This window comes from Actinoplanes rectilineatus (assembly GCF_000962825.1).
Lineage (GTDB): Bacteria > Actinomycetota > Actinomycetes > Mycobacteriales > Micromonosporaceae > Actinoplanes > Actinoplanes rectilineatus.
In genome coordinates, this window is the sequence record NZ_JZKF01000064.1 from 1 (window position 1) to 52,740 (window position 52,740).

43 protein-coding genes and 1 pseudogene are annotated in these 52,740 nt (G+C 71.1%); 17 read left to right on the forward strand and 27 right to left on the reverse strand.

Annotated features, from left to right (window positions below):
• The 6 genes from WH85_RS33665 to WH85_RS33690 all read right to left on the reverse strand — a co-directional run.
• The coding region (locus WH85_RS33665) for a hypothetical protein (RefSeq protein WP_211275528.1) at positions 1 to 277 on the reverse strand (277 nt) is incomplete at its 3' end.
• Between the two features lie 118 nt (positions 278 to 395).
• On the reverse strand, positions 396 to 896 hold the full coding sequence (locus WH85_RS33670) for a hypothetical protein (RefSeq protein WP_045746131.1): 501 nt from the start codon (positions 894 to 896) through the stop codon (positions 396 to 398).
• 10 nt (positions 897 to 906) lie between these two features.
• Positions 907 to 2,094, reverse strand: coding sequence for an ABC transporter permease (locus tag WH85_RS33675; RefSeq protein ID WP_045746132.1), 1,188 nt, complete (start codon positions 2,092 to 2,094; stop codon positions 907 to 909).
• Positions 2,091 to 2,771, reverse strand: coding sequence for an ABC transporter ATP-binding protein (locus WH85_RS33680; protein ID WP_045746133.1), 681 nt, complete (start codon positions 2,769 to 2,771; stop codon positions 2,091 to 2,093). Before WH85_RS33680 ends, WH85_RS33675 begins: the two co-directional genes overlap by 4 nt.
• A gap of 3 nt (positions 2,772 to 2,774) precedes the next feature.
• Positions 2,775 to 3,944, reverse strand: coding sequence for an efflux RND transporter periplasmic adaptor subunit (locus tag WH85_RS33685; protein WP_045746134.1), 1,170 nt, complete (start codon positions 3,942 to 3,944; stop codon positions 2,775 to 2,777).
• 49 nt (positions 3,945 to 3,993) lie between these two features.
• Positions 3,994 to 5,103: an efflux RND transporter periplasmic adaptor subunit gene (locus WH85_RS33690; protein ID WP_045746135.1), complete on the reverse strand. Its 1,110-nt coding sequence runs from the start codon at positions 5,101 to 5,103 to the stop codon at positions 3,994 to 3,996.
• 58 nt (positions 5,104 to 5,161) lie between these two features.
• Between WH85_RS33690 and WH85_RS33695 the strand changes: the two genes are divergently transcribed.
• Complete coding sequence (locus tag WH85_RS33695) at positions 5,162 to 6,169, forward strand: sensor histidine kinase (RefSeq protein ID WP_169792519.1); 1,008 nt, start codon at positions 5,162 to 5,164, stop codon at positions 6,167 to 6,169.
• On the opposite strand, the gene WH85_RS33700 is transcribed toward WH85_RS33695, so the two are convergent.
• The gene (locus tag WH85_RS33700) at positions 6,166 to 6,549 is read right to left on the reverse strand and encodes a response regulator transcription factor (protein ID WP_045746136.1); all 384 of its coding nucleotides are present in this window, start codon (positions 6,547 to 6,549) and stop codon (positions 6,166 to 6,168) included. The genes WH85_RS33695 and WH85_RS33700 overlap by 4 nt on opposite strands.
• A gap of 35 nt (positions 6,550 to 6,584) precedes the next feature.
• Between WH85_RS33700 and WH85_RS33705 the strand changes: the two genes are divergently transcribed.
• The gene (locus tag WH85_RS33705; protein WP_052720994.1) at positions 6,585 to 8,453 is read left to right on the forward strand and encodes an ATP-binding protein; all 1,869 of its coding nucleotides are present in this window, start codon (positions 6,585 to 6,587) and stop codon (positions 8,451 to 8,453) included.
• Between the two features lie 138 nt (positions 8,454 to 8,591).
• Here the strand turns inward: WH85_RS33705 and WH85_RS49225 are convergent, their stop codons facing one another.
• Positions 8,592 to 8,906: a TetR/AcrR family transcriptional regulator gene (locus WH85_RS49225; RefSeq protein WP_083449450.1), complete on the reverse strand. Its 315-nt coding sequence runs from the start codon at positions 8,904 to 8,906 to the stop codon at positions 8,592 to 8,594.
• A gap of 365 nt (positions 8,907 to 9,271) precedes the next feature.
• On the opposite strand from WH85_RS49225, the gene WH85_RS33710 reads away from it, so the two are divergent.
• Together WH85_RS33710 and WH85_RS33715 are read left to right on the forward strand one after the other, a co-directional pair.
• Positions 9,272 to 10,258: an NsdA family TPR-like regulatory protein gene (locus WH85_RS33710; RefSeq protein WP_045746137.1), complete on the forward strand. Its 987-nt coding sequence runs from the start codon at positions 9,272 to 9,274 to the stop codon at positions 10,256 to 10,258.
• 1 nt (position 10,259) lies between these two features.
• Positions 10,260 to 11,156, forward strand: a complete 897-nt coding sequence (locus WH85_RS33715) for a 1-aminocyclopropane-1-carboxylate deaminase/D-cysteine desulfhydrase (RefSeq protein ID WP_045746138.1) — start codon at positions 10,260 to 10,262, stop codon at positions 11,154 to 11,156.
• On the opposite strand, the gene WH85_RS47645 is transcribed toward WH85_RS33715, so the two are convergent.
• The gene (locus tag WH85_RS47645) at positions 11,153 to 13,021 is read right to left on the reverse strand and encodes a pentapeptide repeat-containing protein (protein WP_052720995.1); all 1,869 of its coding nucleotides are present in this window, start codon (positions 13,019 to 13,021) and stop codon (positions 11,153 to 11,155) included. The two genes, WH85_RS33715 and WH85_RS47645, sit on opposite strands and share 4 nt — an antisense overlap.
• Positions 13,022 to 13,234: 213 nt before the next feature.
• Entirely contained in the window at positions 13,235 to 13,792 is a 558-nt protein-coding gene (locus tag WH85_RS33725; RefSeq protein WP_045746139.1) for a GNAT family N-acetyltransferase, read from the reverse strand.
• A 99-nt stretch (positions 13,793 to 13,891) separates the two neighbouring features.
• Here WH85_RS33725 and WH85_RS33730 point away from each other — a divergent pair, with 99 nt between their 5' ends.
• Positions 13,892 to 14,650: a dioxygenase family protein gene (locus WH85_RS33730; RefSeq protein ID WP_052720996.1), complete on the forward strand. Its 759-nt coding sequence runs from the start codon at positions 13,892 to 13,894 to the stop codon at positions 14,648 to 14,650.
• Positions 14,651 to 14,656: 6 nt separating this feature from the next.
• Here the strand turns inward: WH85_RS33730 and WH85_RS33735 are convergent, their stop codons facing one another.
• The 7 genes from WH85_RS33735 to WH85_RS33765 form a co-directional block, all read right to left on the reverse strand.
• Positions 14,657 to 15,964: a hypothetical protein gene (locus WH85_RS33735; RefSeq protein ID WP_045746141.1), complete on the reverse strand. Its 1,308-nt coding sequence runs from the start codon at positions 15,962 to 15,964 to the stop codon at positions 14,657 to 14,659.
• A 12-nt stretch (positions 15,965 to 15,976) separates the two neighbouring features.
• Positions 15,977 to 16,648, reverse strand: coding sequence for a LutC/YkgG family protein (locus WH85_RS33740; RefSeq protein WP_045746170.1), 672 nt, complete (start codon positions 16,646 to 16,648; stop codon positions 15,977 to 15,979).
• On the reverse strand, positions 16,645 to 18,069 hold the full coding sequence (locus tag WH85_RS33745) for a LutB/LldF family L-lactate oxidation iron-sulfur protein (RefSeq protein WP_045746142.1): 1,425 nt from the start codon (positions 18,067 to 18,069) through the stop codon (positions 16,645 to 16,647). The genes WH85_RS33740 and WH85_RS33745 overlap by 4 nt, the downstream gene beginning before the upstream one ends.
• Positions 18,066 to 18,800 (reverse strand): (Fe-S)-binding protein, encoded by a 735-nt coding sequence (locus WH85_RS33750; protein WP_045746143.1) that lies wholly within the window; start codon positions 18,798 to 18,800, stop codon positions 18,066 to 18,068. Before WH85_RS33750 ends, WH85_RS33745 begins: the two co-directional genes overlap by 4 nt.
• 3 nt (positions 18,801 to 18,803) lie before the next feature.
• Complete coding sequence (locus WH85_RS33755; RefSeq protein WP_045746144.1) at positions 18,804 to 20,183, reverse strand: rhamnulokinase; 1,380 nt, start codon at positions 20,181 to 20,183, stop codon at positions 18,804 to 18,806.
• Positions 20,180 to 22,210 (reverse strand): bifunctional rhamnulose-1-phosphate aldolase/short-chain dehydrogenase, encoded by a 2,031-nt coding sequence (locus tag WH85_RS33760; protein ID WP_045746145.1) that lies wholly within the window; start codon positions 22,208 to 22,210, stop codon positions 20,180 to 20,182. The genes WH85_RS33755 and WH85_RS33760 overlap by 4 nt, the downstream gene beginning before the upstream one ends.
• A gap of 106 nt (positions 22,211 to 22,316) precedes the next feature.
• Positions 22,317 to 23,351 (reverse strand): LacI family DNA-binding transcriptional regulator, encoded by a 1,035-nt coding sequence (locus tag WH85_RS33765; RefSeq protein ID WP_045746146.1) that lies wholly within the window; start codon positions 23,349 to 23,351, stop codon positions 22,317 to 22,319.
• A gap of 174 nt (positions 23,352 to 23,525) precedes the next feature.
• Between WH85_RS33765 and WH85_RS33770 the strand changes: the two genes are divergently transcribed.
• The 4 genes from WH85_RS33770 to WH85_RS33785 are packed head-to-tail and all read left to right on the forward strand — an operon-like array spanning position 23,526 to position 31,217.
• Positions 23,526 to 25,880, forward strand: a complete 2,355-nt coding sequence (locus WH85_RS33770; protein WP_045746147.1) for a beta-glucosidase family protein — start codon at positions 23,526 to 23,528, stop codon at positions 25,878 to 25,880.
• Positions 25,849 to 27,108, forward strand: a complete 1,260-nt coding sequence (locus tag WH85_RS33775; protein ID WP_045746171.1) for an MFS transporter — start codon at positions 25,849 to 25,851, stop codon at positions 27,106 to 27,108. Before WH85_RS33770 ends, WH85_RS33775 begins: the two co-directional genes overlap by 32 nt.
• Positions 27,109 to 27,131: 23 nt before the next feature.
• The gene (locus WH85_RS33780) at positions 27,132 to 29,213 is read left to right on the forward strand and encodes a beta-galactosidase (RefSeq protein ID WP_045746148.1); all 2,082 of its coding nucleotides are present in this window, start codon (positions 27,132 to 27,134) and stop codon (positions 29,211 to 29,213) included.
• Positions 29,214 to 29,267: 54 nt separating this feature from the next.
• Positions 29,268 to 31,217, forward strand: coding sequence for a metallophosphoesterase (locus tag WH85_RS33785; RefSeq protein ID WP_045746149.1), 1,950 nt, complete (start codon positions 29,268 to 29,270; stop codon positions 31,215 to 31,217).
• 35 nt (positions 31,218 to 31,252) lie between these two features.
• On the opposite strand, the pseudogene WH85_RS53330 reads toward WH85_RS33785, so the two are convergent.
• Positions 31,253 to 32,698 (reverse strand): annotated as a pseudogene (locus WH85_RS53330) (alpha/beta fold hydrolase); the annotation flags it as partial.
• A gap of 104 nt (positions 32,699 to 32,802) precedes the next feature.
• On the opposite strand from WH85_RS53330, the gene WH85_RS33795 reads away from it, so the two are divergent.
• Both WH85_RS33795 and WH85_RS33800 read left to right on the forward strand, forming a co-directional pair.
• Entirely contained in the window at positions 32,803 to 34,026 is a 1,224-nt protein-coding gene (locus tag WH85_RS33795) for a sensor histidine kinase (RefSeq protein WP_045746150.1), read from the forward strand.
• The gene (locus WH85_RS33800) at positions 34,023 to 34,691 is read left to right on the forward strand and encodes a response regulator (RefSeq protein WP_045746151.1); all 669 of its coding nucleotides are present in this window, start codon (positions 34,023 to 34,025) and stop codon (positions 34,689 to 34,691) included. The genes WH85_RS33795 and WH85_RS33800 overlap by 4 nt, the downstream gene beginning before the upstream one ends.
• Positions 34,692 to 34,716: 25 nt before the next feature.
• Here WH85_RS33800 and WH85_RS33805 read toward each other — a convergent pair whose 3' ends face one another.
• From WH85_RS33805 to WH85_RS33820, 4 genes are all read right to left on the reverse strand, one after another.
• Positions 34,717 to 35,220 carry an RICIN domain-containing protein gene (locus WH85_RS33805; RefSeq protein WP_169792520.1) on the reverse strand — a complete coding sequence of 168 codons (504 nt, stop codon included), beginning with the start codon at positions 35,218 to 35,220 and terminating at the stop codon, positions 34,717 to 34,719.
• Between the two features lie 213 nt (positions 35,221 to 35,433).
• Positions 35,434 to 37,170 (reverse strand): ABC transporter ATP-binding protein, encoded by a 1,737-nt coding sequence (locus WH85_RS33810; protein ID WP_045746153.1) that lies wholly within the window; start codon positions 37,168 to 37,170, stop codon positions 35,434 to 35,436.
• A complete protein-coding gene (locus WH85_RS33815; protein ID WP_052720998.1) occupies positions 37,167 to 38,816 on the reverse strand; it encodes an ABC transporter transmembrane domain-containing protein in 1,650 nt (549 codons plus the stop codon). The genes WH85_RS33810 and WH85_RS33815 overlap by 4 nt, the downstream gene beginning before the upstream one ends.
• Before the next feature lie 63 nt (positions 38,817 to 38,879).
• The gene (locus tag WH85_RS33820) at positions 38,880 to 40,304 is read right to left on the reverse strand and encodes an MFS transporter (RefSeq protein WP_045746155.1); all 1,425 of its coding nucleotides are present in this window, start codon (positions 40,302 to 40,304) and stop codon (positions 38,880 to 38,882) included.
• An 86-nt stretch (positions 40,305 to 40,390) separates the two neighbouring features.
• On the opposite strand from WH85_RS33820, the gene WH85_RS33825 reads away from it, so the two are divergent.
• Positions 40,391 to 41,353, forward strand: coding sequence for an Lrp/AsnC family transcriptional regulator (locus WH85_RS33825; protein ID WP_045746156.1), 963 nt, complete (start codon positions 40,391 to 40,393; stop codon positions 41,351 to 41,353).
• 157 nt (positions 41,354 to 41,510) lie between these two features.
• Here the strand turns inward: WH85_RS33825 and WH85_RS33830 are convergent, their stop codons facing one another.
• Together WH85_RS33830 and WH85_RS33835 are read right to left on the reverse strand one after the other, a co-directional pair.
• On the reverse strand, positions 41,511 to 43,307 hold the full coding sequence (locus WH85_RS33830) for a sensor histidine kinase (protein ID WP_045746157.1): 1,797 nt from the start codon (positions 43,305 to 43,307) through the stop codon (positions 41,511 to 41,513).
• Positions 43,304 to 43,972 carry a response regulator transcription factor gene (locus WH85_RS33835; RefSeq protein WP_045746158.1) on the reverse strand — a complete coding sequence of 223 codons (669 nt, stop codon included), beginning with the start codon at positions 43,970 to 43,972 and terminating at the stop codon, positions 43,304 to 43,306. Before WH85_RS33835 ends, WH85_RS33830 begins: the two co-directional genes overlap by 4 nt.
• 167 nt (positions 43,973 to 44,139) lie before the next feature.
• Between WH85_RS33835 and WH85_RS33840 the strand changes: the two genes are divergently transcribed.
• From WH85_RS33840 to WH85_RS33855, 4 genes are read left to right on the forward strand one after another with little or no spacing between them, the layout of a single operon-like run.
• Complete coding sequence (locus WH85_RS33840; protein WP_045746159.1) at positions 44,140 to 45,180, forward strand: iron-siderophore ABC transporter substrate-binding protein; 1,041 nt, start codon at positions 44,140 to 44,142, stop codon at positions 45,178 to 45,180.
• The gene (locus WH85_RS33845) at positions 45,180 to 46,223 is read left to right on the forward strand and encodes a FecCD family ABC transporter permease (RefSeq protein WP_045746160.1); all 1,044 of its coding nucleotides are present in this window, start codon (positions 45,180 to 45,182) and stop codon (positions 46,221 to 46,223) included. The genes WH85_RS33840 and WH85_RS33845 overlap by 1 nt, the downstream gene beginning before the upstream one ends.
• On the forward strand, positions 46,220 to 47,254 hold the full coding sequence (locus WH85_RS33850; protein WP_045746161.1) for a FecCD family ABC transporter permease: 1,035 nt from the start codon (positions 46,220 to 46,222) through the stop codon (positions 47,252 to 47,254). Before WH85_RS33845 ends, WH85_RS33850 begins: the two co-directional genes overlap by 4 nt.
• Entirely contained in the window at positions 47,251 to 48,102 is an 852-nt protein-coding gene (locus tag WH85_RS33855) for an ABC transporter ATP-binding protein (protein WP_045746162.1), read from the forward strand. The genes WH85_RS33850 and WH85_RS33855 overlap by 4 nt, the downstream gene beginning before the upstream one ends.
• On the opposite strand, the gene WH85_RS33860 is transcribed toward WH85_RS33855, so the two are convergent.
• The 3 genes from WH85_RS33860 to WH85_RS33870 all read right to left on the reverse strand — a co-directional run bounded on the left by WH85_RS33860 (position 48,059) and on the right by WH85_RS33870 (position 51,584).
• Entirely contained in the window at positions 48,059 to 48,634 is a 576-nt protein-coding gene (locus WH85_RS33860) for a hypothetical protein (protein ID WP_045746163.1), read from the reverse strand. The genes WH85_RS33855 and WH85_RS33860 overlap by 44 nt on opposite strands.
• A gap of 83 nt (positions 48,635 to 48,717) precedes the next feature.
• The gene (locus tag WH85_RS33865; RefSeq protein WP_045746164.1) at positions 48,718 to 49,389 is read right to left on the reverse strand and encodes an SDR family NAD(P)-dependent oxidoreductase; all 672 of its coding nucleotides are present in this window, start codon (positions 49,387 to 49,389) and stop codon (positions 48,718 to 48,720) included.
• Positions 49,390 to 50,504: 1,115 nt separating this feature from the next.
• Positions 50,505 to 51,584 (reverse strand): RNA ligase RtcB family protein, encoded by a 1,080-nt coding sequence (locus tag WH85_RS33870; RefSeq protein WP_045746165.1) that lies wholly within the window; start codon positions 51,582 to 51,584, stop codon positions 50,505 to 50,507.
• 200 nt (positions 51,585 to 51,784) lie between these two features.
• Between WH85_RS33870 and WH85_RS33875 the strand changes: the two genes are divergently transcribed.
• Positions 51,785 to 52,651 carry a poly(ethylene terephthalate) hydrolase family protein gene (locus WH85_RS33875; protein ID WP_045746166.1) on the forward strand — a complete coding sequence of 289 codons (867 nt, stop codon included), beginning with the start codon at positions 51,785 to 51,787 and terminating at the stop codon, positions 52,649 to 52,651.
• The last annotated feature ends 89 nt before the right edge of the window (positions 52,652 to 52,740 follow it).

Below are 52,740 nucleotides of genomic sequence, written 5' to 3' on the forward strand. Positions count from 1 at the left end.
GGGTGGCGCCGTCGCTCGAGGCGATCTTCTCGGCGGCGCCGGCGGCCGCGGTGGCCGGCAGGCCCTGTTCGATCGCTGCTATCAGGTCGTCGTGGGACACGCCCCGTTCGGTGGCGATGTCGTTGAGCGTCTTACCGGTGCCGAGCTCGTCCTTCAACTCCGCGCTGCTCAGGCCGAGTGTTTCGGCAACCTTCATCATCGGGTCGTTCTTCGGCTGTGCCGGTTGGTACGTGGCCGTATACCCGCCAGCCGAGACGCTGCTGATGGAGGTCGTCATGTCGGTGCTCTCCCCGCGTCCGTCGGGGCGCCTGTCGCCCCGCACAGTGGGTCAGATCGGCCGGACGGACGGCTACCTGCGTTTTCTCGCCCCATTCGATGAGAAAAAGACAGCGGGGTCAGGAGAAGCCGGTGACGGTGGTGGCGGTGACCGCTCCGGAGGCGTCGGCCGCGCCGTCGACGGTCACCGCCTGGCCGGCGACGAGTTCGGCGAGCGTCCCGATCCGGCTGGTACGGACGGTGGTCGTGTCGTTCGTCCGTACGATGACGGTCTGTCCTTGATCGGTTTGCAGGTAGAGGGTCGTCCCGTCGACCAGCTTGACCGTCCCGGACGTCCCCGATGCGCCGGAGACGGCCACCGAGGGGCCGGGCTGCGGGCCCATCGAGAAGCCCCGGCCGGGCGGCGAGGCCGACGACGTGGTGGTGGCACCGCCCCAGCGGGTGTGTGCCAGGACGCCGCCGAGGAAGCCTCCGACCAGCAGGACCGCGGCGACCAGCGCCAGGGTGGTCCGGTTCCACCAGCGGCGGGGCGCGGCCGCGGCGAGCGCGTCGGTCAGGTCGTCGAGAGCGGGCGGCGGGTCGAGTACCTCGGTCTTGTCGTCGGTACGGGATTCAGGCAACGGAGGTTCCTCACTCGTAGCGCAGCGCGTCGATGGGCCGCAGCCGGGCGGCGCGGGCGGCGGGCAGGCCACCGAAGAAGAGCCCGATCAGGATGGAGACGCCCAGGGCGAGCACGACCGAGCTGGGCACGATCACCGGTCGGACGCCGACGATCTCGAACCGGCTGCCGAGGACGGCGGCGGCGACGCCCAGGCCACCGCCGATGACGCTGAGCAGGGTGGCCTCGATCAGGAACTGGGTCAGGATCACCCGGCGGGGCGCGCCGAGGGCTTTGCGGATGCCGATCTCGCGGGTTCGTTCGGTGACGGTGACCAGCATGATGTTGGTGATGCCGATGCCGCCGACCAGGAGGCTGATGGCGGCGACCGCGCCGAGCAGCGTGGTGAACGTGTCGGCGGTCTCGGTCTGCGTCTCGAGGAGCTGGGACGCGTTCTGGATGCGGTACGCCGCGGTGCCGGAGCTGCCGGCCGGCAGTTTCCGGTCGAGGATGGTGGTGATCTCGGACTGGGCGGTGTCGACCATGCCGGAGCCGCGGGCCTCGACCAGGATCGAGCTGAGCGCGCCGTACCCGGCGATGACCTGCCGGACCGCGCTGATCGGGGCGACGGCGGTGTCGTTGGCGTCCTGGAATCCCGACGAGCTCTTCTCCTCGAGGACGCCGACCACGGTGAACAGTGCCCCGCCGATGGTGACCTGGACGCCGACCGGGTCGATGCCGGGGAACAGTTCCTCGGCGACGGTCTGCCCGATCACGGTGACCCGGCGGGCCTGGGCCTCGTCGTCGGCGGTGAACGCACTGCCGGAGCCAACGCCGAAGTTGGAGGCGGTGAACCAGTCCGGGGTGGTGCCGACGAACGCGCTGACCTCGTGGTCGCTGCCGTCGTAGGTGAGGGTGGCCGAGGTGCTGACCACCGGGGACACCGAGGCCACGTCGGGGGCGAGCACGGGGTCGTCGAGGGCGCCGGCGACGGCCATGGTCAGGCCGCCGCTGCCCCGGCTGGTGCTCATCACGGTCAGCGTGTTCGTGCCGAGCGCCTCGATGCGGTCGCTGATCGCCTTGGCGGAGCCGTTGCCGACGGCGACCAGCAGGATCACCGCGGCCACGCCGATCAGGATGCCGAGCATGGTCAGCGACGACCGCAGCTTGTTGGCGCCGATGCCGCGCAGCGCGAACCGGAGGATCTCCCACGGGCTCATGAGACGATCCGGCCGTCGAAGAGGGTGATCAGCCGGTCGGCGCGGGCGCCCACCTCGTCCTCGTGGGTGATCAGCACGATGGTGCGGCCGGCCGCGTTGAGGTCTTCGAACACGGCGAGCACCTCCTCGGTGGCGTGGCTGTCCAGGTTTCCGGTGGGTTCGTCGGCGAGCAGCAGGGCCGGTTCGGTGACCAGGGCGCGGGCCACCGCGACACGCTGCTGCTGGCCGCCGGAGAGCTGGTTGGGCTGGTGGCCGGCCCGGTCGGCGAGGCCCACCAGGTCGAGGGCGAACATCGCCCGGCGGCGCCGTTCGGCGGAACGGATGCCGGAGTACGCCAACGGCAGCTCCACGTTGGCGACCGCGCTGGTCCGGGGTATCAGGTTGAACGCCTGGAACACGAACCCGATCAGCCGGTTGCGGACCAGGGCGAGCTGGCTGTCCGACAGGGAGCCGACGTCCACCCCGTCGATCAGGTACGCCCCGGTGCTCGGCACGTCCAGGCAGCCGAGGATGTTCATCAGGGTCGACTTGCCGGACCCGGACGAACCCATGATCGCCACGTAGTCCGCGCGGTCCACCCGCAGGGTCACGCCGTCGAGGGCGCGGACCAGGGTGTCGCCCTCCCCGTACACCTTGGTCACGTCCCGCACGTCGAGGACCGGCCGGCTGCCGGGCATCGGTCAACGCCCGCCCGGTCCGGTGCCGCCTCCGGGCGGGGCACCGCCACCGCCGCTGAGCCCGCCGCCACCGAACCCGCCAGCGCCGCCGCCGGAGGTGGTGGTGGTGCCGGTGGTTCCGGTCGGGATGACCACCTTCTCGCCGGCGGTCAGACCGGAGATGATCTGGTACGCGTCGTCGCCCTGCAACCCGACCTGCACCGCCCGGGTCTGCTGCCCGCCGGCCGCGTCGAGCACGGTCACCGAGTGCCGGTTGCCGGTCGTGGTGACCGCCGCCGCGTTGACCGCGACCGCGTCGGTGACGGTGCCGGTGACCACGGCGACGCTGACGGTCTGCCCCGGCCTGGCGCCCTCCGGCGGGTTCGGCAGGCTGATCGTCACCCCGTACGTGACGACGTTGTTGCTGCTCGTCGCGGTCGGGTCGATGGCGGTGACGGTGCCGGTGGCGGTGGCGTTCTGCAGGGCGTTCCAGGTGACGGTGGCGGTCTGGCCCTCGTCGAGCTGGGTGGCGTCGGCCTCGGAGAACGCGGCGGTGATCTGCAGTCTCGTCAGGTCGGCCAGGTCGACGAACCCGCCCGACGAGGTGGACGAGCCGGACGAGCCGGACGAGCCGGAGGTGCCGGACTGGGACGACGACGCCGAGGACGAGCCGCCGACCGTCCCGTTGATCGCGACCACGGTGCCGGACATCGGCGCGGCGAGCCGCGTGCCGGTGACCGCGGCCTGCGCCGCCTCGACCTGCAGTTCGGCCTGGGTGACCGCGTTGGTGGCGCTGCTCGTGTCGGTGCCGGCGTCCTCGGCCCGGTCGAGGGCGTCCTCGGCGGCGTCCAGGTCGGCCCGGGCCAGGGACAGGTCGCGCTGGGCGCTCGCCGGATCGACCCGGGCCAGCAGTTCACCGGTGGCGACGGTCTGCCCGACTTTGACCTTGATGGTGGTGACCGTGCCGGCGGTGGTGAAGGTGGCCGTCGCGGTCGCGGCGCTGGCCACCGCGCCGTCGGCGGTGACCGTCCGGGTCACCTCGCCCTGGGTGACGGTGAGGGTGCGGGTGCCGGCGCTGGCCCGGGTGCCGGAGCCGGTGTCGCGCAGCAGGCTCCAGCCCCAGACGGCGGCGCCGACGAGCAGCAGCACCAGGAGGGCGTTGATGGCCGTACTGGGTCGTCGGAGCGCTTTCACCGCCTCATCATGCCGAGAAAGACCGGTTGATGGTGTGGTGATCCGGAAATCACCAGGAACGTACGACCTGAGCGCCCTCGTCCAGTCCGCCGGTTATCTCGGTGTACTGGTCACCGCGCAGGCCGACGGTCACCGACCGTTCCTCGGAGGTCGTGCCGGAGCGCAGCAGGACCGTGCCGGCGCCGTCGCTGATGTCGTGGACGGCGGTGGACGGCACCCGCAGCACGTCGTCGGCCTGCCCGGTGCGGACCCGGACCTGGGCGCTCTGGCCGATCAGCAGGTCCGCCGGGGCGTCGGTGAAGGCCAGCACCACGCCGTAGCGGACCAGGGTGCCGTCCGAGGTGCCGACCGGGTCGACCTGGACGACCGTGGCGGTCAGGCCGGCGGCGTCGGCGAGGGTCACGGTGGCGGTCTGCCCACTGGTCAGGGCACCCGCGTCGGCCTCCGGGAAGTCGGCCTCGACCTGCATGGTGGCGGTGCCGGCGAGGCTGACGAACGTGGTGCCGGCCTCGGCCTGGTCGCCGACGCCGCCGGCCACGGCGAGGACGGTACCGGCGATCGGCGCGGTGATCACGGTGCCGTCCAGGGCGTCCTCGGCCCGGTCGACGGCGCGTTCGGCGTTGTTGACCGCCTGTTCGGCGGTGAGGACCTGGTCGGCCCCGGTGTCCGGGTAGCCCTGCGTGACACAGGGCGTGGGGGCGGCGGAGATCGCGGGACGGGCGGTCACGCGTACACAGGAATCGGCGTTCTTGGTGGTCTTCGCGGCGGACCGGCGGGCCTGGGTGAGCCGGTCGCGGGCGTCGGCGAGTTTCTCCTCGGCGTCGCTGACGGCGGTGACCGCGTCGGTGTCCTCGATCGCGGCGAGCGTGTCACCCTTGTCGACGGTGTTCCCGGGACGCACGTCGACGGCGTCGACGGTGCCGGAGACGGCGAACGTCAGGTTGCGGGTGGTGGCCGGCTGTACGGTGCCAGTGGTGGCCACGTCGAGCGTGACCTCGCCCCGGTCCACGGCCGCGATCACGACGGTGGCCGGTGCGGCGGTCTCCTCGTCGGCGAGCGCCCAGGTGATACCGCCCGCAACGGCGCCCAGTGCGACGATCACGACACCGATCCCGCGCCAGTGCCGGTAACGACGGTTTCGCCCGGTTAGCTTGCTCATGATCCTAGATTGTGACGGTTTACCGCCTCATCGGACCTCGATTCGCAGGGAGCCCTCCGTGCAGAGCGTTTCGGCACAGCTCCCCCCGGTGGTCGAGGCCCTCGTGCAGCACGTCGAGTGCGGGGTGCTGATCGCCGCCGACGACGTGGTGGTCACCGCCAACCCGGCGTTCCTGCAACTCTTCGGGGCGATGCCGGACGAGCTGGCCGGCCTGCGGATCGACGAGATCGCCGACCGGGAGGCGCTGCGCAACGCCCCGGACTTCTGGACCGGGCGGCACGCCGCGCACGGCCACCGGCACCGGCACGCGCTGCCCGGCGACCGGGTGATCGAGGGACGCTGGCATCTGCTGCCGTCCGGCGGTCCCCGGCTGGTCGCCGCCGTGATCACCGACCTGACCGCGGAGGTGCAGGTCCGGCACCGGATGCGCGAACACAACCGGGCCCTGGCCGAACTGGCCGCGACCAAGACCGAACTGGTCAGCGCGCTGCTGCACGAACTGCGCACCCCGCTGGCCGCGGCGATGGCGATGGTCGGGCTGCTGCCGGAACGCACCGCCGACCCGATGGTCAACGACGCGCTGCCGACCATCTCCCGCAACCTGCGCCGCATCGAACACGCCGCCACCGAGATCGCCACGATCAGCAGCATCGAATGCGGGGCGACGGAGATGGCCGACGCCCCGTTCGACCTGCCGACCATGCTGATCGAGGTGGCCACCGAGGCGGGAGTGCCGGTGGACACCCGGCCCGGCGCCGGCGAGGTGACCGGCGACCGGACCCGGCTCGTCCAGGTGTTCCGGCGGCTGCTGAGCGCGGCGCGGGCCCTCGGCGGTGAGCCCCGCGTCGACGCCACGGCCGACGGCCACCAATGGTGTGTGGGGTTGCGGCTGCCCAGCCATCTGCCCGCCGACCAGCTGTTCACGGCGGGCGGGCCGGGCGGGAACGCGACCGCTCTGATGCTGGCGCGAGCGGTGGTGGGCCGGCACGGCGGTGAGGTCAGGGTCGAGACCTTCGGGGGTACGCCGTACCTGATGGTCCGCCTCCCCCGCGCGACGGCCGTCTAGCTGCGGGCCTGATGTCCCCGGGCGGTGAGGGCCGCGACCCGGGTCAGCAGGTCCTGCGCGGTGAACGGCTTGACCAGGTAGTCGTCGGCGCCCGCGTCGAATCCGGACGCCACGTCCAGCCACTGGCCCCGCCCGGTGAGCAGGATGATCGGGATGTTCGCGGTCTCGGCGTCGTCGCGCAGCGCCCGGCACACCTCGAGACCGGTCATGTCCGGCATCGTCACGTCCAGGACCGCACAGTCGGGCGGCTGCTCGTGGGCGGCCCGCAGACCGTCGCGACCGCAGGTGCGGGTGGCGACGTCCAGACCACCGGAGCGCAGCACCGTCTCGACGATCTGCAGGATCGTCGGATCGTCGTCCACGACAAGCACCGAAGTCACCCCAACCCCCTTGATCACTACATACAGTAAATGTCATGCCGGATCCGTATGATCCGAACGCCGATCGCCGGCTCTCACGGTGGACCGTGAGCCGGATGCTCGCCGCCGGGTACCTGATCACATTCCTCGCCCTGATCACCGTGGCCCTGGTCGCGGACAGCTCACCGGGCGACCACCGACTGCTCCTGGCCGTGGTCCTGATGGCCGCCGGGGTGACCGGGGTCTGCGCCTGGTTCACCGGTTCCCGGATCGCCGACCCGGTCACCACCCTCACCGAAGAGACGCCCGGCACGGCCTCCGGTCACGAGCACGAACCACGGGAGATCGCACAGGTGGCTTTGGCGCTGCACGCGTCGGCGGCCGAACTGCGGGCCGCCCACGACGAGACCGCCGTGGCGAGAGCGGCCGAGGCGGCGTTCCTGGCGACGCTGGACCAGCAGATCCGTACCCCGATGAACGCCATGATCGGAATGACCGGCCTGCTGCTCGGCACGGATCTGGACGAACGCCAGCGGGAACTGGTCGAGACCGTGCACGCCAGCGGCGGTTCCCTGCTCGCGACCGTTGACGACGTGCTGGACCTCGCCCGCGTCGACGCCGGCGACCTCACCCTCGACACGAAGCCGTTCGCCCTGCGCCGGTGCGTGCAGGAGGCGATGAACCGGGTCGCACCGGACGCCGCCGGCAAGGGCCTGCACCTGTCCAGCCACCTGACCGACGACTGCCCGGAGACGGTCGTCGGCGACGAGAACCGGATCCGGCAGATCCTGGCCGGGCTGCTCGGCAACGCGGTCACCTACACCGAACACGGCGCGGTGACCGTGGCGGTGTCGGCGGCACCGGACCTGGCCTGCGCCCAGACCGGGCGGGTGGCGATCCGGTTCGCCGTCCGGGACACCGGCATCGGCATCCCGGCCGACCGGCTGGACCGGCTGTTCGTGCCGTTCAGCAACGGGGCGTCGCTCAGCCTGGCGGTGGCCCGGCGGCTGGCCGCGGCGATGGACGGCGGGATCACGGTGGACAGCCAGCCCGGACACGGGTCGACGTTCTCGGTCACGCTGCGCCTCGGCACCGCGGCGGGGGCCGTACCGGAGCCGGAACCTGCGGTCGCGGTGTCGCCGGCCCGGTCGCTGCTCGTGCTGGTCGCCGAGGACAACCCGGTGGACCAGCAGGTGGCCCGGCTGCTGCTGGAGCAGCGCGGCCACCGGGTGGAGACGGCCGGTGACGGGGAGACCGCGGTGGCGGCCATCCGGCGTACCCGATATGACCTGGTGTTGATGGATGTGCAGATGCCGGTGCTGGACGGGCTGACCGCCACCCGCCTGATCCGGGCCGACCCGCCGCCGCACGGGGCACCGCGGATCGTGGCGCTGACCGCGAACGCCCAGACCGCCGACCGGACCGCCGCGGACCGGGCCGGCATGGCCGGGCTCCTGCCGAAAGCGGACCTGGAGAAGGAACTGGACGCGGTGCTGGCCGAGGCGGCGGCCCACTCCGACGTGCTGCTCGCCGGGGACGGACCGCAGCCCGGCCCGGACGACGCGGAGTCCGACAACATCCGCGCCTGCGTGGACGCCATCACCGGCGACCGCGACGACGACCGGCACCGGGTCGCCGAACTCCTGTCGAACTTCGCCGACCGGCTGCCGGTGCTCCTGCACAAGATGGAGGACGCCGCGATCCACGGCGACACCCGCAACCTGGCCCGCCTCGCCCACGGCCTGAAGGGCTCGTCGGCGACCCTGGGGGCGAACCACTTCGCGGCGATGTGCGCCGACCTCGAGGACCGGGCGCTGCTGGACCCGGACGACTCCGGCGAACTGATCCGCGGCCTGCACCACCACGCGGGCGCCATCACCGGCGTGATGACGTCCCTCTCGCAGGAGCTGACCGACGTCCGGTGACCGTGGTGCCGCATGCACTGCGGGTGGGGCCGGGTCTGCCCGGGGATTCCACTCGCGGAGGTCTCGGGCATGACTACCGTCGGCGGTCGTACACCCGTGGTGGGTGTGGGCACACCCACCACGGGTGTGACACTTTTTCTACAAACCAGTCCTGCCGGTCGACGGCGACCTGATCGGGTTCGGGCACCTGTCGGCGCCGGCATGGCGCACCCCGCGGCCGGGCCGAGGACCGCACTGACGCGGGCGGCCGCGGCCCGGGCCTGCCGCAGGCTGTTCGCGCCGTAACCGAGGCAACTCGTCCCAGTCGTCGACGTGCCGGTACAACGCCATCGGCGAACACCCGCGCAGCCCGGCCACCCGGCGCATGGTGACGGCCTCGACACCACCCTGCTCGGCGAGCTCCCGCCCGGCACTCACGATCGCCGCCCGGCTCAGGGTCCTCTTGGTCGCCACCCCGCGACGCTACGGCATCCGGGGTCCGCGGACTCGCCGGGCAGACCGGTGATGGCTCACGCTCCACCGAAGCGACCCGCATGAAGATGCCAACGACAGGCCTCCGAGAGAGGGACCGAAGTCCCCTCGAAACCGTCTCCTCTTGGTCCGACGAAGCGGCCTGCATTAACATCCGCATAGGTATTCATCGACCTGTTCTCGCGATTCTATTCTGCTGATCGGCGAGCGGGGAGGATGGCAGTGATGCGCCTCATCGACCGGCCGACGGGACATCGGCTACCCCGCCACCATCGCGATCATGAGCAATATCGACAGAGGCGGCTAAACTGGCGAACAGGCCGGCCGACGATCGTCCGGGCGGTCTGATGGTCGCCCGACGTTCCGTTCTGATGATGCTGCTCGCAGGTGGCACGCTCATGATCGATCGCTCCGGATCCCCCGAGATTCCCATCAGGATCGACGCCGATGCCGTCGATCTCCTCCGCCGGCGCACCCGCAGTCTCCGCGATGAGTCCACCGAGGTCGTCGAACCGCTTGTCGACCGGCTGGAGTCACACGCCGGGCTCCTCAGCGGGCTGCTCGGCGGCACACCGCGGACGTTCCGCGTGCCAATCGGTCAGATGGCCTCCGAGACGGCCTGGCTCGCCGCCAACGCGCACGCCGACAACGGCGACGACCGCCAGAGTCTCGAGTGGGGCAAACGGGCCGCCCGGCTGGCACGCGAGGTCAATGACCAAGACCTCCGTGCGCACGCGCTGACCCGGATCAGCCGCACCCATCTCTCGCTGAAGGACCCGGCCGCAGCATTGGAAGCCCTGGAACGCATCGACGCCCGACGGCTCTCGCCGTACGGCCGGGCCCGCCTGGAGGTTCATCGCGCACTCGCCTACTCCCGGCAGGAGACCGCCGCCGGACCGGTTCGTGCGAGCAGCGCCTTCCGCGCGCTGGACATCGCCCGAGAGTCCCTCATGGCCGCCGGTTCGCACAGCCCACGACCCGAATGGGTGTGGTGGAACGACGACGAGGGGTTCGTCAAGAGCTGGGAATCGGAGGCCCTCCGCTCGCTGGAGTTGCCTCGGCTCGCCGTTCCCGCATTTCAACAGGCGATCGTCGCGGCGGGCCAGGAGGACATCCGTGAACTACCGTTCCTCCGCGGCGGGCTCGCCGAGGCACTCGCCCATGGCGGCGACCTGGACGCGGCAGCGGAGGAAGCGGTCCGGGCCGTTCTCCTCGCCCGCGCGGTCGACGCCGATGCAGCTCTGGGCCGCGTCCGCGCTCTCCATCGGACACTGAATCTGCGTGCCCCGCACAGCCGGCATGTGCAGTCATTGCGGGAAGCACTACGCTCGTGACATGCAGGAGCCGATGACACCGACGCCGCTGCACGAGATATCGGATCCGATTCTCGCCGAACGGCAGGTCCAGCTCTTCATGAAAAGGGACGACCTCATTCACCCCACCATTCCCGGAAACAAATGGCGGAAGCTGAAATACAACATCGCCGCCGCCCGGAACGCCGGGGCGCATTCTATTCTCACCTTCGGCGGCGCCTACTCCAACCACATCTATGCCGCCGCCTCCGCCGGAAAGATTTTCGGCTTCCGCATGATCGGCGTCATCCGCGGCGAGGAACACCTGCCGCTGAACGACGTGCTGCGGCACGCCGTCGACTGCGGCATGGAGATCACCTATCTCGACCGGCCCAGCTACCGCGACAAGTACGCACCGGAGGTGCTCGCACCCCTCCGCGAACGGTACGGCGACTTTCACCTGCTGCCGGAAGGCGGTTCGAACTGCCATGCGATCCGGGGCGTCGCAGAACTCGTCGACGAGTTGGACACGGAGTTCGATCACATCGTCTGCCCCATGGGCACCGGCGGGACACTCGCCGGGATCATCACCGGGCTCCAGGGCCGCGCACAGGTTCTGGGCGTCAGCTCCCTCAAGGGCGGCACCTTCCTCTACGACGATGTTCGCGCCCTGCTCTCTACCTGCGGCACGCCCGATCCTGGTAACTGGTCGGTTCTGCTCGACTACCACTTCGGTGGCTTCGCGAAGCACACCGCGGAACTCGACGCCTTCATCGCCGGCTTCCGAAAGCGACACGGCATCCCCCTGGACTTCGTCTACACCGGCAAGATGATGTACGGAATCTTCGACCTGGTGAAACAAGGCCATTTTCCGGCCGGGAGCCGGATCGTGGCCGTACACACCGGTGGCGTCGACACGAGCCGCAAGGTCGGCGACTAGCGTTTGACTCGATTGCGTACGGCCAGCAGGCCGAGCCCCAGCAGCAACGGGCCGAGGAGCCGGACGGTCAACCGCAGGACGGCACCAGTCGTGGTCAGCGCGACGTTCCGGTCCGGGGTGAAGACCAACGCGTCGATGGTGAACAGCAGGCCTTTCACATAGTTCGGTTCCACACCCGGATCAGCGACGAGGCCGTAGCGGGCGAAGAGGACGCCATGCACCAGGAGGACTCCGAGCAGACCCGCAAAGGCACGCCAAGCGTGTAGGCCGTACCCAGAGATCAACCAGTACAGGTACAGGATGACGCGGTCCGCCAAGGGCGTCGTCTCCGCCCTGCGGCGCATCTCCATCTCGCCGTAGTAGAAGTCCGCCGCGCCGGGCTCGTTCTTAGCGTCCTCGAACGACTTCCTCAACGCCCGGTACATGGTGGCGAGGCGATCGGCGGACAGAATCTCGACGGCGTTCCCAGTCTGTTCGGTGACCCAGCCCGGAACAGCCGTCACAGCCGTGCTCCACCGCCGTCGCACCAAGGCTGGTGACCGGCGGGCAGCCGACGCACGCCAGGAACGCTCCTCGGCGAGCACCCGCCGCCTTGTCCACAGCGGCAGAACCGGAATCCGGTGTCCGCGGACTCGGATCGCCGGCGATGCAGGCGAGGAGCTGAACGCCCGCACCCCCTCGATTTTGATCTTGTCGAGATTGTGCGCGGCGGCGAAAAGACAACCGGCGATATCAAGATCGACAATGGTGAGGTTACTGACGTCGACGCGGCGCAACGAATGGATTCCCGGCCCCACCGGGTTCGCGACATCGGCCGTGAGAGCGGCGAGCGTCGAGGGCCCGGCGAACACCGCGCCGTCGAACACCATCGCACCCGCATCGAGACTGATGGATATCCCCTCGGCAAAACGCGCCCCCACCGCGACGAGACGGCCGGTAGAGACCTGGAGCCGCATCCGTCGCTGCACGACCGCGTGACTCAGAGTCAGAACCGGGCCGGTGTCCACCGGTCCGAGATCGGTGGCCTCGGCGAACTCGGCCCGCGAGAACCAGAGCCCACCCCGGAACGTCGATGCGTCGAGATAGCACTGACCACGGAAGCAACAACCGTCGAACCTCGCCGGACCGGCACAGTCCAGTCCGTCGAGCCAAACCGAACCGGTGAACTGGGCCTCATCGGTAGTCAGTTCCGACCGGAACCGCGCGCGGGTGGCCCGCAACTCGCGGGCGAACTCGGCACCGCCGAAGGATGCCTCCGCACCGAATTCCGCCTCCGTGAAAAGGGTAATGCCGCCGAAAGCACACCGACCGAAGTCGGCACCGGATCGGAACGAACAGCCCTCGAAGGAGGCGTCGCCACGAAAGGCCGCCCGAGCGAAACGGCTTCTACCGGCGACAACTGTCGCGTCGAACCGGGCCAGCCGGTCGACGGACGCCCCCATCATCGACAGGTTCCCGCCCACCACGCAACGCTCCAGCCACAATGACTGCCCGAACACCGCTTCGTCGAATGTCGTGCTGCTCGCGAACCGAGAACCGGTGAAACGGCCCTCGTCGACGAACCTGGTCTTGGTAAACATCGCCCGCCGGGTGAACCGGACTCGCTGGAAACGCGCGGGCGTCTCGAACATCGCCCCATCGAAACGGACACCGCCCCGGAATGTCGTCTCATCGAAAGTAACCTCGCCGTCGAAACGGCACCCGGAGAAGTCCACGTCATTCAGAAAGATCGCTCCGTCGGCGGCGAACCGATGGAAGACGGCAGGCTCGTCGCCTGTCAACCGGCTCAGGAGCGACCGCGTCACGCGTGTGCCCCGCAGATCGACCGCACCGTCGCGCCGCGCCTTCGCCACGAACTCCGCCACTGCGGAGGGGCCGGCATGAACTGCACACTTGTCCGAGTCCGTCAGCCGCACACCCCGGCATTGCGGGCTACTGCATCCGGGCCACGGCAGTCGCCTCTCCGTCCGCGCACGCGGCATGCCCCTGCCCCTCGCCGCCCCACGGCACCGTTGACCGGAGGCTAGGTGGCACGAGCATAGACACGCTGTTCACAACGGACAACCCAGAGCCTTTCATCAATGCAATGCGGCGGCCCACTCCGCCCGGGTGATCGCGTACTCGACCTCGCCCTGCTCGGTGCCCGGCAGTGGGTCCTCGAAGTGTTCGTGGAAGGTGCGGATGTGGCGCAGGCCGACCTTCGCCATCACGCCCCGCGAGCCCACGTTGACCGCCATCGTCTGGGCGACCACCCGCTCCTGGCCTGCCTCCTCGAACGCGTACCGCAGCAGTTCCCGCGACGCCTCGCTGGCCAGGCCCTGACGCCAGGCCCGCCGCATCAGCCGGTAACCCAGCTCGGCGGTGCGCGGGCCGTCCGCCGGTGGCAGCATCATCAGCCCGACGAACTCGCCGTCCTCGTCGTCCCGGAACGCCATCCAGAAGCCGAGCCCGTCGACCCGCCCGGCGGCCGCCACCCGCCGCGCGTGCGCCACGGTGACCTCGTCCCGCGTCCGGGCCCGCCCGAACAGGTAGCGCAGCACCTCGGCGTCACCGTCGAGCTCCACCTCCAGCTCGAAGTGCCGGTCGGCGAGCGGAACCATGAGGAGCCGCTCGGTGCGCAGTACAGGCTGAGGCATCCCGTCACCTTCACACACCGTTTTCACCGACCGCGACGCATTTCCCCCGTGGGTGCGACAGGATCTTCTGCGACACCTCATTTGACCAGGAGAAACGCCGTGGACCACGAACCGCACGGGCATGATCTGGGACTGGCGCACGACCTTCCGCTGCTGCGGCGGCGCGGGCTGCTCGGGCTCGCCGGCGGGACGATCGCCGCCCTGGGGCTGGCGGGGCCGGCCGCGGCGTCGATCAAGGCGATCCCGGAGGAGACGTCCGGCCCGTACCCGGCGGACGGCTCCAACAGCAACAGCCTCAACGTTCTCGACGACACCGGGATCGTGCGCAGCGACATCCGGACGAACTTCGGGTCGGTGACGGGGAGCGCTGCCGGCGTACCGCTGACGATCAAGCTGAAGCTGGTGACGGCCAAGACCGGGAAGGCGCGGTCCGGGCTGGCCGTCTATCTGTGGCACTGCGACCGGGACGGCAACTACTCGATGTACTCCGAGGGCATGACCGACGCGAACTACCTGCGCGGGGTCCAGGCCACCGCGAAGACCGGCTGGCTCACCTTCCGCAGCATCTTCCCGGGCTGTTACGCCGGGCGGTGGCCGCACATCCACTTCGAGGTCTACCCGAGCGTGGCGAAGGCGACCACCTACAAGAACAAGCTCCGCACCTCGCAGATCGCGATCCCGGCCGACGCGGCGTCGAAGGTCTACGCCACCGACGCGTACGCCAGCAGCAAGCGCAACCTCGCCCAGATCAGCCTGAAGACCGACAACGTCTTCAAGGACGGCTGGACCACCGAGACCCCGTCGATCACCGGCTCGGTGTCCGCCGGTTTCGTCGCCACCCTGACCGTCGGCGTCTGAGCCGGTTCAGCGCGGCAGGGTCCGTTCGACGGTCAGGGTCCGCGCTCCGGTGGAGACCCGCCGGCGGCGGCCGCCGAGGATCTCGAACGCCGTGGTCAGCCCGTGGGTGGCGGTTGCCGTCACCAGGCCGCTGACGATGGCGTACTCCGGGGGCAGGCCCAGCGCGTTGCCGGCGATGGTGCCCACCCCACCGGCGACGTGGGCGGTGATCGGGTTGATCCGGTGCAGGAACGTCGAGAACCGGGCGGGCCGCTGCCGGCCGCGCGACCAGGTCAGCAGGTCGTCGGCGTACGCGGTGACGGCCGCCCGCAGTTGTTCCTCGGTCCGGGCGCTGGGGTAGGCGCTCCACTCGTCGCGGCGCCGGAAGTATTCGCCGCCTTTCTCCGCCGCGACGGCGAGCAGGTCGGCGCCGCCCGCGGCCAGGAGCGCCCCGGTCTCCGGCAGGCGCAGGTCCATCGAGAAGCCGGCGGCGGGCGCGGCCGTCGGCACGTCGAGGTTCCCGACCACCACCTCGGCGTTCGCCATCAGGGCCGACGGGATGTTGTGCCGGGCGCCGAAGTGATGTGCCTGGAACCGCTCGTAGGTGATGTTGACGGCGTCGACGAAGAGCTGCGCGTTCGCCCGCAGCTCTGGTCCGCCGGCCCGGTGTGCCGCGTCGACCAGGTCGGACGGCAGGGCGAACGAGTGTCCGTCGTCGAGCCAGCCCTCGCTGCGGCCGACGGCGTTCCACATCTCGTGGCGGCGTACCCCGGTGCCGCCGAGGCGGGCGGTCGCGGCCCGGGACAGGCCGGTGGACTCGTGGCGCCACCGCCGGATGTCGTGCCACCGCGCGGCCAGGGCCTCGTCGACGCGGGGTTCGTCGTCGCGCAGCACGCGCTCGATCTCCACGCCGAAGAGTGTCCCCATGTCGTCCGGCCAGACCCGGCGCGCCGGGTTCCCGTTACGCCGGTATGCCTCGTCGAGTCGCATGGCGAGCACGGGCGGGCTGGTGGTGGTGTACTTCTCCTCCTGGATGTCGCGTGCCCGGTCGGTCGACACGATCGACGCGAGTGCGTCGCGGAACGAGTGGTCGCTCGCGTACCGGAAGGCGGGCACGATCCGGCCGGCGCCGACGGCCCGGAGGAAGAGCCCGTCGTCGCCGCCCTGCTCGATGTGCCGGATGAGGTGCCGGTTGTTGAAGAAGAAGACGTCGGTGACGGTCAGCGACGGCTCGAACAGCAGGTTGAAGACCAGACTGTCGTCGAACGCCCGGTCGGTGATCTCATGCTCGATGGTGTCGTCACTGGAGCTGAAGTAGATTCCCGCCGCCCCCATCGCATGATCATATCAATCGCCGTCATCGCCTTCGAGAAGGATGACGTGCAGGTGGCGGGGGCCGTGGACGCCCTCGACGCGGTTGAGTTCGATGTCGCTGGTCGCGGAGGGGCCGCTGATCCAGGTGAGCGGGCGGCCGGGGGTGAGCCGGGCGACCGCCTCCGGGACGGACGCCACCACCTGGGAGGGTCGCAGCACGATGATGTGCACGTCGGGCAGCAGGGTGATGATGCGCCGGCCCTGGTCCGGTGAGGCGTCCAGCACGATCGTGCCGGTTTCGGCCACGGCCACGGCGGCGGCGGTGAGGACCGCGTCGGCGGCGGCTATCCGGTCGGGCGCGAGGCCGTCGTCGGGGAAGGCGCCGGCTGGTCGCCACGCTTCCGGCAGCCCCGGGGGTACGAGCACCGCGGCGTCCCGCGAGACGGCGGCATCGTTCCCGGCCGCGGAGGACGCGGGCGCAGAGGCGGCGGCGGCCCGGGACGTGATGGCGGTGACGGTCGCCGCCACCTCCGACGGGGGAACCCGGTAGACCTCGGCCTTGTAGTCGACCAACCGGTCCACCAGGATCTCCAGGTCCGCGGCCGGGAACTCCCGGCGGTAGTCGCGGGGCACCGGCGCGACGGCCGGTGGCGCGTCCCGCAGCGCCGCCCGCACCCGCCCGAGGATCAGGTCTCGCGAGCTCATCGGGCGGCCCACCAATCGCGGAAGGTCTGGTCGGGGAACTCGGGCAGGTCGCGGCCCGCCGTCCACCCCGAGAACGGCGGTGGCAGTCCCCGGCCGCGGCGGCCCACGATGCGGGCCAGTTTGGCGGCCCGTTGCGCGCGGGCGTACAAGCGGGGGTTCTGCATCACCCGGGAGGCCGTGGCCATCACCGCCCGCTCGGCCCGCGGGTGGGGTGCCTGGTTCCGCAGGTGCACCAGGATCGACGGAATGTCGATCTTCACGGGGCAGGCGTCGAAACACGCGCCGCACAGCGTGGAGGCGTAGGGCAGTGACGCGTTGTCCTCGATCCCGGTCAGCTGCGGGGAGAGGATCGCGCCGATCGGGCCGGGGTACACCGAGCCGTACGCGTGCCCGCCGGTCCGCTCGTACACCGGGCACACGTTGAGGCACGCCGAGCAGCGGATGCAGTGCAGGGCCTGGCGTCCCACCTCGTCGGCCAGGACCGCGCTGCGGCCGTTGTCCAGCAGGACCAGGTGGAAGTTCTGCGGCCCGTCGCCGGGGGTCACGCCGGTCCACATCGTCGTGTACGGGTTCATCCGTTCGCCGGTGGACGCGCGCGGCAGCAGTTGCAGGAAGACTTCCAGGTCACGCCACGTGGGCAGGATCTTCTCGATGCCCATCACGGTGATCAGGGTGTCCGGCAGGGTCAGGCACATCCGCCCGTTGCCCTCCGACTCGACGACGGCGAGGGTGCCGGTCTCGGCGATCGCGAAGTTGGCCCCGCTCACCGCGACCCGGGTGGACAGGAACGTCTCACGCAGATAGCGACGAGCCGCGGCGGCCAGCACCGGCGGGTCGTCGGTCAGTGACGGGTCCACCCCGGGCATGGCGCGCAGGAAGATCTCCCGGATCTCCGAGCGATTGCGGTGGATGGCGGGTACCAGGATGTGGCTGGGCTTGTCCTCGCCCAGTTGCACGATGAGTTCGGCCAGGTCGGTCTCGACCGGGGTGATCCCGGCCGCCTCCAGGGCCTCGTTGAGGGCGATCTCCTGGGTGGCCATCGATTTGACCTTGATGACCCGGTCCGAGCCGGTCTCCCGGACCAGCCGGGTGACGATCTCGTTGGCCTCGTTGGCGTCGGCGGCCCAGTGCACCGTGCCGCCCGCCGTGGTCACCCGGGTCTCCAGCTCCTCCAGCAGTTCGGGGAGCCGGGACATCACGTCGGCCTTGATCGCCGAACCGGCGGAGCGCAGGTCCTGCCAATCGGGCAGCTCGGCGATGACCCGGCCGGACTTGCCGCGGATCGTGGTGGTGGCGTGCCGCAGGTTGCGCCGCATCTGCGAGTTGCCGAGAGCGGTCCGCGCGGCGGCCGGGAACGGCTCGTCGCCCCGCAGATGGCCGACCCCGCGCGGAGCAAAAGCGGGCATTCCCAGAAATGTCATGAGATCTCCGTGGAAGCTAGGATCTCTGCCAGGTGTACGGTCCGCACCCCGGTCCGCAACCGGCTCAGGCCGCCGCCGATGTGCATCAGGCAGGACGCGTCGCCGGCCGTACACACGTCGGCGCCGGTGGAGACCACGTTCGACATCTTGTCGGCGAGCATCGCCGTGGACGTCGCGGCGTTCTTCAGCGAGAACGTGCCGCCGAACCCGCAGCACTGCTCGGCGCCGGGCAGCTCGACCAGGTCGATGCCGCGCACCTGCCGGAGCAGGCGCAACGGCTTGTCACCGACCCGCGCGACCCGCAGCGAGTGGCAGGTCGGGTGGTAGGTGACCCGGTGCGGATAGTACGCACCCACGTCCTCCACCTTCAGCACGTCGATCAGCAGCTCGGACAGCTCGTAGGTACGGGCGCCCACGTCGGCGGCCCGGGACGCCAGCCCGGCCTCCCCGTGGGACCGGGCCACCATCTCGTGCTGGTGCCGGATCGAACCGACGCACGACCCGGACGGCGCGACGATCACGTCGTACGGGTCGAACGTGGACACGTACTGCCGGACCAGCGGGAGCGCGTCCTTCTGGTAGCCGGTGTTGATGTGCATCTGCCCGCAGCAGGTCTGTTCGAACGGGAACACCACCTCGTGCCCGAGCCGCTCCAGCAGCAGAACGGTCGCCTTCACCGCCTGCGGGTAGAGCGTGTCGGCCAGACAGGTCGCGAAGAGCGCGATCCGCACGGTTCACCTTCCCACTCGGGCGGCGGCGGCCGTCCAGGCGGCCGCGTCACCACGCGGTTCGTAGCGCACGATCCGTTGAGTCTCGCGTACCAGGGCGCGCAGCGCATCCAGTCCACCGTCGACCACGCCGGCGGCACGGGCCTGGACGAGCAGGTTGCCCAGGGCGGTGGCCTCCACCGGCCCGGCGAGCACCGGCAACCCGCACGCGTCCGCGGTGAGCTGGCACAGCAGTTCGTTGAGTGCTCCCCCGCCGACCAGGTGGATCACCGAGACGTCCCGGCCGGAGAGTTCCCGTGCCTGCACGATCGCACGCCGGTGGGCCAGCGCGAGGCTGTCCAGGATGCACCGGGTGATCACCGCGGGCGAGGCGCCGGCGGGCAGCCCGGCGGCCTTGCGGAGGCGGCCGGACATGTCGCCGGGGGGCATGAACACCGGGTCGTCGAGATCGACGAGATGGGACAGCGACGAAACCTCGGATGCCGCCGCCAGCAATGACGAGATATCCGATATCTCCCACTCGCGCAGGCACTCCTGCAACGGCCACAGGCCCATCACGTTCCGCAGATACCGGATCGTCGAGTCGACGCCACCCTCGTTGGTGAAGTTGGCCGCGCGCGACGCGGCACTCAGCACCGGCCGGTCCAGTTCCAGACCGACCAGCGACCACGTCCCGCAGGAGATGTAGGCGAAGTCCGGTCCGGACGCCGGCACCCCGACGATCGCCGACGCGGTGTCGTGCGAGCCGACCGCCACCACCGGCGTCCCCTCGTACCGGCCGATGATCTCCCCCGGCTGCCGCAGCGGTGGCAGCAGGTCGGCCCGCAACCCCAGATCGGAGATCAAGGACGAGGACCATTCCCGGGTACGCACATCGAGCAGTCCCGTGGTCGACGCGTTGGTGTACTCCGCCCCGATCTCCCCGGTCAGCCAGTAGGCGAGCAGGTCGGGCACCAGCAGCAGCCGCTGGGCCGCCCGGTACTGCGGGGTGTCCCGGGCCGCGATCAGCTGGTAGACCGTGTTGAACGGCAGCGTCTGCAGGCCGGCGATCTCGTAGAAGTCACCGAACCGCTCGGCGATCCCGTCGGTCCGGGCGTCCCGGTAGTGCACCGGGTTGCCCAGCAGCGCCCCGCTCGCGTCGATCAGTCCGTAGTCGACGGCCCACGAGTCGATACCGATGCCGTCCACCGGCCCGGCGGCCCGCAGCCCGTCGAGCACCCCGCGGAACAGCGACAGGATGTCCCAGTGCAGCGTCCCGCCGACCCGCACCGGCTCGTTCGGGAACCGGTGCACCACGTCCAGGGTGAGACCGTCGCCGAACCGGCCGACCACGACGCGCCCACTGGACGCGCCGAGATCGACAGCGGCGAACGAGGAGGCGGTCACCGCAGGAACGCGGCGGCGACACCCGCGTCGACCGGGACGTGCAGGCCGGTGGTGTGCGACAGCTCGCCGGCGGTCAGCACGAAGACCGCGTTGGCCACGTGCTCCGGCAGCACCTCGCGCTTGAGCAGGGTCCGCTGGGCGTAGAACGCGCCGAGCTCCTCCTCCGGGACGCCGTAGACCGCGGCCCGGTTGGCGCCCCAGCCGCCGGCGAAGATGCCGGAGCCGCGGACCACACCGTCCGGGTTGATGCCGTTGACCCGGACGCCGTGCGCGCCCAGCTCGGCGGCGAGCAACCGGACCTGGTGCGCCTGGTCGGCCTTGGCCGCACCGTACGCCACGTTGTTCGGCCCGGCGAACAGCGAGTTCTTGCTGGAGATGTAGACGATGTCGCCGCCCATCCCCTGGTCGACGAGCACCTTCGCGGTGGCCTTGGCGACCAGGAAGGAGCCCTTGGCCATCACGTCGTGCTGCAGGTCCCAGTCCTGTTCGGTGGTCTCCAGCAGCGGCTTGGAGATGGACAGTCCGGCATTGTTGACGACCAGGTCGACACCGCCGAAGGCGAGGACCGCCTCGGCGACCGCGGCCCGGACGGCGGTCTCGTCGGTGACGTCGGCGGTGACCGCGACGGCCGCGTCCGGGCCGCCGATCTCGCGGGCGACCGCCTCGGCCGTGGCCGGATCCCGGTCGGCGACCACGACGACCGCGCCCTCGGCGGCGAGGCGCAGCGCGATGGCCCGGCCGATGCCGGAACCGCCGCCGGTGACGAACGCGATCCGGGTGGCCAGCGGCTTCGGCTTCGGCATCCGCTGGAGCTTGGCCTCCTCGAGTGCCCAGTACTCGATCCGGAACTTCTCGGCCTCGTCGATCGGGGCGTAGCGGGACACCGACTCGGCGCCGTGCATGACGTTGATGGCGTTGACGTAGAACTCGCCGGCCACCCGCGCGGTCTGCTTGTTGGCGCCGAACGAGAACATGCCCACGCCGGGGACCAGCACGATCGCCGGGTCGGCGCCGCGGATCGCCGGGCTGTCCGCGGTGGCGTGCCGCTCGTAGTAGCCGCGGTAGTCGTCGCGGTACGCCGCGTGCAGCTCCTGGAGGCGGGCCACCACCTCGTCGAGCGGGGCGTCCGGCGCGGTGTCCAGGACCAGCGGCTTGACCTTGGTGCGCAGGAAGTGGTCCGGGCAGGAGGTGCCGAGGGCGGCCAGTTCACCGAGTCGCTCACTGCCGACGAAGGCGAGGACCACGTCACTGTCGGTGAAGTGGCCGACCTGGGGGCGGTCGGTCGAGGCGAGACCGCGGATCACCGGGAACAGAGCGGCGGCCCGCTCACGGCGTACCCCCTCGGGAAGAGCGGGATGGATCTCCGCGCCGAAGGGCGCGCTGCGGCCGTGCCGGGTCAGATAGGCCGCGGCGGTGTTGACGATCTCCAGCGCGTTGGCCTCGGACTCGTCGCTCGTCGCACCCCACGCGGTGATCCCGTGACCGCCGAGGATCACGCCGATGGCCTGCGGGTTCGCCTTCTGCACGGCGGCGATGTCCAGGCCGAGCTGGAAACCGGGCCGGCGCCAGTCGACCCAGAGGACCCGGTCGCCGAAGATCTCCTTGGTCAGGGCCGGGCCGTCGGCGGCGGTCGCGATCGCGATGCCGGCGTCCGGATGCAGGTGGTCGACGTGCGCGACGTCGACCAGGCCGTGCATCGCGGTGTCGATGCTGGGCGCGGCGCCGCCCCGGCCGTGCAGGCAGTAGTCGAACGCGGCGACCATCTCGTCCTCGCGTTCCAGCCCCGGGTAGACGCCGGGGAGCGCGCGCAGCCGGTCGAGGCGCAGCACGGCCAGGCCCGCCTCGGTGAGCGTGCCGAGGTCGCCGCCGGAGCCCTTCACCCAGAGCAGCTCGACCGGTTCGCCGGTGACCGGGTCGGTGCCGGCGCCCTTGGCGGAGGTGTTGCCGCCCGCGTAGTTCGTCGTGCGCGGGTCGGCGCCCAGGCGATGCGAACGGGCGATGAGCTCGGAGACTGCGGGATTCGACATGGCGGTCCTTCGGTCGCGGCGACACGATCAAGATGGGCTTGGCGTGAAACGTTTCAGAATTACGGCAAGATTACGCACGTGCCAAAGGTGGGGTCAAGGGGCGGCGTCAGTCCGCGGGCGGCGCGGCGGTGGTCTCCCGCGCGACCAGCCCGGTGGCGAGCTTGACCTGCCGCGACACCGGCTGATCGCCGGCGACCAATCCCATCAGGGTACGCAACGCGAGTCCCCCGATCTCGCGCATCGGGGTGCGGACCGTGGACAGCTCGGTCGAGGTCGGGACAGCCGCGTAGGTGTCGTCGTAACCGATCACGCTCACGTCCCGTGGCACCCGCAGGCCGAGCGACTCCACCGCCCGGATCACGTTGAACGCGTCCGAGTCGGTGGTCGCGAAGATCGCCGTGGGGCGCGGGCCGGCGCGCTCCAGCATCCGCAGGGCCACCCGGCCCGCGCTGCCCATACCCTCGTGCGACACCAGCGCCGGGTCGAGCGCCACCCCGGCCGCGTCCAGCGCCTCCCGGTATCCGGCGAAGCGTTCCCGCAGGTTGAGGTTGGTGTTGGCACCGCCGACGAAGGCGATCCGGCGGTGCCCGAGATCGAGCAGATGCGCGGTGGCCTGCCGGCCGCCGCCCCAGTGATGCGAGCCGACGCTGACCACCGGGGGCTCCGGGTCGTTCGGCGGGTCGACCGCGACCAGTGCCAGGCCGAGCCGGTCGCAGGCCCGCACCAGGTCGCCGTGGATCCGGGAGGTGACCACCAGGATGCCGGCGTGGCCCTTGGCGGCGACCGATTCGGCCCAGGCCGGGTCGAGGCGGACCGGCTCCCGGCCCTCGGTCAGCAGCGTGGTGGTCATCAGGTCGACGCCGTCGTCCTTGGCCTCGTCGATCGCGCCCTCGAGCACCCGCAGCGAGTAGAGGCTGATCAGCGTGTCGAAGACGAGGGTGACGGTGGCGGTCTCGCGGGGTTCACGGACCTGGGTGGTGGGCGCGTAGTCGAGATCGGACATCGCCCGCTCGACACGCTGGCGGGTGGCGGCCGAGACGCCGGGCCGGTGGTTGAGCACCTTGGACGCGGTCGCCTTGGAGACCCCGGCGCGCTCGGCCACCGCGTCGAGGGTGGCGCGCTCGCCCTTGGACCGGCTCATGGGCGTGGACTCTACCAGTTACGAAACTGTTTCGCGCAGACTTCGAAACACAAAGCAAGACTGGGCCAAGTGCTCTTGACCACCCTGTTTACCTGGACTTAAAGTCGCCGCACCTACGAAACAAAACGAAACTGTTTCCAACGTAGGTCAACAGCGGTGCGGAGGTAAACCACCATGTCCGACCATCTCTGGCGCCGGCCCGAACTGCCCACCGGTGAGCGGGTCGAGGCGCTGCTCGCGGCCATGACCCTGGACGAGAAGCTCGCCCAGCTCGGCAGCTTCTGGCCCCGCTCGGCCGAGGAGCGGGCCGCCGCCGACCCGGACGACGACGTCGCCCCGATGGCCCACGCCTTCCAGCCCAAGGCGGACCACTTCGACGACGCCATCGCCGACGGGCTCGGGCACATCACCCGGGCGTACGGCTCCGGCGCGATCCCGCTGGCCGAGGGGATGGCCCAGGTCCGAGCCATGCAGAAGGCGCTGAGCAGCACCCGTCTGGGCATCCCGGCGATCGTGCACGAGGAGTGCCTGACCGGGTTCACCGCGCTCGGCGCCACCGTCTTCCCCACGCCGCTGGCACTGGCCGCCACGTTCGACCCGGCACTGGTCGAGGAGATGGGCGCGGCGATGGGGTCGGACATGCGCCGCGCCGGCGTGCACCAGGGGCTGTCGCCGGTGCTCGACGTGGTCCGCGACTACCGGTGGGGGCGCGTCGAGGAGACGTTCGGCGAGGACCCCTACCTGGTGGCGACGGCCGGCACCGCGTACGTGAAGGGCCTGGAGAAGGCCGGGATCGTCGCGACGCTGAAGCATTTCGCGGGGTATTCCGCCTCCCGCGCGGGCCGCAACCACGCCCCGGTGTCGATGGGCCGCCGCGAGCTGGAGGACGTGATCCTGCCGCCGTTCGAGATGGCGGTCCGCGAGGGTGGCACCCGCTCGGTGATGAACTCCTACGCCGACGTCGACGGGGTGCCGGCCGGGGCCAGCTCCCACCTGCTCACCGAGGTGCTGCGGGACCGCTGGGGCTTCACCGGGACGGTGGTGTCGGACTACTGGACGATCCCGTTCCTGGACATGATGCACCGGCTGACCCCGGACCGGGCGACGTCCGGCGCGGTCGCGCTGCGGGCCGGCATCGACGTCGAACTGCCGGACACCGACGGGTACGGCCGGCTCGCTCCGCTGATCGCCTCCGGTCAGCTGGAGGAGGCGTTCGTCGACCGCGCGGTGCGGCGGGTGCTGGCGCAGAAGATCGAGTTGGGCCTGCTCGACCCCTCCTGGGAATCGGTCCCGGGTGGCGTCGACACGCTGGACAGCCCGCACAACCGTGCGGTGGCCCGTTCTCTTGCCGACCGGTCGATCGTGCTGTTGGCCAATGACGGCATCCTGCCGCTGGCCGATCAGCCTCGGCGGGTCGCGGTGATCGGGCCGGTCGCCGCCGAGCCGCGCGCCTTCCTCGGCTGCTACTCCTTCCCGAACCACATCCTGGCTCGGGAGGAGGGGACCGACAACGGCATCCCGATCGCCTCGCTGCTCGAGGCGCTCACGGCCGCTTTCCCCACGACCGAACTTGTTCATGTGCGTGGCACCGACTTCTCAGATCCGGATATATCGGAAATATCAGCAGCGGCCGCCGCGGCTCAGGACGCTGAGATCGCCGTCGTGACCGTCGGGGACCTGGCCGGGCTGTTCGGGCGCGGCACCTCCGGCGAGGGCTGCGACGTGGAGACCCTCACCCTGCCCGGCGCCCAGGCCGACCTGGTCGAAGCCGTGCTCGCCACCGGCACCCCGACCGTGCTGGTCGTCGTCTCGGGACGGCCCTACGCCCTGGGCGCCTTCGCGGACCGCTGCGCCGCGATCGTGCAGGCGTTCATGCCCGGAGCCGAGGGTGGCCAGGCCATCGCCGGGGTGCTGTCCGGGCGCCTCGACCCGAGCGGGCGGCTGCCGGTGGGCGTACCCCGGAATCCCGGAACCCAGCCCGCCACCTACCTCGCGCCGATCCTCGGCCGCGCCCGGTCGTTCGTGTCGAACATGGATCCGATCCAGCTGTTCCCGTTCGGCCACGGCCTGACCTACACGAGCTTCGCCTACGACGACCTCACCCTGGACACCGACCGCATCGGCCCGGACGGCACCGTCCGGATCAGCGTCACCGTGCGCAACACCGGCGACCGGGACGGCACCGAGGTGGTCCAGCTCTACCTGACCGACGACGTCGCGCAGGTGGTCCGCCCGGTCCGTGAGCTCGCCGGATACCTGCGCACCGACATCCCGGCCGGTGAGTCCCGCCGGGTCGTGTTCGACCTGCACGCCGACCGCACCTCGTTCACCGGCATCGACGGCCACCGCCGTATCGAGGCCGGCACCTTCACCGTGCACGTGGGCCGGTCCAGCGAGGACCTGCCGCTGCGTGCCGCGTTCACGATCGACGCCGACCGCGTGATCGATTCCCCTCGCGTACTCAGCACCCCGGCTTCTCTTTCCCGTGGAGACGACGATGTCCACAACCACCCCGCACACGCCGAGTGACCTGCCCGCCGCCAAGACCCGCCTGCCGTGGCGGCTCATGGTGGCCCTGTTCCTGGCCGCCATCATGTGGATCGGCCCCTACATCGGCAGCATCGCGGTGCTGGTGCCCGCGAAGGTCGGACTGATCGCCCCGGACGACAAGGTCTCGCTGGTCGCGACGATCGCCCTGTCCGGCGCGCTGCTCTCGCTCATCTCGAACATCGTCTTCGGCGCGCTGTCCGACCTGACCCGCTCGCGGTTCGGCAGGCGCGCCCCGATGATCGTCTTCGGTGCGGTCGGCAGCGCGATCTCCCTGGTCCTGCTCAGCGGCGCGACCAGCGGCACCGGACTGATCGTCTGGTGGTGCGTCTACATCCTGTTCCTGAACGCGATCATCGCGCCGATGGTCGCGGTCATCTCGGACCGGGTGGGCGAGGCCGTCCGCGGCACCATCTCCGCGGTGTACGGCGTCGGCATGGTCCTCGGTGTGTCGCTGAGCCAGATCGCCGGCGCCCAGTTCGTCAGCGACCCGGACACCGGCCTGCTGATCTTCGCGGCCGTCTCGCTGCTCTCCGGCCTGCTCTTCGTGGTGGTCGCCCCGGACAGCGACAACCGGGACGTGCCGCGTGCCCCGTTCTCGGCGAAGATGCTGCTGGACAACTTCAGCTTCCCGCGGCACAACTCCCGCGACTACTACCTCGCGCTCTCCGGCAAGTTCCTGCTCCAGGCCGGCATGTACGCGATCACCAACTACCAGCTGTACATCCTCACCGACTACATCGGGATGACCGAGGCCGAGTCGGCCGCGACCATCACCCTGATGGCGACGATCCAGCTCGTCACGTCGCTGATCTTCGGCTTCGGCTCCGGCCCGCTGTCGGACCGGTTCCAGCGCCGCAAGCCGTTCGTGATCGCATCCGCCCTGCTGGTGGCGGCCGGCCTGTTCGTGCCGTTCATCGCGCCGTTCGCCTGGGGCATGGTGCTGTTCTCGGTGCTGGCCGGCGTCGGCAACGGCACGTACGCCTCGGTCGACCAGGCGCTGAACATCGAGGTGCTGCCGAGCAAGGAGACCGCGGCCAAGGACCTCGGCATCCTCAACATGGCCAACTCGGGCGGGCAGATGCTCGGCCCGGTGATCACCTCGCTGGTGGTCGCGGTGACCGGCGGCTACCGCTTCGTCTTCCTGGTCGCCTTCGTGATCTTGATCGCCTCCGCGTGGTTGATCAAGCCGATCCGCAGCGTCCGCTGATATCTCTGCACAAGGATGGACCCATGAGCTACACCCCTCCTCAGGTGCTGTTCGGCGCCGCTTACTACCACGAGTACCAGCCCACCCCGCGGCTGAAGGAAGACTTCGCCGCGATGAGCGAGGCCGGGTTCTCGGTGATCCGGATCGGCGAGTCGGTCTGGTCGACCTGGGAACCCGAGGACGACGTCTACGACCTGGAGTGGATCACCCCGGTCCTGGACGCGGCTCTTTCTCATGGCATCAGCGTCATTCTGGGTACGCCTACGTACGCCGTCCCGCCGTGGCTGCAGCGCCGCTACCCGGAGATCAACGGTGACGTGGCCACCGGGCAGCCGATGGGCTGGGGCCTGCGCCAGGAAGCCGACATCACGCACGCCGCGTTCCGCTTCCACGCCGAGCGGGTGGTGCGCAAGATCCTGGCCAGGCACGCGGACCACCCGGCGATCATCGGGTTCCAGGTGGACAACGAGCCCGGCGCGATGCTGCTCTTCAACCACGGCGTCTTCGAGCGGTTCCGTGACGCGCTGCGTCACAGATATTCCTCCGTCGAGGCCTTGAATGCCGCCTGGGGCCTCACCTACTGGTCGCACAAGCTCTCCGACTGGAGTGACCTGTGGAGGCCGGACACCAACTCGCTGCCGCAGTACGACCTGGCGTGGCGCTCGTTCCAGGCCGACATGATCACGGACTACATGTCGTGGCAGGCCGGAATCGTCAAGGAGTACTCCGGCGACCGGTTCGTCACCACCTGCACGAGCTACACCCGGCCGACCGTGCGGGACGACGCCCTCGGCAAGGTCTTCGAGGTCACCGCGGGCAACCCGTACTACAAGGCGCAGGACGCGATGACCCTGCCGGACACCGAGGTCAAGTACCAGACCTGGTGGTCGCAGGGCACCTGGTCGATCTACCAGACCGCGGACTGGATCTACGGCACCCGGCACGAGCCGTTCCTGGTCACCGAGACCGGCGCGCAGTCCATCGGATTCCACTCGATGAACCAGAGCGCGTACCCGGGACAGCGCCGGCAGGCCGTGTTCGCACTGATCAGCCGTGGCGCCCAGATGATCGAGTACTGGCACTGGCACACGCTGCACTTCGGTCCGGAGACGTACTGGGGTGGCGTCATCCCGCACAGCCAGGTTCCCGGGCGTACCTACAAGGAACTGGCCGCCGTCGGCGCCGAGCTGAAGGCTCTGGGCGACCGGGTCGTCGGGCTCAAGCCCGACGCGCAGGTCGGCATCCTCTACGACCACGCCAGCAAGTGGAGCCTGGAGAAGTTCGGCTTCCTGCCCCGGCCGAACGACGGCATGCCGATCGAGGACTCCTACTCCCCCGTGATCGAGGGCTTCGCGCGCGGCGCCTTCGACGCGGGCCTGCAGAGCAGGGTCTACCACGCGAGCGACCTGACCTCGCACGATCCGGCGCTCGTGGCCGCGTCGCTGCCGGTGTTCGTGGCGGCCGCCTACTACGCGGCCGACGACGCGGTGACCGCATGGCTGCTGGCCTACGCCGCCGCCGGTGGTCACCTGATCATCGGACCGCGGACCGGGTACGCGGACACCGAGGCGCGGGCGCGGGCCGAGGTGGCGCCGGGGGCCGGGCTGTCCGCGGCGGCCGGCGCGTTCTACGACGAGTACTGCAACCTGGACGCCGACCTGCCGGTCCGTTCGGTCGAGGGCTCTGACCTGGTTCTTCCGGAGGACGCCGCCGCGCAGTACTGGATCGAGAACTACCAGGCGACCGACGCGACCGTGGTGGCGCGCTACGAGCACCCGTTCCACGGTTCCTACGCGGCGGTGACCACGCGTTCTCACCAAAAGGGCAAGATCACCACGGCCGGGTTCATCCCGAACCCGCAGCTCGGCGCGGCGCTGCTGACCTGGGCCGCCCCGGCGCCGGCCTGGCGGGCCGACGCGCCCAGCGTGCGGGTGCACTCGGCGGTCAACCAGCGCGGCGAGCACCTCTGGTTCGTGCAGAACTGGTCGTGGGAGCCGGTCACGCTCAGCGTGCCGTTCGCGGCGACCGACCTGCACAGCGGTTCCTCCGTCGATGAGCTGTCGCTGGGATCATGGGACGTGAAGATCCTGGTCACGTCCGTCTGATCCGGTTTTGTCACAGGCGGGGCCGGAACCGGCCCCGCCTGTTTCACTGAGCGGGTGACGTTGAGTGCCGACGAATTCGCGCAGTGGAACACCCGGGAACTGAACCGGCGCCGGGTCACCCGCCGGTGGACCCTGCAAGCGGCCGCCGCCGGCGTGGTCGCCGCCCAGTTCCGGCTCGCCTCGACCGCGTTCGCGGCCGGCGGCGGCACCGCCGGACCGGGCGGGGTGGTGATCTCCGGACGGCACCTGTCGCTGGTGCCCACCGCCGACGGTCACACCGGTTTCGGCATAGCGGTCACCGCCCAGCTGGTCAGCGCCTCCGGGAACCTGCCGGCCGGGCTGCGCGCCTTCCTCGACATCGGCGACGCCCCGGGACGCTACGGCCGCAGCGCCGAAGCGGGCATCCACCACCTGGTCGGCCAGTACGCCATCCCGTCCGGGCCGGCCGGCAGCCAGTTCTACCTCAAGGTGGCCACCGGATCCCTCACCCCGGGAACCGTGCACCACTACCGGCTCCGGCTCTCCGACGGGACCGTCAGCGGCGACGCGCACTTCATCACCGCGCCGGCCGCGGCCGAAGCCCCGTTCACGTTCACCGCGTTCGCCGACGTCGGCACGAACACCGCCCCGACCGACCCGCGCTGGGCATGGCACCAGAACCCGGCCACGGTCACCGGGGCCGGCGGGACCTGGCCGGGCGGGATCTTCGACAACAACGCGTACCTGGCCGACGACCCGATCGCGGGACCGGGCGGCACCGACCCACGGCCGGCCGAGACGCTGACCCGGCTGACCGGTCAGCAGCGGCCGGTGTTCACCCTGCTCGCCGGGGACATCTGCTACGCCAACCCGTCCGGCAGCGGACTGCCCGCGGACAACGGGCGCGCACTGACCCGCGTCGCGGAACCCGGGAAGAACCTGTTCAACCCGTACGTGTGGGACGTGTTCCTGAACCAGATCGAACCGCAGGCCGCGTTCACCCCGTGGATGTTCACCACCGGCAACCACGACATCGAGCCGATCTACGACACCCACGGATACGGCGGCCTGACCCAGCGACTGGACTTCCCCGGCAACGGGCCGTCCGGCTGCCCGTCGGTGTACCGGTTCACGCACGCCAACATGGGCGTGATCTCGATCGACGCGAACGAGCTGTCCAGCGAGATCCTCACCAACAGCGGGTACGCGCGGGGCGCCCAGGTCACGTGGCTGCGGCAGACCCTGCAGGCGTGGCGGTCGCCGGGGTCACGGGTGGACTTCATCGTGGTGTTCTTCCACCAATGCGCGTTCTCGACCTCGCACAACCACGCCTCGGACGGCGGCGTCCGGAGCGCCCTGGAACCGCTGCTCTCGGCATACCAGGTGGACCTGGCCGTCCAGGGACACAACCACCTGTTCGAACGGACCGACCCGATCCGCTACGGCAGGCGGACCCGGTCCGCGCCGGACGGGTCGACCGTGCAGCCGGCACTCGACGGGGTCACCTACGTGTGCGTCGGATCCGGAGGCCGGCCGCGGTACCCGTTCCGTGCGGCACCGAGCCCGCAGAACCCGCCGCCGCGCGGAGTGGTCCCGGCCGGCCCGCAACTGCTGCCGCTCGGCCAGCGGTACCGCGGGTACCGTCCCGCCGGTGCGGAGAACACCACCACGACCCTGGTCAACAGCTACTACTGGGCCGGAGGACCGGTCCGCGTCAACAAGGGTGGCGCCCGGACCGGCACCCGGGTCGCCGAGGTGGCCGACTGGTCCCAGGTGCGCTACGACGGGTACGCGTTCATCGCCGTCGACGTGGTGCCCGGCCTGCCCGGGAGGTCGACGACGATGACCGTGCGTACCCTTGCCGACGCGTTGCCGGGAACCCGTCAGCCGTACAGCGAGATCGACCGGATCGTGTTGTCCAGGATCTCCGGGGCGGGTGCGGTGAACGTCTCCGCCGCCGGGGCGTCACCGGTGGGCACCGGCTTGCCCGGGCAGCCGCCGTCGATGGCCCCGGTGGCGAAGTAGCCGACCACGTCGGCGATGCACTCCGGAACGCTCAGCACCGAACCGTGCACGTCGTCGTCCACGGTGTAGACCTTCCCGCCGACCGCGGCCCGGGTCTGGCCGGTCCACTCGTACGGTGACGGGCTCTCCCACCGGTGGCCGGAGAGCACCACCGGCGCCGTGGTGCGGTGCAGGGTCACCGGCTGGACCGGCAGCGGCCAGCCGGCGCATCCGGCGGAGAAACCCAGCGCCCGGCCGGTCAGCGGATTGTCCGCGAGAAGCCGCAGGTGCTCGTCCCAGGCGTCGTCGAAGCCGAGCCGGCTGGGGTCCTCGTTGCAGAACGCGGCCCGGTTCATCGTCCGGTTCCCCCGCTCGGGCAGGTCTGCCGGCGGCTCGCCGGAATCGGACGGGTCGCCGATGACCTCCTTGACGGTCGGCGGAGCGGTGGTCCCGGTAGCCTCCCGCAGCTCCTTGAGGACACGCGCGGCGAGCGGCCACACCTGCGAGTCCTGGGCCATCGCCACCGCGACGAACTCGCCGTCGAGCGGGATGGGCAGGTCGGTGAACCGGCGCGGATGCGCGTCGTAGTCGTCGCGCAGCGCCACGACCGTGGCCGTCACCTGCGCGGCGGTGCCGCCCAGGCCGTACTCGTCGTCGCGCTCCGCCATCCAGGCCGTCATCCGCCGGGCGTCCCGTTCGCCGGCCGCGGCCCGCTCGTCCTGGAAGGTGACCATGTCGAAGTCCGGGATGGCGACACTGTCCAGGAACATCCGGCTGACCCGCTCCGGGAACAGGTCTCGGTAGACGACACCGAGCCAGGTGCCCCAGGAGACACCGAGGAAGCCGAGCTTGCGGTCGCCGAGCCCGGCCCGGATCCGGTCCATGTCGCGGGCCACGTTCGCGGTGGTGAGCCCGCCCAGGAACGCCGGATCCGCGTTGCCGCAGTCGGCCAGGGCCTGGGACTCCGCCGCGAAACGCTGCCGGGCCGCCGCCTCGGTGATCGGGCCGGTCGTCTCCGGCTCCTCCCCCGCCGGCGGCGTGCAGTCCCGCTTGGTGCTGTAACCGACGCCCCGCGGGTCGAAGCCGATCAGGTCGTACCGGTCGTTCAGGTCGGCGGCACCGCCCTCGGTCAGCAGCTGCACCGGCAGGAGATAGCCGCTGCCGCCCGGGCCACCCGGATTCAGCGCCAGGCTGCCCAGCCGGTGCTCCCGGTCGGCGGCCTTGATCCGGGTGAGCGCGACGGTGATCGTCCGGCCCTGCGGCCTGCGGTAGTCCAGGGGGACGCTGACCGTGCCGCACTCCTGCCGGGTCAGCATCTGCCTGAACAGTTCCAGCCGGTCGGGCGGGACCATCGCGGCGAGGGCCTCGTCGGAATAGGTGCGGCACGTCTGCCAGGTGATCGCTGACGAGGTCCGCTCGGCGGCCGCCACGGGTGGCGCGGCGACGAGCACCGCCGTCAGCGACGCCATTACCAGAGATACGGGTCGATTCATGTCGGTCATCGTGGTGGCGGCGCCCCGATACCCACGTCCGTCCTGAGAGGTATCCGCATCTCCGTCCGGAGAGGGATTCGCGGCACGCCCACGACTCGTAGGCTCACGGAACCATGACACGCCGCCTCATGAACCCTGCCCTGCAGGACACCGCCCTCGGCATCGGGCTGCTGCTGCTCTGCGTCGCGGTCAACAGCGGCGACGAGAACATGAGCGACGCCGCCGGCCTGTGGTGGCTGGCGTCCGGGATCGCCGCCGCCGGGATCGCGCTGCGCCGCCGGTGGCCGACGGCGATGCTCGTCGTCTGCTGCACCGCCGCCACACTCCACCTGACCGACGCCATGCCCCTCACGCTCATCGACCTGAGTGTGCCGCTCCTGCTGTACACGGTGGCGGTGCGGCGCGGGTGGGCGTGCTCGCTCGCGGTCCTGGCCGTTCTGCTGCTCCTCGCCCTGGGGTCGAGTTCGGTCACGGTCCGCGAAGGCCCGCCCCTCCCCCGGCCCGCTCCCGAGATCCGCCCGGCTCCTCCGCCCATCGAACCCGAACCGCAGGACCTGAGCATCGGCTGGAACGACCTGCCCGGCGTCTCCCTCGCCCTGATCGCGGCCTGGGCCATCGGTTCGGGTACGCGCAGCCGCCGCGCCCACCTCGCGGAACTCCGGGCCCGCGCCGTCGACCGGGAACGGGAACGCGACCAGCAGGCGGTGCTGGCGGTCGCCGCCGAACGCGGGCGGATCAGCCGGGAACTCCACGACGTCGTCGCGCACGGCCTGTCGGTCATGGTGATCCAGGCGCAGGGCGGGGCGGCCGCCCTGGAGAACCGGCCGGCCGACACCCGCGCCGCCCTGGAGGCGATCATCAAGACCGGGCGGGATTCGCTCGCCGACATGCGGCGGGTGCTGGCCACCGTCGGCGAGGTCGACGACGCGTGGCATCCGCAGCCCGGCGTGGCCACGCTGTCCGCTCTGGTCACGCAGGTGCGGGAAGCGGGCACACCGGTGACGCTGGACATCTCCGGATCATGCGGTGGGCTGCCGTCTGCGGTCGACCTGTCGGCGTACCGGATCGTGCAGGAAGCCCTGACCAACACCATGAAATACGCGGGCCCCGGAGCGAACGCCACGGTGACCGTGACCCGGACCGCGACCACCGTCGAGATCACGGTGAGCGACGATGGTTCCGGCCCGGGACACGGCGACGGCAAGGGTACGGGGCTGCGCGGCATGGCGGAACGCGTGAGACTGCTCGGTGGCCGGTTCGAAGCCGGTCCCGGGCCGCACGGCGGTTTCGTCGTGCGGGCCGTCCTGCCCGTCACCGTCGAGGAGCAACCGTCATGATCAGTGTGCTGCTCGCCGACGACCAGGCCCTGGTCCGCACCGGATTCCGCATGATCCTGGAGAACGCGGCCGACATGCGGGTGGTCGGCGAGGCCGCCGACGGCGCGCAGGCCGCCCGCACCGCCCTCGCCGTCCACCCGGACATCGTGCTGATGGACATCCGGATGCCCGACGTCGACGGCGTCGAGGCGACCCGCCGGATCTGCGCGGGCGACCGCTCCGCGCGGACCCGGGTGCTGATCCTGACCACGTTCGACCTGGACGAGTACGTGTACGCGGCGCTACGAGCCGGCGCCAGCGGCTTCCTGCTGAAGGACACCCTCGCCGACGACCTGCTGTCCGCCATCCGGGTGGTGGTCCGCGGCGAGGCGGTGGTCGCCCCGACCGTGACCCGCCGCCTCGTCGACCGGTACGTCACCGCCGGGGACGGCCCGCCCGTCCCGTCCCCGGCCGCGGACACCCTGACCGACCGGGAACGCGAGGTGCTCGGGCTGGTCGCCCGGGGACTGTCCAACGGCGAGGTGGCCGCCCGCCTCCACCTCTCCGAGGGCACGGTCAAGACCCACGTCAGCCGGGTGCTGACCAAGCTGGCGTTGCGCGACCGGGTGCAGGCCGTCGTCTACGCGTACGAGTCCGGCCTGATCCGGGCCGGCTCCCACGACTGACCCTCAGCCGTTTCTCGGCCGCTTCTCAGCCGTGGTACCACTGCTGGTTCAGGGTGATCGGGTCGTAGCAGGGCCACGAGGTGATCGTCCCGTTGGGCACGCCGTTCACGTGCGACATGTCCAGGCACCAGAGGCTCGACTCGTTCTTGTACCGGTTGGCCGTGCCCTGCCGCGAGATCCACCAGTTCTGGTTCGGGCCGCCGTCACACCAGGCCACCCAGACGAACGTGCTGCCCGAATCGCGCTGCTCGAGACAGTAGTTCCACTGGCCGGTGGCACTGACGACCCGGTAGTCGTCGGTCCGGTTCGGGTTGGTGCCCGCCACGAGGACCCAGTTCTGGTACTCGCCGCCCCCGCACGGCGTGGTCCACACGTCGTAGGTGTTCTTCAGCCCGGTGAGGCAGTAGTTCGGACTCTGAGCACCCCAGATGCGCACTGTCGCCGCGGCGAGCGCCGGAGCCGGCTGACCCGCCACCGCCGTCACGAACACCGCGGCCGTCACCACGACACGCCGGATTGCACGCTCCATCACGATCCCCCGTTCGATGTGGCTCCCACGTCCCCCTGAGCGTGCGCACCACCTCCCCGAAACTCCAGCCATGCGGCGTGCCATCTCCACGGTCACCGCCGCGGCGGGACATCAGCAGCGGTCTGGCTTTCGCCGAGGGTTCTCCCCCGCCCCCGCCCACACCGATGAAGAAGGCCACTCCCCGCAAAACCCGATGACCGTCGGCAACACGCGTCACAGAACGGTGCCGGAGCTCTCCACCGTGTCCCCGTGCCAGGAACGCCACAGGGCGGCGTAGGGACCGTTCGCCGCAACCAGTTCGTCGTGGGAGCCCAGTTCGATGATCCGGCCGCCGTCCATCACCGCGACCCGGTCCGCATCGTGGGCGGTCTGCAACCGGTGGGCGATCGCGATGACCGTCCGTTCGTGCAGCACCGCCGCGAGGGCCCGCTCGGCGGTGCGGGCCGCGGTCGGGTCCAGCAGCGCCGTCGCCTCGTCGAGGATGATCGTGTGAGGGTCGGCGAGCAGCACCCGGGCCAGGGCCAGCTGCTGGGCCTGCGCGCCGTCGAGGGGGTGGTCGCCGAGGTCGCGGTCCAGGTCGGTGGCCCAGTCCGCGCCGACCGTGGCCAGCGCCCGCCGCAGGTCGGCGTCGGGCGCGGACGCCATCAGGTTGGCCCGCAGCGTGTCCCGGAAGACGTGGTGCTCCTGGGTGACCAGGACGACGTGGCGGCGCAGCGTCTCGGGCGGCAGGTCGGCGATCGGCACGCCGCCGACGGTGACCGTGCCGGACGTGGGCCGGTCGACGCCGGCGATCAGGCGGCCGAGGGTGGACTTGCCGGCGCCGGAGAGACCGACCATCGCGAGGCGTTCGCCGGGGCGGATCGTCAGCTCGACGTCGTGGAGCACGTCGCGGCCCGGCTCGTACGCGTACCGGACCCCGCTGACCACGATCCGGTCGCCGTCCGGTGCCGTGGTGGCGTGCGGGGGTGGCGCCGGGACGGCGGACAGGCCTTCGATGCGGGCGAACGCGGCGGAGCTGCTCTGCAGCTGCTCCACCCAGATCATGATGCTGTCCAGCGGCCCGACGAGCTGCCGCAGGTAGAGGACGGCGGCGCCGACCGTGCCGAGGGTGGCCTGCCCGTCGAAGTAGAGCAGGCCGCCGAGGAGCAGGACGAGGAAGCCGGGCACCGCGTACGACGTCTCGACGAGGGGGAAGAACACGCTGCGCAGGGCGAGGGTGGCCAGCCGGGTGCGGCGGGTCTCGGCGAGGGCCGTGTGGCCGGCGTCGAGGCGGCGGGCGTGCAGGCCGAACGCCTCGACGGTGCGGGCACCGGCGGTGGTGGCGGCGAGTTCCTCGGCGAGGCGCGAGTTGGCGGTGCCCTCGGTGAGATAGGCGCTGCGGGCCCGGCGCAGATACCACCGGGTGACGAAGTAGATGCCGGAGAGGCCGAGGACCCCGACCACGCCGAGGACCGGGTCGAGGACCACCACGGCGGACACGATGAAGACGATCTTCACGACGCCGATGAACAGGCCGGGCAGGATGTCGCGCAGGGTGGTGGCGACCAGGTCGACGTCGGTGGTGCCGCGAGCGGCCAGGTCACCGGCGGGCACCCGTTCGACCACCGCGGCGGGCAGGGCGAACGTGCGCCGCAGGAAGCCCTCCCGGACGCGCGCGGCGGTGCGCTCACCGAACCGGTAGCCGATCGCCAGCGCGAACCGGGCGAGCAGCGTCTGCGCCACGGCGAAGGCGAGCACGGTCAGGGCGAGCCGGTCGACGGTGCCCACCCCGCCGCCCGCGGCCACCGTGTCGATGACCCGGCCGAGCAGCCAGGGCGCGGCGAGGGAGGCCAGGGCCGCGAGGGCGCTGAGCGTGATCATCCCGGCGACGGTGCCGCGTTCGGCCGCGATGAGCCGGGCCGCCGCGCGGGCGACCTCCCGTTGACCGGCGATCGGCAGTGCGGTGCTCACTCGTCGTCCTTTCCGGGAACGCGGGTCTCCGCGAAGATGTCGTCCTCGCCGAAGGCGCGGGTCACCAGGGCTTGGTAGCCGGGTTCGGTGGCCAGCAGCTCGTGGTGCCGTCCGCTGGCGGTGACCCGGCCGTCGATCAGGTAGTGGACGGTGTCGGCCTGGTCGAGCAGGACCGGTGAGGTGGTGGCGACGACCGTGCCGCGGCCGGCGCGGGCGGCGGCGAGGCGTTCGGCGACGGCGGCCTCGGTGTGCGCGTCGACGGCCGAGGTCGGTTCGACGGCGAGCAGCATCTCCGGGTCGGCGTAGACGGCGCGGGCCAGCCGGACCCGCTGGCGCTGGCCACCGGACAGGGTGCGGCCGCCCCAGTCGATCGGGCGTTCCAGGTCGTCGCCGACGTCGTGGGCCACGGCGACGGCGAGCGCCGCCCGGATCCGGTCGTCGTCGGGGCCGAGACGCCCGGCGACCGCGTCGCGCAGGGTGCCGGCGAACAGGTCGGCGCCGTTGTCGGCGACCAGGATCCGGTCGCGGACGCCGTCGCGCTCCGTTGCGGACAAGGGTTGCCCGCCCCAGGTCGCGGCGGTCGGCCCGTAACGGCCGAGCCGGTCGATCACCTCGGCGGCGTCGGCGGGGCGGGCGCCGGCGAGGGCGGTGAACCGGCCCGGTTCGGCGGTCACCCCGGAGTCCGGGTCGTGCAGAACGGCCGGGCCGGTGGGCGCGGGAGCACCGGACGGGTCCTCGGCGGGCAGGTTGAGGAAGGCGGTGACGCGGCGGGCGGCGACCAGGCCGCGGACCATGTCGAAACTGCAGAAGATCAGCACGTCGCAGGGGATGACCAGCATCGCGGTGTAGCCGTACACCGCGATGAGCTGGCCGGCGGTGAGGTCGCCGGCCACCGCGAGCCGGGCGGCCAGCCAGATCACCACGGCGAGGAAGACCACCGGCAGGCCCTCGCCGAGCGCCCCGATCCAACTGGACGGGCCGCCGACGCGGTAGCCCTGGTCGCGGAGCCGGGCCGACTCGCGTTCGTAGCGTTCCTGGTGGATCTGCTTGCCGCCGAGTCCGTTGAGGACCCGCAGTCCGCCGATGATGTCGACCAGCCGGGCGTTCAGCTCGCCCTGCCTCTCGCGGTAGCGGAAGGCGGCCCGCTGGGTGCGCCCGAGCAGCGGCCCGACACACAGCGCCAGCACCGGGACACCGACCAGCACCACCACCGCCAGCAGCGGTGAGATCGAGAAGAGGAAGGACGCGATGACCGTGATGGCCAGGGTGGCCGCCACGCCGACACCGCCGACGTTCATCGCCCGGCTGATGGTCCACACGTCGGAGATGCCGATGGTGACCACCTCACCGGCGGTCATCTGCCGGGGCAGGGACGCGCCGAGCCGGGTCGCGTGGGTCATCACCAGGTCGGCGGTGCGCAGCGCGGCGGTCAGGCGCAGCTTGGTCATGCTGCGGTGGCGCATGATGCCGAGCCCGGCACTGGCCACACCGAGGACCAGCACCACCGCCGACCAGCCGATCAGCACGCCGGGCCGGTGCGGGGCCAGGCCGTGGTCGACGGCCTGGGAGATCAGCCACGGCATGGTCGCCAGGCTGATGAACCAGGCCGATCCGAACCCGGCGCCGAGCGCCACCCGACCCGGCATCTGTCGTGCCAACCACCAGAGATACCGAGCCGGGCTGCGCGTGTCCACGAAGGCGACTCTGCCTTACCCCTCCGACACTTTCACCCGATTTTCATCGGTGCTCATCGACACATTCACCGGTCCGTGTGCCGTCCGGCGCAGGAGGATCAACACCAGGATCCCGGCCACCAGCGCGAACGCTGCGGCCAGCTGCAGGGTCGAGCTCAGGCCTTCGGCGTACGCGGCCGGAGCACCGCGCCCGTCCGCGACCGCGTCCTGGAACACCTTGCCGAAGACCGCCACGCCGAACGCGAAGCCGAGCTGCCGGAAGGTGTTGAGCGCCCCGCCCGCCATCCCGCTGCGTTCCCGGGGCACCCCCGCGAGCAGCGCGGACGACTGCACCGGCAGCACCGCGCCGGCGCCGAGTCCGACCAGGATCAGGCCGGGGATCAGCACCGTGCCCCCGCTGTCCCCGCCGACCAGCGACTGGGCCAGGTCGCCGGCGGCGACCAGCAGCAGGCCGAGGCCGACCGCGAGGCGAGGTGACGCCTTCTGCAGCGCGTGCCCGGCGAAGGCGCCGACCAGCAGCGACGCGCCGGAGAGCGGGAGCGCGCCGAGCAGCCCGGCGTCGACCGGGCCGTGGCCGAGGATCTGCTGCAGCCAGACCGTGGAGTACGGCATGACCGCGAAGGCCGCCGCGTGCATCAGGAAGGCCGCGGCGATCAGGACCGCGAACGACGGGTTCCGGAACAGTCCCAGGTCGAGCATCGGGTGGTCGGAGCGGAGCTCGACGAGGACGAACGCGGCCGCCGCGACCAGCCCGGCGAGCAGCGGGACCAGGGTCGCCGCGGCGGTCCAGCCCTCGGCGGAGGCCTGGATCAGGCCGTAGGTGACCGCGCCCGCGGCGATCGTGAAGGTGACCGTGCCCGGGATGTCGAAGCGGCCGGCCCGCGGCGCCCTCGACTCGGTGACGCCGCGCAGGGTGAACCAGAGGGCGGCGGCGCTGACCGGCAGGTTGACCAGGAAGATCCAGCGCCAGCTGAGGTGCTCGGTGAGCAGGCCGCCGACCAGCGGGCCGGCCGCGGTGGCGGCGCCGCTGACCGCGCCCCAGACGCCGAACGCGACGCCGCGGTCCCGTCCGTGGTAGGTGAGGTTGAGGATGGCCAGGGTGGTGGCGAACATGGCCGCGCCGCCGATGCCCTGCAGCACCCGGGCGGCGATCAGCGCCTGCTCGTTCGGGGCGATCGCACAGAGCAGCGACGAGACGGCGAAGACCACGAGGCCGGTCAGGTAGACGCCGCGCCGCCCGTACCGGTCGGCGAGCGAGCCGGCTCCGAGCAGCAGGGCGGCAAGCGCCAGCGCGTACGCGTCGAGCACCCACTGCAGGTCGGCATAGTCGGCGCCGAAGTCGCCGGCGATCGCGGGCAACGCCACGATCACGATCGTCACGTCGACCAGCAGCAGGAAGGTGCCGAGGCAGACGGCGATCAGGGGTATCCACTTACGCATGCGGCACACTCTCCGGGCCGAGCGCCGGAAAGTACCAACCAGTTGCCGGTTTCCGGCGGATCTCGACGTCGGCATAGGGTTGTGGCGTGGAAATCGACACGCTCGACGAGCAGATCGTGCACGCTCTGCGGATCAACGGCCGAGCGGGCTACCGGGAGATCGGGGCGGTCCTCGGCGTCTCCGATCAGACGGTCGCCCGGCGCTACCGCAGACTGCGGGAGAAGGCGGGGGTACGCGTGGTCGGCCTGCCCGACTCGCACAAGCTCGGGCACGAGGTGTGGACGCTGCGCCTGCACACCACCACCGACGCCGCCGTGCCGCTGTCCCGGGCGCTGGCCCGCCGGCCGGACACCGCCTGGGTCACCATCAACTCGGGTGGCACCGAGATCTCCTGCAACGTGCGGGTGCCGGAGACCGCCGACCGGGACGCCCTGCTGCTCAACCGGCTGCCCCGCACCAAGGGGCTGGTCTCGGTGGACGCCTACTGCGTGATCCACCAGTACGTGGGCGGGTCGGTCGGCGACCGCCACGACACCGCGATGACCGCCGAGCAGATCGCCGCGATGACCCCGCCGCCGCACCCCGGCGGACGGCCGGCCCGGCTGGGCGGTGCTGACGACAGCGACGCCGCCCTGTTCACCGCACTGCGGTCGGACGGCCGCATGGGCCTCGCCGACCTGGCCACGGCGACCGGCTGGCCCGAGTCGACGGTCCGCCGCCGGTTGCAGGAGCTGACCGCCTCCCGGGACCTGTTCTTCGACGTGGAGGTCAGTGCCGAGTTGTTCGGGTACCGGGCCGTGGTGCAGCTCTGGCTCTCGGTCGTCCCGGCGCGGCTGGCCGCGGTCGGCGCGGCGATGGCCGAGCACGAGGAGGTGGTCTTCGCGGCGGCGTGCACCGGCCCGACGAACCTGATCGCCACGGTGGTCTGCACTGACATGTCGGCCTTCTACCGGTACGTGACCGAGAGTGTGGGGCCGCTGGCCGGGGTGGAGCGCCTCGAGAGCGCGCCGGTGGTGCGGCACGTGAAACAGCTGGGGACGGTGGGGTGAGTGTGATCTGGGCATCACCCGGCAACCTTTCAGCCCTCCGACAGCGTCCGCACGGGTAAGAGACGCCCGTGCGGCGCCGGTCCGGGATTCGGGTCCCGCCGCCCGGCGCGCCAGGCGTCTCCGGTGACGGGCGGCGGTTCCGGTTCGGAATCGCCGCTCAGTCCTTCTCCGGGACCCGCAGCACCACCGTGAAGACGGTTCCCGCACCGGGCGTGCTGGCCACCGTGACGGTCCCGCCGTGCGCCTCGACCAGTTTGCGCACGATGGACAGGCCCAGACCGCTGCCACCGGTGCTGCGGCTGCGCGACTCGTCGGCCCGCCAGAACCGGTCGAACACCTTCGGCAGGTTCTCCTCGCTGATCCCGACACCGGTGTCGGCGACCGTGACGGTGGCACCGTGCGCGCCGACGGTCACCGTCCCGCCGGCCGGGGTGTGCCGGATCGCGTTGGACACCAGGTTGCCGACGATCTGCCGCAGCCGGACCGGGTCCGCGTCGACAACCGGCTCGCCGACCACGTCGGTCACCAGGGTGACCCCGCTCGACTGCGCGGTGCCCCGGTGGCTGTCCACCACGTGCGCGAGCGTTTCGCGTACCCGCAGAGGTTCTCGATGCACCCGGAGGGTGCCCGCGTCGGCCGCGGCCAGATCGCCGAGATCGTCGATCACGTGCTGGAGCAGCATGGCCTCCTCGTGGAGCAGGTTGAGGAGCTGCGCATCGGTCGGCGCCAGATCGTCCTGGGCTGCCTCCAGCCAGCTGCGGATGTTGGTCAGCGGGGTCCGCAACTCGTGCGCGACGTCGCTGACCATCGCCCGGCGCTGCGCCTCGGCCCGGTCCCGGCGCTGCGCCGAGTCCCGCAGCGCCCGGGCCAGGTGGCCGATCTCGTCGCGGGCGGTGACCGCGACCGGCGTCTGACGGTCGGCGGCGTCGGTGAGCGCGCGCAACGGCCGGACCAGGCGGCGGCCGACCAGCACGGTGATCAGAATGGTGGCGAGCAGGACCGCGCCGGTCACCGTGACGATCCGGACGATGTTGTCGCGGGACAGGGTGAAGGTGGTGCGGTCGGCGCCGGTCCGCGGGTCGGTGACGAAGAGCAGGGCGGGCGGGGCGACGTAGGGCTGGAGCTGTGCCCGGCGTTCCCGGTCGAGACAGTTCCGGGCGGCCTTGCCCTCGCTGTCGATCGTCAGGAGCGCCTCCTCGGCGACCGCGACGGGTTCCCGGCCGTCGGTGGGCGCCACGAACATCGTGCCGGCGGCCGTCACGTGCAGTTGCTCCGGGTCGTCGAGTTTGAGGCAGGTGCCGACGGCCAGGGACAGTTCGGCCAGGGCGCGCCGACCGGACGCGCTGACATAGCCGGTCAGTTTGCTCTGGCAGCCCAGCGACACCCTGTCGACGGCCTGCTGATCCGGTCCGCTGACGACGACCCGGGGACGGCCGCCGGGCTCCTGCTCGATCCGGGCGTCCAGACCCTGCTTGAGTACGCAGTCCCGCTGCTCCCGGGCGACCACCCGTAGTTCCTTGCGTTCCGCCGTGGTGAACCCGTACGGGCCGACCACCCGCGGGTCGATGCGGTCGGTGCCGCCGGTCAGGGTCAGGTCCAGGTCGAGCGGGTCCACGGTGGCCGACGGGCGGGCCGCGTCCAGCGCCGGGCCGCCGCCGGACTCGGCGATGAGACGGCGGTCCGGGGTGGTCAGGGTGATCCGGCGGTCCAGTGCGGCGGCCCGCTCGTGGATCAGCGAGGCGGCCGCGGACCAGTCCTCGTGGGTGGCGGCGTACTCCACGAGCATGTCGTAGACGCCCTTGTCATCGGTGAGCGAGCGTCCGCGTTCCTGGTTGATCGCCCGGGTGGCGGTGGTGGTGGCCAGCCACGCGGTGGCGGTGGTCGCGGCGATCGCGATCAGTACCGAGGTGACCAGCAGCCGGGTGACCAGGCTGTGCCGGACCGGGACCCTCACGGCACCAGCTTGTAGCCGACGCCGTAGACGGTGAGCAGCCGGACCGGGTTCCGCGGATCCGGTTCGATCTTGCGGCGCAGGTTCATCACGTGCACGTCGATGGTGCGTTCCGTGGAGCTGCGGTCGATACCCCGGGTGTGGTGCAGCAGCTGGGCGCGGGTGAAGACGCGTTCCGGCTCACGGGCCATCGCGGCCAGGATGGCGAACTCGCCGCGGGTGCACTCGATCTCGGCGTCGTCGACGGTGGCCCGCCGCCGCTGCGGGTCCACGCCGACCCCGCCGACCCGCTGCTCGCGAATGCCGGGTGCCCGGCGCAGCAGGGTGCGGACCCGGGCCATCAGTTCCCGGGGGCTGTACGGCTTGCGCAGGTAGTCGTCGGCGCCCTGCTCCAAGCCGAGCAGCAGGTCCTCCTCACCGGCCCGGGCGGTGAGCATCAGCACCAGCACGTCCGACTCCTGGCGCAACGTCCGGCAGACCCGCAGGCCGTCCAGCCCGGGCATCATCACGTCCAACACGACCAGGTCGGGGCGCAGCCGCCGGGCCTCGGTGAGGGCGGACCGCCCGTCGTGCACCACCACCGGGTGGTGACCCGCCGCGGCCAGGTAGCGGCGCACCACCTCCGCCTGCCGGGGATCGTCCTCGGCGACCAGGACCTGAGCACACATGGCCGCTGACTATAGGTGCGGTCCGTCCGGGCCGGCCGGTTCTCCGGCGAACCTGACAGGTTTCTCAAGATTGCCATAACCAAGATCACTCACAGGCACCCCACAGGTACCTGGCGTCCGGCGTTCATTAGGTTAGGCAAACCTAATCCACCGACCAAGGGATCCCCATGCGCACCACCCGGTTCCTGGCGGGCGTCGCCGCCGCGGCCACCGCCCTGGCACTGACCGCCTGCGGCGGCACGTCCGACTCCGCCGCGGAGACCTCGTCCTCGTCCGGCAGCTCCACCGCGTCGTTCCCGATCACCATCAAGCACGCCCTCGGTGAGACCGTCATCGCGAAGAAGCCCGAGCGGGTCGCCACCGTCAACTGGGCAAACCACGAGGTGCCGCTGTCGCTGGGCATCGTCCCGGTCGGCATGGCCAAGGCCAACTTCGGTGACGAGGACGGCGACGGCGTGCTGCCGTGGGACGCCGCGAAGCTCAAGGAGTTGGGCGCCGCCACGCCGGTGCTGTTCGACGAGACCGACGGCATCCCGTTCGAGAAGGTCGCCGACACCAAGCCGGACGTGATCCTGGCGGCGTACTCCGGCCTGACCGCGCAGGACTACGAGACGCTGAGCGCCATCGCGCCGGTCGTGGCGTACCCGGAGCAGCCCTGGGCCACCGCGTGGCGCGACACGATCAAGCTGGAGAGCCAGGCGCTCGGCCTCGCCGCCGAGGGTGACAAGCTGATCGCGGACACCGAGCAGAAGATGAAGGACGCGGTCGCGAAGCACCCGAAGCTGACCGGCAAGTCGGCGATGTTCCTGACGCACATCGACCCGAGTGACCTCAGCAAGATCAGCTTCTACACCACGCACGACACCCGGGTGCAGTTCTTCACCGACCTCGGCCTCAAGCAGCCGGAGAGCATCGCCAAGGCCTCCGCGGCGACCGAGGAGTTCAGCATCACGCAGAGCTCCGAGCAGGTGCAGGGCCTGAGCGACGTCGACATCATCGTGACGTACGGCGACGCCGACGGCACCATGCTGGCCAGCCTGCAGAAGGACCCGCTGCTGTCGAAGATCCCGGCCATCGCCCGCGGCTCGTTCGTCTCGCTGCCCGGCAGCACCCCGGTCGCCACCGCCGCGAACCCGACGCCGCTGGCGATCCCGTTCGTGCTCGACGACTACGTGGACCTGCTCGGCAAGGCCGCCGACAAGATCTGATGACGCACGCCGAAACTCCGTCCGGGCCGGGCGTCGCCACCCCGCGGCGCCCGGCCCGGGTGCGCCTGGCCTGGCTGCTGGCCGTCCTCGCCGTCCTGCTGGTGACCATGGTGGCCTCGGTCGCCTTCGGATCCCGGATCGTCGGCTGGTCCGACATCACCGCCGCACTCGGCGGGGCGAACGAGACCCTCGACCAGGCCGCCGTGATCAAGCGCATCCCACGTACGCTGCTCGCCGTCGCCGTCGGCGCGGCTCTCGCCCTGTCCGGCACGGTGATGCAGGGTGTCACCCGCAACCCGCTCGCCGACCCGGGCATCCTCGGCGTCAACATGGGCGCCTCCCTCGCGGTCGCCGTCGGCATCGTCACCTTCGGCCTGACCACCGCCACCGACTACATCTGGGCGGCCATCGCCGGCGCCGCCATCGCCGCGATCTTCGTGTACACCGTCGGCTCGCTGGGCCGCGGCGGCGCGACCCCCCTCAAGATCGCGCTGGCCGGGGCGGCCACCTCGGCGGCGCTGGCCTCGCTGATCACCGCCACCGTGCTGCCCCGCGGCGACATCGCCGCCAACTACCGGTCCTGGCAGGTCGGCGGGGTCGGCGGCGCGACCTGGGAGAGCCTCGAACACATCCTGCCGTTCCTGCTCGCCGGCACGGTCGTCTGCCTGCTCTGCGCCCGGCCGCTGAACTCCCTGGCCCTCGGCGACGACCTCGCCGCCGGCCTGGGCGAACGCGTCGCCGTCGCCCGCGGCGTGGCCGCCCTCGGCGCGGTGGTGCTCTGCGGGGCGGCCACCGCCATCGCCGGGCCGATCGCGTTCGTCGGCCTGGTCGTCCCGCACCTGTGCCGGCTGCTGGTCGGCCTCGACCACCGGTGGCTGCTGCCGTTCTCCGCCCTGGCCGGCGCGATCCTGCTGACCGCCGGCGACGTCGCCGGGCGGATCGTGGCCCGTCCCGACGAGATCGAGGTCGGCATCATCACCGCGCTGATCGGCGCGCCCTTCTTCATCTCCGTCGTCCGCCGGCAGAAAGTACGCGAGCTGTGAGCACCACCACCCTGGAAGCCGTCACCCGCGGCCGGATCCGGCGCAACCGGCGGCGGTGGACCGTCCTCACCGTCCTCGCCCTGATCACCGCCACGATGTTCAGCCTGTCGCTGATGCTCGGCAACACGTACTACCCGCCCGGCGACGTGCTGCGGGTGATCCTCGGCGAGACCGTGCCCGGCGCGTCGTTCAGCGTCGGCACCCTGCGACTGCCCCGCGCCGTCCTGGCCCTGCTCGTCGGCCTCTGCTTCGGCGCCGGCGGCGTCACCTTCCAGACCATGCTGCGCAACCCGCTGGCCAGTCCGGACGTCATCGGCATCACCTCCGGGGCGGGCGCGGCGGCGGCGTTCGCCATCATCGTGCTCGGACTCGACGAGGTCGGCGTGTCGGTGTTCGCCATCATCGCCGGACTCGGCGTGGCCCTGATCATCTACGTGCTGTCGTTCAAGGACGGCGTCGCCGGGACCCGGCTCGTGCTGATCGGCATCGGCATCGCCGCGATGCTGGACAGCGCCACCGCGTACGTGCTGAACCAGGCCGGCCAATGGGACCTGCAGAACGCGATGCGCTGGCTCAACGGCAGCCTCAACGGCTCCACCTGGGACGAGACGATCCCGGTGGCGCTGGCCCTGCTGGTGTTCGGGCCGCTGCTGCTCACCCAGGCCCGCAACCTGTCGATGCTGCAACTGGGCGACGACACCGCGGCGGCCCTGGGCGTCCGGCTGGAACGTACCCGCATCCTGGTGATCGTCGCCGCGGTCGCCCTGATCGCCTTCGCCACCTCGGCCAGCGGCCCGGTCAGCTTCGTGGCGTTCCTCGCCGGGCCGATCGCGTCCCGCCTGCTCGGCCCACGCGGCTCGCTGCTGATCCCGTCCGCCCTGGTCGGCGCGATCCTCGTGCTGACCGCTGACCTGATCGGCCAGTACGCCTTCGACACCCGCTACCCGGTCGGCGTGATCACCGGCGTGCTGGGCGCGCCCTACCTGCTCTATCTGCTCGTCCGCACCAACCGAGCGGGAGGCTCGCTGTGACCACCGACCACACCCTTGCGGTCGAGACCCTGACCGTCGGGTACGCCGACCGGACCGTCATCGACAAACTGGACCTGGCCATCGAACCCGGCCGGATCACCACGATCGTCGGCGCCAACGCGTGCGGCAAGTCCACCCTGCTGCGGTCGATGTCGCGGCTGCTCGCCCCGCGCGGCGGTCAGGTCCTGCTGGATGGCCGGGCCGTGCACAAGACGCCGGCCAAGGAGCTCGCCCGCACCCTGGGCCTGCTCCCCCAGTCGCCGACCGCCCCCGAGGGCATCACCGTCGCCGACCTGGTCGGCCGGGGCCGCAACCCGCACCAGCGCCTGCTGTCGCGGTGGAGCGCCGCCGACGACATCGCGGTCGCCGAAGCCCTGGACGCCACCCACACCGCCGACCTCGCCGACCGGGCCGTCGACGAGCTCTCCGGCGGCCAGCGCCAGCGGGTGTGGATCGCGATGGCGCTCGCCCAGCAGACCGACCTGCTGCTGCTCGACGAGCCGACCACGTTCCTCGACGTCCAGCATCAGATCGAGGTCCTCGACCTGCTCACCGACCTGAACCGGGCCCGCGGCACCACCATCGTGATGGTGCTGCACGACCTGAACCTGGCGGCCCGCTACACCGACCAGCTGATCGCGCTGGCCGGCGGCGGGTTGCACGCGGCCGGCGCCCCGGCGGAGGTTCTCACCGAGGACTGCGTCCGCGCGGTGTTCGGCCTGGACAGCCAGGTGATCACCGACCCGGTGTCGGGGCGTCCCCTGATGCTGCCGATCGGCCGGCACCACGCCGCCGCTGCTGCTACTACTTCTTCGCTGCAGCAACCTTCCGCTCACAGTCCGGAATGAACTCCATGCCCTTGGAGATGGACTCGGAGTCGTTCTGGTCACCGCCGAGAGCGATGCTGATGCCGTCGTCGGAGACCTCGACGAACTTGATGCCCTTGTCCTTCAGGCACTTCACGACGGCCCGGGAGAAGTCGGCGGCCTCCGGGTTCGCCGGGTCCCGCTCCCACGGCGGCAGCGGCATGTACTTCGGCTCACAGATCCGGTTGGCGGCGTCGGCCTTCTCGGACTCCTCCCTGGTGGCGGGCCTCGCCACACGGTCGCCCCCACCGCCGGACGACTTGGCGTAGGCGCCCTGCTCCGCCATACAGTCGTTGTAGGGCTTGAGCATCGCCTCGTACTCCTCCGGCGTGGTGTCCAGCCGCTCCCGGGGACGCTCCGCATCCGCCTTCGCCTCCTTCTCCGCCGACACGGCGGGCGCCGCACTCTGGAGCGTCGCGACCTCAGCGGCCTTGGACTCCTCCTGCGCTGATCCGCAGGCGGTCAGCCCGGTGAGCACGATCGCGGCCAGCAGCAGTCCGTAGTTCCGGCGCATGGCATCCTCCCCTCGACAGCCGGGCTGTCCGGCCGTCGAGGGGAAGCCTGACGGCGACTTCTTCGGAACCTGTGAGGAAATCCCTACCGGAATCGGGCCGCCATCCGCATGATCATCCCCAGCGTCCCGGCGGCCACCGCCATCCGCCGCGGACGCGACACGACCGCCGGACGCGTCTCCACACACCGCATCACCACGTCCACCGCCCGCCCCACCGAGATCTTGAACGGCGTGACCGGCGACTTGGCCATCTTGGTGTCCACGAACCCGAACCGCACCGTCGTCACCGCCACGCCCCGCGGCCGCAGCCAGGCGTCCAGCCCGAGCAGGTAGGACGTGAGCCCCGCCTTCGACGCCGCATAGCCCGGGGCCTCCGCCGACACGAGCACGTCCGCCATGCTGGACAGCCCGATGATCTGTCCCCGCCCGGCGGCGAGCATGCCCGGCACGACAGCCTCGACGACGCGCGCCGCACCCAGCAGGTTAACCTCGAACGCCCGGGTCTGCGACCGCAGATCGTCCCCCTCGATGACGTCACCGATGCCGGCCGCATAGACGCACAGATCCACGGCGCCGGCCTCGACGACCCTTGCGAGCGCCGGCCCCAGCCCCGGCGACGTCACATCGACGACGTGCTGCTCGGCCGCCGGCCCCGGACGCCGCGACATCCCGACGACGTCCCAGCCCGCGCCCGCAAGGCGGTGGCTGAGCGCCGCGCCGATGCCATCACTGTTCCCCACGATCAAGGCCCGCATGAAACCTTCCTACGGTACGCGGACCGCCCACTGATCGCCCCCACCAGCGTCCCCGGCTCCGCCACCTATATCCGCTCGTCCGCTCGTTCGTTCGTCCGCTCGTTCGTCCGCTCGTCCGCTCGTCCGTCCGTCCGTCCGTCCGCTCGCTCGCTCGTTCGCTTGATCAACGCCGTGATCAGTAACCATGCGATCCCCTTCGCCACGACGACTCGTCGGCCGTTGACCGTGGTCGTGGCGGTGACTGTGGCGGTGGCGGTGGCGGTGACGGTGACGGTGACGGTGACGGTGACGGTGACGGTGACGGTCGCATCAGTGCAGCTCAGCCGTTTTGTTGCAGCGCAGGGTCATGTCCATGATCGACTTAAGCCGGGTGGCATGGCGCGACCGCCGGCCGTCGCTCACGGTCGTTTCGGGAGCCGAGAACCGAGAACCGGGAGCCGCGACTCGCAGACGGACCACAACCGACGGCCGAGCAGGTCGAGCCGTCGACCACGGCTGTCCGGGAGGGTGGAAACCAGCCGTGAGCGACGGCTCAGGGGCACCCAGCCGTCGACCACGGTCGCTTTCGGCTCGCGAAACAACCACAACCGACGGCCGAGCCCACCAAGCCGTCGCCCACGGCCACCCTGGAAGGCGAAACCCAGCCCTCAACAACGGCTCAAGCCCCCAGCCGTCACCCGCGGTCGAATCCGACTCACGAAAAGACCGTGGAGGACGGCCGAGCCGACCGAACCGTCGTTGCGGACCGAAACAACGCCACACGGAGTCCACCGCCGTTGCCCCGCCCTGGACTGGACTGGGACCAGGGCGGCGCAGGGCGGACAAGGGCGGAACGGGGCAGACCAGGACGGGGCGGACCGATGCGGGGCGGACCGGACAGCCGTCGTCGGCGGCGGCCCATCCGGCGGCAGCTGATCGGACGGTGGCTGACCCGACCGCAACCGCCGCAACCGCCCCAACCGCAAACTGATCGGACTGCGACTGATCCGGCCACGGTCGAGGCGACGGCATGGACGTGCTGGGGGGCTACTGCTTCGGACGGCCAGCCGTCGTCGGAGGCGGTTCCACGGTTCCGGGCTTTACGGCGTACACCAAAAGCAGAGTGACCGAGAATGTCACCTGGAGAGGGCGGCCGTCTTGTAGGTGACGACCGGCAACGTCGTGACGATCGGCGTCGCGGCCCCGTGCGTGACCAGGTCGTCGATCACCCGCTCGATGCGCTTGTAGGCGGTCGGCGCCTCCTCGAACAACAGCTGCCGATCGCCGCACACCACGACCGAGCCGGGGCGTGGTCGCCGCAGCTCGTCGACCGTGTGTTTCGCCTTGCCGCGGCGCAGGGCGTCGGACCGGGACATCTTGCGGCCCGCCCCGTGCGCGACCGAGAAGCCCGCCTCCGGTCCGGCGTGCGCCGCCACCAGGTAGGAGCGGGTGCCGCGCGTACCGGCGATCAGCACATCGCGGCCGTCGCCCGGGGCGGCGCCCTTGCGATGCAGGTAGTGACCGTTTCGGATCTCCACCGCGTTGTGGCAGACGTCCACGATCGGCTCGGTGCGGGCCGCCCCGAGGGCGTCGGCGACCCGGTGGGCGAGCAGGCGGCGGTTGAGCGAACCCCAGCGGACGGCCTGATCGTGTTCGGACAGATAGGCCTGCGGGTCGGGGGCCGGACCGGCTCCGTGCCGCTCGGTGTGCGTGCGCAGGATGCGCTCCCCGTGGCCTCGCGACCCGGAGTGTACGAGCAGGAGCATGTCCCCGGCCTCGACGCCCAGGCGGGCGGCGTGGTCGGGTGCGGCGATCGTCTCGACCCGCGCGAGTTCGACGAAGTGGTTGCCGCGTCCGACCGTGCCGAGACTCGTGGTCCAGCCGGACGGGATCTCCTCGTCGACGTCGTCGGGGTCGAGGGGCTCGTCGAGGTCGGGGAAGCGGGCGGCGAGTTTCTCCGGGTCGACGCGTTTGAGGCGGATCGGGTAGACCGCGATCCCGCAGCCGATGTCCGATCCGACGAGGAGCGGATAGAGGATCGACGACGTCATGGCCGCGCCGATCGGGGCGCCTTTGCCGGGGTGCAGATCCGGCATCCCGGCAACGTGGATCATGCCGGGGAGGGCGGCGACCTGGTCGCACTGGTCGAGTGCGGTGGATTCGATCCAGCTGCTTTCGGAGGACAGAATGGTGACGTTTTTCAGGTGCTGAGACAAGGACGTTCGCTATCTTCGCGAGGGTTTTCCATGGCGGCAGGATGGGGTTCGTCAGAACGTCATGCCGGACAGCATTGCTGGTCCCAGTGGGTGCGGCAACCGATTTAGCCCATACCACGGCGGCATGTACCAGCCGGGATTACCCGACGGTAACCACGACCTCCAAGCTATCGACATCCATCGATAACTAGGGAGTACACATGTCGCGGAAGCTCTCGCTGTTCGCGGTTCCCGGAATCGTCCTCGCCGCCCTCCTCGCGGCACCCGCCTCCCCCGCCGTCGCCGCCAACCCCTACGAGCGCGGGCCGGCACCCACCAACGCCAGCATCGAAGCCGCGCGCGGCTCGTTCGCCATCGCCACGACCACCGTCGCCCGGTCCAGCGTCAGTGGCTTCGGCGGCGGAACGATCTACTACCCCACAGACACCAGCGTGGGTACGTTCGGAGCAGTCGCCATCTCCCCCGGCTTCACCGCCAGCCAGTCCGCGGTGACCTGGCTCGGGCCGCGCCTGTCCTCCCAAGGCTTCGTAGTGATCACCATCGACACGCTGAGCACGCTGGACTCGCCGGACAGCCGGGGCACCCAACTGCTGGCCGCCCTCGACTACCTGACCGGATCGAGCTCGGTCCGCACCCGCATCGACGCCACCCGCCTCGGCGTGATGGGCCACTCGATGGGCGGCGGCGGCAGCCTCTCCGCGGCCCGGACCCGCCCGGCACTGCAGGCAGCGGTGCCGCTCACCCCCTGGCACACCACGAAATCCTGGCCGACGGTGACCGTGCCGACCCTGATCGTCGGCGCGGAGAACGACACGACAGCACCGGTGTCGTCGCACGCGGAACCGTTCTACACGAGCCTGACGGCCGCCCCGGAGAAGGCATACTTGGAGTTGAACAACGCCGACCACTCGGCCCCGTCCTCGGGCCAGAACGTGACGGCCGCCAAGTACAGCCTGGCCTGGCTGAAGCGGTGGATCGACGACGACACCCGGTACGACCAGTTCCTGTGCCCGGCGCCCTCCGGCTCCACGATCCAGGAGTACCGCGCCACCTGCCCGCACACCTGATCACCCTCGTAACGGCGGCCCGGAGGCTTCCCCCACCTCCGGGCCGCCGCCCCGCCCCCACCCGTCCCCGTCCCCACCCGTCCCCGTCC

Excerpts from the sequence above, each read along its gene's own strand:
- WH85_RS33740 (WP_045746170.1), bottom strand. The coding sequence starts at position 16,648 with ATGAGCTCGCGAGACCTGATCCTCGGGCGGGTGCGGGCGGCGCTGCGG.
- WH85_RS33835 (WP_045746158.1), bottom strand. The coding sequence starts at position 43,972 with ATGTGTGCTCAGGTCCTGGTCGCCGAGGACGATCCCCGGCAGGCGGAG.
- WH85_RS33725 (WP_045746139.1), bottom strand. The coding sequence starts at position 13,792 with ATGCCTCAGCCTGTACTGCGCACCGAGCGGCTCCTCATGGTTCCGCTC.
- WH85_RS33705 (WP_052720994.1), top strand. The coding sequence starts at position 6,585 with ATGCCGGATCCGTATGATCCGAACGCCGATCGCCGGCTCTCACGGTGG.
- WH85_RS33735 (WP_045746141.1), bottom strand. The coding sequence starts at position 15,964 with ATGGGGGCGGCGGGAATCTACTTCAGCTCCAGTGACGACACCATCGAG.
- WH85_RS33865 (WP_045746164.1), bottom strand. The coding sequence starts at position 49,389 with ATGCGGGCCTTGATCGTGGGGAACAGTGATGGCATCGGCGCGGCGCTC.
- WH85_RS33875 (WP_045746166.1), top strand. The coding sequence starts at position 51,785 with ATGTCGCGGAAGCTCTCGCTGTTCGCGGTTCCCGGAATCGTCCTCGCC.
- WH85_RS33780 (WP_045746148.1), top strand. The coding sequence starts at position 27,132 with ATGAGCTACACCCCTCCTCAGGTGCTGTTCGGCGCCGCTTACTACCAC.
- WH85_RS33820 (WP_045746155.1), bottom strand. The coding sequence starts at position 40,304 with ATGCGTAAGTGGATACCCCTGATCGCCGTCTGCCTCGGCACCTTCCTG.
- WH85_RS33675 (WP_045746132.1), bottom strand. The coding sequence starts at position 2,094 with ATGAGCCCGTGGGAGATCCTCCGGTTCGCGCTGCGCGGCATCGGCGCC.
- WH85_RS33710 (WP_045746137.1), top strand. The coding sequence starts at position 9,272 with ATGGTCGCCCGACGTTCCGTTCTGATGATGCTGCTCGCAGGTGGCACG.
- WH85_RS33805 (WP_169792520.1), bottom strand. The coding sequence starts at position 35,220 with ATGGAGCGTGCAATCCGGCGTGTCGTGGTGACGGCCGCGGTGTTCGTG.
- WH85_RS33795 (WP_045746150.1), top strand. The coding sequence starts at position 32,803 with ATGACACGCCGCCTCATGAACCCTGCCCTGCAGGACACCGCCCTCGGC.
- WH85_RS33840 (WP_045746159.1), top strand. The coding sequence starts at position 44,140 with ATGCGCACCACCCGGTTCCTGGCGGGCGTCGCCGCCGCGGCCACCGCC.
- WH85_RS33800 (WP_045746151.1), top strand. The coding sequence starts at position 34,023 with ATGATCAGTGTGCTGCTCGCCGACGACCAGGCCCTGGTCCGCACCGGA.
- WH85_RS33770 (WP_045746147.1), top strand. The coding sequence starts at position 23,526 with ATGTCCGACCATCTCTGGCGCCGGCCCGAACTGCCCACCGGTGAGCGG.
- WH85_RS33815 (WP_052720998.1), bottom strand. The coding sequence starts at position 38,816 with ATGCCGGGTCGGGTGGCGCTCGGCGCCGGGTTCGGATCGGCCTGGTTC.
- WH85_RS33760 (WP_045746145.1), bottom strand. The coding sequence starts at position 22,210 with ATGTCGAATCCCGCAGTCTCCGAGCTCATCGCCCGTTCGCATCGCCTG.
- WH85_RS33860 (WP_045746163.1), bottom strand. The coding sequence starts at position 48,634 with ATGCGCCGGAACTACGGACTGCTGCTGGCCGCGATCGTGCTCACCGGG.
- WH85_RS33765 (WP_045746146.1), bottom strand. The coding sequence starts at position 23,351 with ATGAGCCGGTCCAAGGGCGAGCGCGCCACCCTCGACGCGGTGGCCGAG.
- WH85_RS33845 (WP_045746160.1), top strand. The coding sequence starts at position 45,180 with ATGACGCACGCCGAAACTCCGTCCGGGCCGGGCGTCGCCACCCCGCGG.
- WH85_RS33715 (WP_045746138.1), top strand. The coding sequence starts at position 10,260 with ATGCAGGAGCCGATGACACCGACGCCGCTGCACGAGATATCGGATCCG.
- WH85_RS33745 (WP_045746142.1), bottom strand. The coding sequence starts at position 18,069 with ATGACATTTCTGGGAATGCCCGCTTTTGCTCCGCGCGGGGTCGGCCAT.
- WH85_RS33690 (WP_045746135.1), bottom strand. The coding sequence starts at position 5,103 with ATGAGCAAGCTAACCGGGCGAAACCGTCGTTACCGGCACTGGCGCGGG.
- WH85_RS33775 (WP_045746171.1), top strand. The coding sequence starts at position 25,849 with ATGTCCACAACCACCCCGCACACGCCGAGTGACCTGCCCGCCGCCAAG.
- WH85_RS33680 (WP_045746133.1), bottom strand. The coding sequence starts at position 2,771 with ATGCCCGGCAGCCGGCCGGTCCTCGACGTGCGGGACGTGACCAAGGTG.